The organism is Bradyrhizobium sp. BWC-3-1 (genome assembly GCF_032917965.1).
Taxonomy (GTDB): Bacteria; Pseudomonadota; Alphaproteobacteria; order Rhizobiales; family Xanthobacteraceae; genus Bradyrhizobium; species Bradyrhizobium canariense_D.
On record NZ_CP136625.1, the window covers coordinates 6191908 to 6249578 of the forward strand.

Consider the following 57671-nt stretch of genomic DNA (forward strand, 5'->3'; position numbering starts at 1 on the left):
CCAGTCCATGTGCGCGCCGGGCGGCAGTTGCACCTGAGCGGCGATCTTCTGCTGCGCCTCGCGGATGGCGCTGCCGAGGTCGCGTTCCCGTACCGAGAACTTGATCGGCAGATAGCGCTCCTGCTGCTCGCGATAAATGTAGGCCGCACCCGAGACGAGGCTGATGGTGGCGACCTCGCTCAGGGGGATCTGCGTGACGGTGCCGTTCGGTCCGGGCGCACCGATCCGCAAATTCTGGATCGCCTCGGCGCTCCTGCGGAATTCCGGCGCAAGACGAACGATGATCGGGAAGTGGCGGTCGCTTCCTGCCTCGTAGATGTCACCGGCGGTGTCGCCGCCGATCGCGACCTTGATGGTGGCGTTGATGTCGCCCGGCGCGAGGCCATAGCGCGCGGCCTTGGCACGGTTGATATCGATCTGGATGGTCGGCTGCCCCAGTGAGGTGAACACGGCAAGGTCGGTGACGCCCTGCACGGTTGATAGCACCGACTTGATCTTGTTGGCGGTGTCGGTCAGCGCCTGGAGATCGCTGCCGAACAGCTTGATCGAGTTCTCGCCCTTCACGCCGGAAACGGCTTCGGAGACATTGTCCTGGAGATATTGCGAGAAGTTGAACTCGACGCCGGGGAAGCGATCGTCAAGCTGCTTGAGCAGTTGCGCGGTCAGCTCTTCCTTGTCGCGGGTGCCGGGCCATTGGCTGGCGGGCTTGAGGGGCGCGAAGAACTCGGCGTTGAAGAAGCCGGCGGCGTCGGTGCCGTCATCGGGGCGGCCGTGCTGCGACACCACGGATTCCACTTCAGGCCGCGCGCGGATCACCTTGCGCATTTCGTTGACGTAGGAGTTGCCTTCCTGAAGCGAGATGGTCGGCGGCAGCGTGGCGCGGATCCAGAGATTGCCCTCCTCCAGCTTCGGCAGGAATTCGAGGCCAAGCAAGCGGCTGAGCGCAACCGTCATCAGTACGAGGCCGAACGCGCCACCGAGCATGATGCCGCGGTTGGCGACCGCCCAATGCAGCACCGGCATGTAGATCCGATGCAGGATCAGCATCACCCTGGTCTCGGTCTCATGAACATGCGCCGGCAGAATGATCGCCGACAGCGCAGGAGTGACGGTGAACGTCGCAAGCAGACCGCCGGCCAGCGCGTAGGCATAGGTCCGGGCCATCGGTCCGAAGATGTTGCCCTCGACGCCGGAGAGCGTGAACAGCGGCAGGAAGGCCGCGATGATGATGGCCGCGGCGAAGAAGATCGAACGAGAGACATCGGCCGCCGCGCTGAGGATGGCGTGGCTTTTCATGCCGAACAGCGTCTCGGACGACATCTGCTCGGATTCCGACATCGGCGTCGTCTGCGTCAGGCGCCGGAAGATCGCCTCCACCATGATGACGGTGGCATCGACGATCAGGCCGAAATCGATCGCGCCGACCGACAACAGGTTCGCCGATTCCCCCCGTAGCACCAGGATGATCACCGCGAAGAACAGCGCGAACGGAATGGTGGCGCCGACGATCAGCGCACTGCGGAGATCGCCGAGGAATATCCACTGCAGCAACACGATCAGCAGAATGCCGATCACCATGTTGTGGAGCACAGTGTGGGTCGTGAGGTCGATCAGGTCGCCGCGGTCATAGATGCGCTCGATGCGCACGCCGGGCGGCAGGATGCTGGAGTCGTTGATGGTTTGAACGAGTTGGTGGACGCGCTTGATGGTTGGCGAGCTCTGCTCGCCGCGGCGCATCAGGACGATGCCTTGCACGATGTCGTCGGACTCATCGAGGCCGGCGATGCCGAGACGGGGCTTCTGGCCGACGGTGACGGTGGCGACGTCCTTGACCAGCACCGGATTGCCGTTGGTCTGCGAGACCATGGTGTTGGCGAGGTCGTCGATCGAGCGGATCAGGCCGACGCCGCGCACCACGGCCGATTGCTGACCGATATTGACGGTGTTGCCGCCGACATTGACGTTGGAATTGCCGACCGCCTGGAGCAATTGCGGCAGCGTCAGGCCGTTGGCGACCAGCTTGTTGAAGTCGACCTGGAGCTCGTAGGTCTTGCTCTTGCCGCCCCATCCGGTGACGTCGATCACGCCGGGCACGGCACGGAAGCGCCGCTGGAGGATCCAGTCCTGGATGGTCTTGAGGTCGAGCACGCTGTAGTTCGGCGGGCCGACGAGACGGTAGCGGAAGATTTCGCCAATTGGACTGAGCGGCGAGATCTGCGGCTGCACATTGCCGGGCAGCGGCGCGAGCTGCGCCAGGCGGTTCAACACCTGCTGCAATGCCTCGTCATAGGTGTAAGCGAACGAGAACTGCAGTTTGACGTCGGAGAGGCCGTAGAGCGAGATGGTGCGAATGGTCGTCACGTTCTTCAGACCCGCGACCTGGGTCTCGATCGGAATGGTGATGTAGCGCTCGATCTCCTCCGCCGACAGGCCCGGGCTCTGCGTCACGATGTCGACCATCGGCGGAGTCGGATCGGGGTAAGCCTCGATGTTGAGCTGGTTGAACGCGATCAGGCCGCCGATGAGGACGGCGACGAACATCCCGACCATCAGGAAGCGCCGGTTGACGGCAAGGGCGACGAGGCGATCCATTCAGGTCTTCAGCTTGTCTTTTCCCGGCCCGTCGATCAGCTGCCGGACGCGGCGCGGTCGATGAACAGGCTGCCTTTGGTGACCACCTGCTCGCCGGGCTTGAGATTGCTGGTGACCTCGACGAGGTTGCCATTGATGAGACCGATCTTGATCTCGCGCAGCTCCACCGACTTGTCCTCGCGTGCGACCCAGAGGCGGACCTTGTCGGCTTCGTAGATCAAGGCCTGCTTCGGTACCGCCGGCGCGGCGCGGTCGCCGGACGAATAGATCGTGACGTTGGCGAACATCTCCGGCTTCAGCAGGCCATCCTTGTTGTCGATGGTGGCGCGGACCAGCAGGCGGCGGGTGTTCGGATCGATCGCGGCGGCGACGTAGTTGACCTTGGCGGTCAAGGGGCGGCCTGGCAGCGCCATCACGTTGACGCTGATGTCCTGCCCGACGCACACGGCAGCCGCATCGCTCTCGCGCACGAAGGCGGTGAGCCAGACGGTGGAGAGATCGCCGACCACGAAGACCGGATCGCTGGCGCCCGAATTGACGTACTGGCCGGGGCCAATTTTACGCTGCACGACCGTGCCTGCGATTGGCGAATAGATCGTGACTTCCGGATTGATGACGCCTTTGTCCTGGAACGCCTTGATGGTCTCGTCGGTGAAGCCGAGGATCCGCAGCTTGTTGCGCGCGGCTTCCAGCGCTGTCGCCGAGGAGCGCATGTCGTTCTGCGCTTGAACCTGGGTCGCTTCCGCCTGCTGATAGTCCTTCAGTGGGATGGCATGGCCCTCGTAGAGGTCCTTGGCGCGCTTGAACTGGATATCGGCAAGATCGATCGCCGACTTGGCCTTGTTCTGCGAGCTCATCGCCGCAATGAAATCGTTCTGGGCCTGCACGGTGTCGGCGGCCTCGATCGTGAACAGCGGTTGGCCTTGCTTCAGCACCTCGCCTGGCTTGGCGAGCAGCTTGGTCACCCGGCCTGCATAGGGTGAAAACACCGGCGTCGAACGGTCCTCGTCGACTGCGACCTTGCCCTCGGTGACATACTCGGCGCGGAAGGTCTTGGCCTTGACCGGCTCGATCGTCAGCGTCGCCCATTCCGACGGCGTCGGCGTGAAGTTCTGCGCATTTCTGCGCGATTGGCTGGAGATCTCGGAGTGGCTCTTCTCCTTGGCTCCCGCATAGAGGAAGCCGTAGGCCCCGGCACCGGCAAGAGCTAGTAAAACTACGGATGTAATTACCCGTTGTTTTGTAAGCACCTGCAATCGCTTGGTATTTTCAACTACCATGGGGCCCGGTCATGTCTGCGATGATACCGGCGGATGCCTGCGTCATCGGTCGCGCTAATAGTGCCGAATTGTAATTTCAAACAACCTAAAAAACACCGGGCGCCTTTCGGTTTGCGTTAAAAATTTGCGACACGTCAGCTTCACGTCAGCTTATCGCAGGCCACTCTGCCGGATGACTGCCGAGCGGCATCGCCGGACGGCTCCATTGCGCCCGCGTCTTCGACAGCAGTGCCGAATGGCGCACCGCCTTCAACGTGCCGAAGCCAGATGGCATGCCCTCGATGAATGCAGCATGTACGGCCTCACCCGTAATATCCGGGGTATTCAGGCCCTTTTCGAGCCGTCCGAGATTCCACAGCCAGCGCCCGGTCTGCGCCAGCGACACGCGCACGTGCCAGCTGCCGCCTTCGCGGGCCTGGCGGGCCTTGGCCATCATCGCGCCGAACGCCATCAGATAGCCGGTGGCGTGGTCGAGCATCTGCGCCGGCAATTCCTTCGGTCCATCGATGCCGGCAGCCTGTCCTTCGGCATGGTTGAACCCGGTCGTGGTCTGCACCAGCGAATCGAAGCCGCGCCGTTCAGCCCAGGGACCGGCATGGCCATAGGCTGACAGCGTTACGTAGACGATGCCGGGGTTGATTGTCGCTGCGTCCTCCGGCGTGAAGCCGAGAGCGGCAAGCGCGCGCGGGCGATAGCCTTGCGAGAAGATATCGGCGTCTCTCAAGAGCTCGCGCAACTGCGCACGCCCGGCCTCGCTTTTCAGCTCGATGAAGGTGGTGAGCTTGCCGCGCCCGGTGTCGATGGTCAGCCACGGAATGGCCGGCAGTTCGGGGCCTGACACGAGCAGCACATCCGCGCCGTGCGCGGCGAGCGTGCGGCCGGCGACGGGCCCCGCGATGACGCGAGAGAGATCGAGCACGCGCAGGCCTGCGAGCGGGCGATCGCCTTTTGGCAATCGTTGCGGCCATGGCTTCGGCGGGGCCTCGCCGATCTTCTCGATCGAGACCAGCGGCAATTCGGCGAGCGCGCGGGCCTGCGGCAGCGCCGACCATTCGTCGTACGAACGCATCAGGGCAACGACGCCGCCCGCGGCGTAGGTCGCAGTCTCGAAATCCTCGCTCTTCCATTGCATCAATGCGGCCTGCACCTTCTCGCGCTCGGGTTCGCAGCCGAGCACCTTGCAGACGGCGTCGCGATGATGCGGGAAATTGGTGTGGCAGCGGACGAAGCGGTTGTCGCCGGTTCTGTAGACGCCGGCGATGGCGTCCCAAGCGGGCGGCGGCGGCTTGTCGTCGACGCGCAAGTAGCGCTCGGAGCGGCATTCGGCGACGGCATGGCGCAGGTCGACGCTGACGTCCTGCGCTTCGCCGCTGCGCAATCTCCAGATTTCGGCGGCGGCAAGGCCGGCGGCGGCGATCGTTGTCTGGCCGGCAATTGCGACGCGAAATGAGGACGGGATCTGCGGCTCCTCGCCCGTCAGCCGGACGCGCGCGAGCGCGGCGGCGTCACCGCCAGCGGAGGTCCAGATGTTGCTGAGAATCTCGGTGGGGCTTTGCATGACCCTTCTCTCCCTTTAGTTTGCGACCATCGCATTAGCACACAAGGACATGCAATGGCCGCCATCGATCCTCTCACCGCAGGCGCCGTGTTCATCGCAACGGCGGCCACCGACGCGGTCTATGTCATGTTCACCTCGGCCGTGATCGCGCGCAAGCGCGTGCCCGCGGCGAACTGGAGCGCGGTCTGGTACATGCTCTCCTCCTATGCGGTGATCAGCTACACCGAAAACGCTTTCTATGTGGCTTTCGCGGCGATCGGCTCCTGGGCCGGCGCCTACGTCTCACTGACATTCCTGCACCGCCCGCCCGGCGGCCCGCCGGTGGGGGCGGCACCGGAGTGAGGGCCGCTGTTTCCACACGGTTATTGCGAGCGAAGCGAAGCAATCCAGAGTCTTTCCGCGGTGGCAGTCTGGATTGCTTCGTCGCAAGAGCTCCTCGCAATGACGATGTGGAGGCTTTTGGGCATCTCTCGAAACAGCTACACTCGCTGCGACCAACAAAAAAGGAAAACCAACCAATGGATCTCGGTCTCAAAGGGAAGAACGCCATCGTACTTGGCGGGACGCGCGGCATCGGGCGGGCGATTGCGGCGACGCTGGCCGGCGAAGGCAGCAATGTCGCGGTGTGTGCACGCAACGCGGACCAGGTTGCCGCCACGGTTACGGAGTTGAAGGCCAGCGGGATCCGCGCGACCGGCGGTCCGGTGGATGTCACGGACGGCGCGGCACTGAAATCCTGGATCGAGAATGCTGCAAAGGAGCTTGGCGGCATCGACATGCTGTTCTCTAACGCGGGCGCAATGGCACAAGGCCATGATGCCGCGTCGTGGGAGCAGAATTTTCGACTCGACCTGCTCGGCGCCGTGCACGCGTTCGACGCCGCGCGGCCGTTCCTCGAGGCTAGTGGCGACAAGGGCGGCGACGCCGCCTTCGTGATCATCTCATCGATCTCCGCGGCGCAAGCGGACACGGCGAGTTCCTACGGCCCGATCAAGGCTGCGTTGATCCACATGGCCAAGGGGCTGGCACGGCAGTACGCGAAGAAGAAGATCCGCGTCAACGTGGTCTCGCCAGGCACGGTCTATTTCAAGGGCGGCGTCTGGAATACGATCGAGCAGAACATGCCCGAGCGCTACAATGATGCGATGAAGCGCAACCCCACCGGCCGCATGGCCACGCCACAGGAGATCGCGAGCGCAGCGGTATTTCTGGCAAGCCCGGTGTCGGGGTTCACCACGGGCTCCAATCTGGTGGTGGACGGGGCGATCTCGAACCGGGTGAATTTTTAAGAACAAACTCGTCATTGCGAGCGTAGCGAAGCAAATCCAGTATTTCTCCGCGGTGACAGTCTGGATTGCTTCGCTGCGCTCGCAATGACGGGACGAGCGAGACGCGGCCCCCACCCTCAATGAAAATCCCGCGACGGCGGCAGGATGCGGACGTTGCGGGGGTGGCGAAGTTTTTGCGCGGGCGCATCCGTGTGGGCGCGGGGATCGTCGTTGAGCGGCTCGATCGGGGCGACGCCTGCCGGCACCGGATGCTTGCGGCCGAGGGCGTCGTTGGCGAGGCCGACCAGATCGTGCGAGCGGTCGATCATCCGCTGGGCGATCAGATGCGTCACCTTTTCGGGACTGCTCTGGATGTAGCCCTCGACGAGGATGAGGCGTGCGCCCATCACCTCCTTCCGGTACTGCTCCATGATCTTCGGCCACACCACGACATTGGCGATGCCGGTTTCGTCCTCCAGTGTCATGAACACGACGCCGCTGGCGCTGCCCGGCCGCTGCCGTACCAGCACGACGCCGGCACAGCGGACACGGCGCCGCTCGTTGTCGTGATTGATGTCCTTGCAGGCGACGATGCGCTCGCGCGTAAACATCTCCCGCAAAAATTCAATCGGATGGCCTTTGAGCGAAAGGCGAATGGTCTGGTAGTCCGCGACCACCTGTTCGGCGCGCGGCATCACCGGCAACGGCCTGGCGTGCTCGTCCGGCTGCTCGCGTGCGGTGGCCACCTCGAACAGCGGCAGCGGCACATCGTCGGGCAGGCGCCGCACCTGCCACAGCGCCTCGCGGCGGTCGAGCCCGAGCGAGCGGAACGCGTCGGCATCGGCGAGCAGGATCAACGCGCGCTTGGGCAGGTCGGTGTCGCGGGCGAAGTCTTCCAGCGATGTGAAGGGCCGGCGGTTGCGGGCGGCGACGATGCGGTCGGCCCAGTCGGGCGCTCTCTCCACATGGTCATTCCGGGACGCGCCTCTTTTCAGCCTTTCCTCATCCTCGTCCAGCCAGTGGAAACCGTCGATCTGGCGGAAGCCGAGACGTACCGCGCAATATCCGCCGTTTCCCTGCTCCAGCGTGCTCTGCGCAAAACTGTAGGACACATCGATCTCGCGCACCTCGACCCCGTTCTTGCGGGCGTCGCTGACGATCTGCGCCGGGGCGTAAAAGCCCATCGGCTGCGAGTTCAGGAGGCCGCAGCAGAATGCATCAGGGTGATAATGCTTCAGCCATGAGGAGATATAGACAAGCTGCGCGAAGCTTGCGGCATGGCTCTCCGGAAAACCGTAACTGCCAAACCCCTTGATCTGTTCGAAACAGTTTCTGGCAAAATCAGGCGCATAACCGCGCGCGATCATGTTGCCGATCATCTTGTCTTCGAACTTGTCGATGGTACCGACATTGCGGAACGTTGCCATCGCACGGCGCAGGCCGTTGGCCTCCTCGGCCGTGAACTTCGCGGCTTCGATCGCGATCCGCATCGCCTGCTCCTGGAACAAGGGCACGCCGAGCGTCTTGTGCAGCACCCTGTAAAGCTCGTCCTTGTCGCCATGATCCGGCGACGGAGACGGATAGCTCACCTTTTCCAGGCCGTTCCGCCGCCGCAGATAAGGATGCACCATGTCGCCCTGGATCGGACCAGGCCGCACGATCGCGACCTCGATCACGAGATCGTAGAAGGTCCGCGGCCTCAGCCGCGGCAACATGTTCATCTGCGCGCGGCTCTCGACTTGGAACACGCCGAGCGATTCCCCGTCGCACAGCATGTCGTAAACCCTGGAATCATCCTGCGGGACGCTCGCCAGCATCCAGCGTTCGCCCTTGTGCTGCTCGATCAAATCAAAGCATTTGCGGATGCAGGTCAGCATGCCCAGCGCGAGCACGTCGACCTTCATCATGTTGAGCGCGTCGACGTCGTCCTTGTCCCATTCGATGAAGGTGCGATCGTCCATCGCGGCATTGCCGATCGGCACATAGGTGTCGAGCCGGTCCTGCGTGAGCACATAGCCGCCGACATGCTGGGACAGATGACGGGGGAATTCGATCAGCTCGGTCGCGAGCTCGACTGCGAGGTTGATCATTGAATTCTGCGGATCGAGGCCGGCCTGCCTGACCTGCATGTCGTTGAGGCCCTTGCCCCAGCTTCCCCAGACGGTGTCGGCGAGTGCGGCAGTGACGTCCTCGGTCAGGCCCAGCGCCTTGCCGACGTCGCGGATGGCGCTGCGCGGGCGATAATGAATGACGGTGGCGATGATCGCGGCGCGATGGCGGCCGTAACGCCGATAGACATATTGCATCACCTCCTCGCGCCGCGAATGCTCGAAATCGACGTCGATGTCGGGCGGCTCCAGCCGCTCCTTGGAGATGAAGCGCTCGAACAGCAGATCGACCTTGGTCGGGTCGACCGAGGTGATGCCGAGCACGTAGCAGACCGCCGAATTCGCCGCCGATCCCCGCCCCTGGCACAAAATGTTCTGGCTGCGGGCGTAATGCACGATGTCGTGCACGGTGAGGAAGTAATGCGCGTATTTCAGATCGGCGATCAGTGCGAGTTCTTTCTTCAGGGTGGCGCGCAGCTTGTCGTCGATCTTGCCGCCAAAATATTTGTCGACACCCGCCCAGGTCAGATCCTCCAGATGCCCCTGCGCGGTCTTTCCCGGCGGCACCGGCTCATCCGGATACTGGTATTTGAGCTGACCGAGCGAGAAGGTGATCTTGTCCGCAAAGCGCATGGTCTCCGCGACAGCTTCGGGGAAATCGCGGAACAGCCGCGCCATCTCCCTGGGCGTCTTCAGAAATCGCTCGGCATTGGCTTCCAGCTTCCGGCCGACCGCCTCGATCGTGGTTTTCTCCCGGATGCAGGTCAGCACGTCCTGGAGGGGACGGCGCGCGGAGTGGTGATAGAGCACCTCGTTGGTCGCAAGCAGCGGCACTTTTGCTTTTGCGGCGAGATCATCGAGCTGCGCGAGGCGACGGCGATCGTCGCCGCGATAGACCAGACTCGCCGCCAGCCACACGCCCTCGGCGCGACTTGCCTTCAGCTTGGCGAGGATGTCCTGCGCTTGCGCCGCATCGAAGCGATGCGGCAGCGTCAGGATCAGGAGCTGGCCTTCGGAAAACGCAAGGAGATCGGCGAAGGTGAGATGGCATTTGCCCTTCGCGATCCGCGTGATGTCGTCGCCGCGCTTGCCCCGGGTGAGAAGCTGGCACAGCCGGCCATAGGCGGCGCGGTCACACGGATAGACCAGGATATCCGGCGTGCCATCGATGAAGACGATGCGCGTGCCGATCAAAAGCTTCGGCTTGTACAGCACCTTGTCATTGTCGAGCTCCTTGTAGGCGCGCACTACGCCAGCGAGCGTGTTGTGGTCGGCGATGCCGATCACGGGAATGCTGAGGATGCTGGCCTGGTGCACATAGGCACGCGGGTCCGAACCGCCGCGCAGGAAGGAGAAATTCGTGGTGATGCCGATCTCGGCATAAGAAGGTATGTTCATGCGAAGAGACCGTGCACATACCAACCGGGAGGAACGGGCTTGCCGTCGCCGTCGAAGCACTCCCCCTCGTAAAGACCGTCGCGAAAGATCCAGAAGCGCAAGCCTTCGGCATCTTCGATACGGAAATAATCCCGCGTCAGTTGCTTGCCGTCCTGCCGCCACCATTCCATGGCGATGCGCTCGGGGCCCTCCACCCGCACCACCGCATGCTGCGCGCGGCGCCAGGTGAATTGATGCGGCGGCCCGTCGGGCACGGTCGCGAACGGCACATTGATCGGCTCAGGCTTGTCGAACAACCGCAACGGACGCAGCGGCGGCTCACCCTCGGTGCGCGCGGGCCATTCGGCCTGCATGGCCACGGCGAGATGATGCTGGGCAGGCGCCGCCAGCACCGCACATTCAGGGATATGGGTATCCTCAGGCAGGTGCACGACGACGCGCTTTCCGCCGATGCGCGCGGCGATGCGGTCGATCAGCGCGGCAAGCTCGTCATTGTCGTGGACATGGGCGTCGAGATCGCGCTGCTCCTGCACCACGATCTCGGTGCGGCTTGCCGACAGCCGCACCATGTCGAAGCCGAAGCCGGGATCGAGGGGATCGGCGAGTGCATCGAGACGCTCGCGGAACAGCCGGTCGACGACCGCGCTCCGCGTCACGGGACGTCCGGTTTCGACCATGATGGCGCGCACCGCGCCGTCGGTACGGAAGAATGTGGCTTCTAACCGTCGCGCGCCCTTGCCCTGCTTCTCCATCGACGCGATCAACGTATCCGCCAGGCGCGACAGCGTCATCGCGATCATGGTGTCGGTCGCGATCGGCTCGGCAAAGCGTTTCTCCACGATGTAATCAGGCGGCGGCTTTCGTGGATTGATCGGCGCATCGCCCTGCCCCAGCGCATGCGCGAGCAGCGTGGAGAACCGCGCACCGAACCGCGCCGTGATTTCGCTCGGCGTGCGCGAGGCGACATCGCCGATGGTCTTCAGGCCGGCGCGTCGCAGACCGGTGGTAATGGCCTCACCCGCGCCAAGTGCGGACACCGGAAACCGACTGATTGCCGCCGCCTCCTCGCCATCGGCAACGATGGTCCCTGAAGATTGCCGCGTCAGCGTGCGCGCGCAGACCGAGGTGCCGGCGATCGCCGCGCTGACGGCAAAGCCCTGGCGGTCGAGGGCGCGGACAAGGGTTTGCAACAGCGCAGCCTCGCCGCCGAACAGATGCGCGCAGCCGGTGATGTCGAGGAACAGCCCGTGCGGCGGATCGAGCGCCACCAGCGGCGTGAAGCGGTCGCACCAGTCGGCGATGTCGCCGATCGTCTTCGCATCGGCCATGGCATCGGCGTCGAACACCTTGAGATTTGGACACATCGCCCGGGCATTGGCCAAAGGCTGGCCGATATGCAGACCGAGGCGCTCGGCCGCCTCGTCCAGCGCATGGATCACCAGCGCGTTGCTATCCTTGGCAACGACGATGCTAGGCGCATTATTTTTATGCAGTCCGACGTTGCCGAAGAACCGCTGGATCCGATCGATGGGCAGGCGCGGTAGCCACAGGCTGAGGATACGCCGACGATTCAGAGAACTGGCACTCATCACATTTCCATTCCATGATCCACCGGCCACACGGACCGTGACGATTGCGCAGGAGCTCGGCATCGAAGCGCGGCGCCCCCCAGGCGCTCCACATCGCGCCCGGCGGCGAATGCGCCGCGCGCAGCATCCATCTGGTCTCGGCGGTCGAGGGTAAAGGTTGCGCGGCCATCCGCAGCAACAGGCCGGTGACACCGGAAGATTGCGCAGCCAGCGTCAGCTTGCGGCTCGCCACGAGATCGAACTGCCTCGTCTCACCCCAGAGCTCGAGCACGACGGCGCCCAGCGCGTCGCAGGCGAGCGCATCGGCCGACGTGCGCAACGCACTCTCCACGTCGGCGGCGCGCACCATCACCATACGGCGCGGATCGAGACCGATCTCGGTGAGCCCGCTCATCGACAGCGCACCGGTTTCAATTTCTGAAAAATCCTGCCGCACCCACAGCAGCGGTTTGCGTGCCGTCATGCGCCCCGCAAGTCCGGTGACAAAGCCGGTCGCGGCCGCGCCCTGACGTCCTTCGCAAAATACCTCGTGGATTGCCGCGCGTGCGAGCCCGCCCTTTAGCGCGCTGTCGGCCTCGCGATGGCCGAGCGCGACACGGTCGCGATGATGCACGACCTCCGCCGTCTCGATGCGCTCGATCTGGCCGCGCAAGGCTGCAAGCGCGCTTGTTCGTGCGCCGCTCATATACGCCGCTCCTCAGGAGTGATTGCCGGTGGCTCTCAAAAAGAGAACCAGCGGCTAGCTCATTTGTTCATGATATGTTCTAATATAAAGCTAACGACGCCCCAGGAGTCAATCGAATTGGCGGGCCTTGGGATTCATGAGCTGAATCAAAGGGATCCAATATGGACGTGCAACGCAAGCTGGAAATCCTGGCCGACGCCGCCAAGTACGACGCGTCCTGCGCCTCCAGCGGCACCGAGAGGCGGGATTCCAGCGACGGCAAGGGCATGGGATCGACCGCGCCCGGCATGGGCATTTGCCATTCCTACGCGCCGGACGGTCGCTGTATCTCGCTGCTCAAGGTGCTGCTGACCAACGCCTGCAATTACGACTGCCTCTATTGCGTCAACCGGGCCTCTTCCAACGTGCCACGCGCCCGCTTCACCATCGACGAAGTCGTCAAGCTGACGCTCGACTTCTACCGGCGCAATTACATCGAAGGACTGTTTCTCTCCTCCGGCATCATCCGCAACCCCGACTACACCATGGAGCAGGTGGTAAGCGTCGCGCGCAAACTGCGCGAGGAGCATCACTTCCGTGGCTACATCCATCTCAAAACAATCCCCGAGGCCGACGATGCATTGATCTCCGAGGCCGGCAAATATGCCGACCGTCTCTCCATCAACATCGAGATGCCGCAGGAGACGAGCCTGCAGCAATTCGCGCCCGAGAAGGACGTGCGCGCGATCCGCCGCACAATGGGCCGACTGCGGCTGAAGCTGGACGAGGCCGAGGAAAGCCGTAGCGCGAAGACGAAAGCCAAGCCGCAGCGCTTCGCACCGGCCGGCCAAAGCACGCAGATGATCGTCGGCGCCGACGCGGCCTCCGACCACACTATCCTCCACACCAGCGCCAATCTCTACAGTTCATACAGGCTGAGGCGCGTCTATTATTCCGCGTTCAGCCCGATCCCCGATGCCAGCCGCGCGCTGCCTCTGCGCGCGCCGCCCTTGCTGCGCGAGCACCGACTCTACCAGGCCGACTGGCTGATGCGGTTCTACGGCTTCGACGTCGGCGAGATCGTCGACGACAGTGCGATGCTGCCGCTCGACATCGATCCAAAACTCGCCTGGGCGCTGCGCCACCGCGACCGCTTCCCGCTCGACGTCAACCGGGCCAGCCGCGAGGAATTGTTGCGCGTGCCGGGCTTCGGCACCAAGGCGGTCGAGCGCATCATCGCGGCGCGCCGCACGACCACCATCCGCGTCGCCGATCTCGCGCGGCTGCATGTGCCCCGGAACAAAGCGCTGCCGTTCATCGTGCTGAGCGATCACCGGCCCGCGCCGCACCGCCTCGACGAGGCACGGCTGATCGAACGGTTCAAGCCGAAGGCCACACAACTGGGATTTGGCTTCTGATGCAGTACATCACCCTCGAGAACGAAACCGATTTCGACGGCTGGCGCAAAGCCGCGCGTAGCCTCGTGCTTCACCAAATGAAACCGGTCGATGTCACCTGGACCGTGCAGGGCGGCGAAGCGGAGCTGTTCGCGCCACCCTCGCCGTCTCCGCTGCCGGCCGGTGGCGATAGCACCTTCAACGTGCCAGCAAAATTCGTCGAGCTCGCCAAGGCCGCGATCCTGCATCGCGATCCCGAGCGTTTCGCGATCCTCTATCGCCTGCTGTTTCGGCTGAAGGACAATCACGACCTCATCGAGGTCGCGACCGATCTCGATGTCGCGCAAGTCACGGCCATGGCAAAGGCGGTCTACCGCGACGAGCACAAGATGCATGCCTTCGTGCGCTTCCGCGAGATCGGCAGGGAACGCGAAGCACACTACGTCGCCTGGTTCGAGCCGGAGCATCATATCGTCGAGCTCGCCGCGCCGTTCTTCGCCAAGCGCTTCGCCGATATGCCCTGGTCGATCCTGACGCCGGATTTGTGCGCGCATTGGGATGGCCACGCGCTCTCGTTCACGTCAGGCGTCGGCAAGAGCGAGGCGCCGAGCGAAGACCGGCTGGAGGAAACCTGGCGGCGCTACTATGCCAGCATCTTCAATCCGGCCCGCCTGAAGGTGAAGGCAATGCAGACCGAGATGCCGAAGAAATATTGGAGGAACCTGCCCGAGGCTTCGATCATTAAGCCCCTGATTGAGGACGCCGAGCGCATGACCGGCGCCATGATCGCCAATGCCGCAACCGATCCGCACAAGCCTCAAAAGCGGCCGGAGGCTCCGATGAAACGCAAGACCGCTGCCGACGATCTCGAAGCGCTCCGCGAGGAGGCCGCCCACTGCCGCGCCTGCCATCTCTACAAGGACGCGACCCAGACCGTGTTCGGCGAGGGTCCGAAGTCCGCCAATATCATGCTGGTCGGCGAACAACCTGGCGACAAGGAAGACCTCGCCGGCCATCCCTTCGTCGGTCCAGCCGGCCAGATGCTCGACAAGGCGCTGCAGGAGGCCGGCGTCGACCGCAAGAAGGTCTATGTCACCAACGCGGTGAAACACTTCAAATTCGTGCCGCGCGGCAAGATTCGCCTGCATCAGAAGCCGAATACGCCGGAGATAAAGGCCTGCCGGCAGTGGTATGAGCGGGAGGTCTCCGTCATCCAGCCCGATCTCATCGTCGCGATGGGCGCGACCGCCGCGCAGAGCGTGTTCGGCAAGATCACCCCGATCGGAAAGAACCGCGGCCGGCTCATCGACCTGCCCGACGGTCACAAGGCGCTGGTGACGGTGCACCCGTCCTATCTGCTGCGGCTGCCCGATCCGGAAGCCAAGGTGCTGGAATATCGGCGCTTTGTCGAAGATTTGAAGATCGTCGCCGGGTTGCAGAAGAAAGCCGCGCGCGCCGCCTGAATACGGGCGGGAAAACCCCTTTCATGCCTCGCCTGTCATCCAGCCTTCAAATCCATCGCGGACAATAGCCCCTACAGAAAGTTAAGGGGCCTCCAGACATGACCGATGTTGCATTCGACCGCGCGGTAGCCGATCCCGCGCCGATCCAGCCGGCCTCGCGGCCAAATCTCGACAAGGGCTTCAATCCGCTGACGATGATCCTGTTCTTCGGCATCCTCGCCGCGGGCCTGCTCTATGTGGCCTACAGCATCTATTCGGATGTCGATGCGACCGGCACGCGGGTCACGAGCTATCTGCCCTACATCCTCTTGTTTGTCGCGCTGCTGATCGCGCTCGGCTTCGAATTCGTCAACGGCTTCCACGACACCGCCAACGCGGTAGCGACCGTGATCTACACCCATTCGCTGCCGGCCGAAGTCGCGGTGATGTGGTCGGGTTTCTTCAACTTTCTCGGCGTGCTGCTCTCGTCCGGCGCGGTCGCCTTCGGCATCGTCTCGCTGCTACCGGTCGAGCTGATCCTGCAGGTCGGCTCCAGCGCCGGTTTCGCGATGGTGTTCGCGCTGCTGATCGCCGCGATCCTCTGGAACCTCGGCACCTGGTATTTCGGCCTGCCGGCCTCCTCCTCGCACACGCTGATCGGCTCGATCATCGGCGTCGGCGTTGCGAACGCGCTGATGCGCGGCCGCGACGGCACCTCGGGCGTGGACTGGGGCAAGGCTACGGAGATCGGCTATGCGCTTCTGTTGTCGCCACTGGTCGGCTTCATCTGCGCCGCCGGCCTGCTTCTGCTGCTCAAGCTGATCATCAAGAACCCGGCGCTCTATGCCGCCCCCGAGGGTCACAAAGCCCCGCCGATGTGGATTCGCGGCCTGCTGATCCTGACCTGCACCGGCGTCAGCTTCGCCCATGGTTCGAACGACGGCCAGAAGGGCATGGGCCTGATCATGCTGATCCTGATCGGCACCGTGCCCACAGCCTATGCGCTCAACCGCGCATTGCCGGAGTCGCAGGTCGCCCAGTTCGCGAAGGTCTCGGATGCCGCCTCCAAGGTGGTTGCGGCCAAGGGCGCCGGCCATGCGATCATCGGCGATCCCCGTCCTGCGGTGACGCAGTACGTCACCTCGCATCACATCAGCGAAGGCACCTACCCTTCGCTGTCAGTGCTGGTGAAGGATGTCGGCGAGCAGGTCGCGAAATACGGTTCGCTGAACAAGGTGCCGGCGGAAGTCGTCGGCAACACCCGCAACGACATGTACCTGACTTCGGAAGCGATCCGATTCCTGATGAAGGACAAGGAAAACGACCTCAGCAAGGAAGAGGTCGCGACCTTGAACGCCTACAAAGGCGGGCTAGACAGCGCGACCAAGTTCATCCCGACCTGGGTGAAGGTCGCGGTCGCGATCGCGCTCGGTCTCGGCACCATGATCGGCTGGAAGCGCATCGTCGTCACCGTCGGCGAGAAGATCGGCAAGACCCATCTCACCTACGCGCAGGGTGCCTCCGCCGAGCTCGTCGCCGCCGCCACGATCGGCGCCGCCGACGCGTTCGGCCTGCCGGTCTCGACCACCCACGTGCTGTCGTCCGGCGTCGCCGGCACCATGGCCGCGAACGGTTCGGGCCTCCAGGTCGCCACCATCAGGAACATGGTGATGGCCTGGGTGCTGACCCTGCCCGTCGCCATCCTGTTGTCAGGCACGCTGTACGTGATCTTCTCGCGAATCTTCTGAAGCCGGTCGCATCACTCAAAGACAAAGGGCCCGTGCGATGCGCGGGCCCTTTTCGTTTGTGCCTTCGGCTAGATGTGCGCTTGGCCTTACGATGCCGCGAGCGATTCCTCGACCAGCTTGACCCAATACGACGTGCCGTAAACGATGGCGTCGTCGTCGAAATTGTAGGCGGGGTGATGCAGGCCGGCGCTGTCGCCGTTGCCGCAGAAGATGAAGGCGCCGGGGCGCGCTTCCAGCATATAGGCGAAATCCTCGCCACCCATCAGCGGCGACATCTCGAGCACATTGGCCTCGCCCGCAACTTGCCCGGCGATGCGACGCGCGATCTCGGTCTCCGCGGCGTGATTGTTCACCACGGGATAATTCCGCTTGTAGTGCAGATCGATCTTGGCGCCTGTGATCTGCGCCACGCCCGCCACAACCTCGTGGACGCGCTTCTCCACCAGCTTGCGCACCTCCGGCGACAGCGTGCGGATGGTGCCCCTCAGTGTCGCGGTTTGTGGAATCACGTTACGGGCATTGCCTGCGTGGAACTCGCAGATCGAAATCACGGCCGATTCCAGCGGATCGACGCTGCGCGCAACGATCGACTGCAGCGCCGTGATCACCTGTGCACCGACCAGAACGGAATCCACACATTTGTGCGGCCGCGCGGCATGGCCGCCGAGGCCCTCGATCATGATATCGACCTCATCGGTCGCCGCCATGATCGGACCCGGCCGGATCGCGAACGAGCCCACCGGAATGCCCGGACCGTTGTGCATGCCGTAGACCTGCTCGATGCCGAAGCGCTCCATCATGCCGTCCTTGACCATGGCCAAGCCACCCGCGCCGCCCTCCTCGGCCGGCTGGAAGATCACCACCGCATCGCCGGCGAAGTTGCGGGTCTCGGCGAGATAGCGCGCAGCACCGAGCAGCATCGCGGTGTGGCCGTCATGGCCGCAGGCGTGCATCTTGCCGGGGGTCTTCGAAGCGTAAGGCAAGTTGGTCTGTTCCTCGACCGGCAGGGCATCCATGTCGGCACGCAGGCCGATGGCCTTGAGGCCCTCGCCGGCCGGCTTGCTGCCCTTGATCACGCCGACCACGCCGGTCTGGCCGATGCCCGTCACGACCTCATCGCAGCCGAATTCGCGCAGGCGGTCCGCGACGAATGCTGCGGTGCGGTGGACGTCGTAGAGCAGTTCCGGATGCTGGTGGATGTCCCGGCGCCAGGCCTGAATATCGGGTTGAAGGTCGGCGACGCGGTTCACGATGGGCATGGAGGGTCTCAAGCTTTGTTGAAAATGCAGGCCTGTCTACCATGCAAGCACCAGTCCACCCAACTGGCAGGGATCTGGGTAGCTCTGTCCTCCCGTCATGGCCGGACTTGTCCCGGCCATCCACGTCTGACTATTAGAACGGAAAGTGCGTGGATGCCTGGGACAAGCCTGGGCATAATGCCTATTGGGTGGAAGCAGAATGCCAAGGCGGCTCGAAGGTGAGTTTGACTATATTGTCGTTGGGGCCGGCACGGCGGGCTGCATCGTCGCCAACCGGCTGTCGGCCAATTCCAGCAATCGCGTCCTCCTCCTCGAAGCCGGCGGCGACGACAACTGGATCTGGTTCCACATTCCCGTCGGCTATCTCTTCGCCATCGGCAATCCGCGCTCGGACTGGATGTTCAGGACCGAGGCCGAGCCCGGCCTGAACGGCCGCTCGCTCGCCTATCCCCGTGGCAAGGTGATCGGCGGCTCCTCGGCGATCAACGCCATGATCTCGATGCGTGGACAGGCCGCCGATTACGATCACTGGCGCCAGCTCGGCATGACCGGCTGGGGTTATGACGACGTGCTGCCGCTGTTCAAACGGCTCGAGGATCACTTCCTCGGCGCAAGCGAGCATCACGGCGCCGGCGGCGGCTGGCGCATCGAGGCGCCGCGGCTGTCCTGGGACATACTCGATGCCGTGGGCGATGCGGCCGAGGAGATGGGCATCAAGCGCATCCCGGATTTCAATACCGGCGACAACGAAGGCACCAGCTATTTCCACGTCAATCAGAAGCGCGGCCGGCGCTGGTCGTCGGCGCGCGGCTTTCTCAAGCCGGTATTGAACCGCCCGAACCTGCGGCTCGAAAAGCATGTGCTGGTCGATCGTCTGATCATCGAACAGGGCCGCGCCGTCGGCGTGCGCTTCATCCAGAACGGCGAGATCATCGAGGCGCGTGCTAAACGCGAGGTGGTCCTCTCGGCAGGCGCGATTGGCTCGGTACAGGTGCTGCATCGCTCCGGCATCGGACCTGCCGACTGGCTGTCGCCGCTCGGCATCGACATCGTGATGGACAAGCCCGGCGTCGGCCGCAATCTGCAGGATCATCTGCAGCAGCGCGCGATCTACAAGGTCGAAGGCGTGCGCACACTGAACGAGACCTATTACAACCTGGTTCGACGCGGCCTGATGGGCCTCGACTACGCCTTCCGCCGCCGCGGGCCGTTGACCATGGCGCCGTCGCAGCTCGGCATCTTCACCCGCTCCGATGCGACGCGCGCACGCGCCAACATCCAGTTCCACGTGCAACCGCTGTCGCTCGACAAGTTCGGCGATCCCCTGCACCGCTTTCCCGCGATCACGGTGAGCGCCTGCAATCTCCAGCCGACATCGCGTGGCACCGTACGTCTGCGTTCGGCGGCGCCGGACGAGAAGCCCATCATCGCGCCGAATTATCTTTCAACGGACGACGACCGTCAGGTCGGCGCCGATGCCATCCGCACCACCCGCCGCCTGATGCAGCAGAAGGCCTTGGCAAAATACCGCCCAAGCGAATATCTGCCCGGCCCCGCCGTCGGCGACGACGATGCCTCTCTTGCCAAGGCCGCCGGCGACATCGGCACCACCATCTTCCATCCCGTCGGTACCGCGAAGATGGGCGCAGCAAATGATCCGATGGCGGTGGTCGACGAACGCCTGCGCTTCTACGGTCTCGGCAGCCTTCGCATTGTCGATGCCTCGATCATGCCGACCATCACGTCTGGCAACACCAACACGCCGACCGCGATGATCGCCGAAAAGGGCGCAACAATGATTTTGGAGGATTCGAAGTGAATGCGTAGCCTGATGGGGCGTAGCGAAATCCGGGAGAGGACGCTCGATTGGTCCCGTATTCCGCTACGCTCCATACGGGCTACGCGTCCAACCACCTCACGAAAACGTCATCGCGTCCGGGAATAACACCCCCGCTCCCCCAATCACCTCCCCGAAGCCCAATTCCGGGCGGAGTGGAGCTGCGCGATGAGCGGACACGATCACGGTGAGGACGGCTTAAGCCGCCGCAAGGTGTTGGAATGCATGACCTGGGCGGGCACCGGTGTGCTCTGGACCGTCACCGGTGGCGTCCCGCGCTCGCTCGGCATCATCGATTCCGCGCAGGCTGCGACCGCGGCGGCGCCCGGAATGACCTTCCTCCAGATCAGCGACAGCCATGTCGGCTTCGACAAGCCGGCCAATCCCAACGCGCTCGGCACGCTGGAGGAAGCCGTCAACAAGATCAACGCGATGCCGGTCAAGCCGTCGTTCATGATCCACACTGGCGACATCACGCATCTCTCCAAGGCCGCCGAGTTCGACAATGCCGATCGCATCATCTCGCAGAGCAAGCTCGACGTGCACTACGTGCCCGGCGAGCATGATTTCCTCGACGAGGAGGTGAAGTTTTATCGCGAGCGCTACGGCCGCGGTACCAAGGGCGCAGGCTGGTATTCGTTCGACGCCGGCGGCGTGCACTTCATCGGCCTCGTCAATGTCGTCGACCTCAAGGCCGGCGGCCTCGGCAATCTCGGTGCCGAGCAGCTCGCCTGGCTCGAGGACGATCTGCGCGGCAAGTCGAAATCGACGCCGATCGTGCTGTTCGCCCACATTCCGCTCTGGACCGTCTACCCCGAATGGGGCTGGGGCACCGAGGACGGTGCTCGCGCGCTGGACCAGGTGAAAGGCTTTGGTTCGGTCACCGTGCTGAACGGCCATATTCACCAGGTGATGCAGAAGGTCGAGGGCAACGTCACCTTCCACACCGCACGCTCGACCGCCTTCCCGCAGCCGGCGCCGGGAGCTGCCCCCTCGCCTGGACCGATGAAGGTCGAGGACGCAAAGCTCCGCGCGATGCTTGGCGTTGCCAGCATCAACTTCAAGCAGAACGAGCAGCGGCTCGCGATCATCGACACGCCGCTCCAGGGTTGATGCAAGGCTAACGGAAGCTGACAATGAAGATTCTCAATCGCCGCGACTTCGGTGTCGCCTTCGGTCTCGCTCTGGCCGCGGCCATGCTATTACCCGTCACAACCGCCCGTGCCGAGGACATGGAGGTGCATATCGACAACTTCGTCTTCCAGCCGGCCGAGCTCAGGATCAAGGTCGGCACCACCGTGACCTGGACCAACCGGGACGACATCCCCCACACCGTGGTGTCGGCCGGCAAATTCAGGTCCAAGACCCTGGACACTGACGACAAGTTCTCGTTCACCTTCACCAATGCGGGCGACTACAAATATTTTTGTTCTCTGCACCCGCACATGACGGGGATGATCAAGGTTGAGTAACACCTCGAACCAAGGCATCAACGTCTTGCCCGGCCGGTGGTCCCACACCGGCCGAGCCCGTGTGCCTTCGGTCACACTCAGGGACGAAACGAATAGGGACGAGACGAACAGCGACGAAACCAAGCAACGAGCAGAACAAGAGGCAAAGCGAGGAGCGATGCCCGCCAACGACGATTTGCAGAAGGCGCAACGCTTCCGCGAGGCGGCGCTCCCCCATCTCGACGACGTCTACACGCTCGCGCGCTATCTCTTGCGTGACCCCTCCGATGCCGAGGACGCGGTGCAGGAGTGCTATCTGCGCGCGCTGAAGCATTTCGACAGCTATCGCGGGCCGGCGATAAAGCCTTGGCTATTCGCGATCCTGCGTAACGTCTGCAATGCCGAATATGCACGGCGCGCACACAGGCACAGCGCGATCGAGGATACGCCCGGCGCTGCCGAGCAGACGCCGATCTGGCAGGAGACCGAGGCCAGCCCCGAAACCGAAGTGCTGCGCAGCCGCGATGCGGGCGCGATCCGCAAGCTGATCGACGCGCTCGCCGAGCCGTTCAAGGAAACGTTCGTGCTGCGGGAGATCAACAACCTGTCCTATCGTGAAATCGCCGAGGCCGCCGGCGTGCCCGTCGGCACTGTGATGTCCCGCCTCGCCCGCGCCCGTGCCATGCTGCGCGCGGCCTGGACGGCGGATGAGGAGCAAGCAAGATGACCTGCGACGAAGCAAGAATCCTGCTTCACGCGCTGCTCGACAACGAGCTCGATGCCGGCCACGCGCGCGAGGTCGAAGCCCATATCGCCGGCTGCCCGGCCTGCGCTGCGGAGTTCGCCGCGCAGCGCGAGATGCAGCGCGTGCTCGCAGACGCCGATTTGCGCTACACCGCACCGGCGAGCCTGCGTGCGCGTATCGAGGCCTCGCTGCCGCAGCCGCAGCATCAACAGCCGAGCCGCCGCTCCGTGCTGCGCGGCTTTGCGATGGGCTCGGCAGTCTCCGCGCTCGCCGCCTCCGGCGTCGTCGCATTGGTGCTGCGCCAGGACGACCAGCAGCGCATCCTGTCGGAGGTCGTCTCCGCGCATCTGCGCTCGCTCCAGGCCGGCCACCTCATCGACGTGGTCTCGACCGACCAGCACACGGTGAAGCCGTGGTTCAACGGCAAGCTCGACGTCGCCCCGCCCGTGATCGACCTCACCGCACAAGGCTTTACGCTGGTCGGCGGCAGGCTCGATTATATCGACGCCCGCGCCATCGGTGCGGTCGTCTATAAGCGCCGGCAGCACGTGGTGAATTTGTTCGTATCGCAGACATCGAACGCGGAATACCGCGCACCCAGGACCGAAGCCATGCAGGGCTTCAACTGCCGGCGCTGGGGCAATCGCGGCCTGAACTTCTGGGCCGTCAGCGATCTCGGCGCAGACGAGCTTGCCGAATTCGTCGACAAGTTCGAGGCGGCGATGAACGGTTAGCTTCTGCGCATGCCGTCATTCGAGCGGAGGAAATCGTTCGAAGACGGGCAGTTCGTGAGCCCGCACCATCCAGCCAATCCGCTCGGCGACCTGAATGTGCATCGTCGCCGGAACGGCATCAGGGTCATCATAGGTGCCGCTCTGGATATCGATGATATCGGGCATCAGGTTTTCGTTGATGTAGAACAGCCCCGTGCCGCAATCGGCACAGAAGTGACGTCGTCCATGTTCGGATGATTGATAGATCTTCGGCTGACCGCGCACGACTTTGACCGCCTTGAGCGAATACATCACCCAGCCAACCATCGGTGCCCCGGAGTGACGGCGGCAATCCGCGCAATGGCAGAGCGCATGCACCATCATGTCGCCGTTCACTTCATAGCGGATGGCGCCGCAATGACAGCCGCCAGTCAAAGGCATCGCCCACTCCTCTCCCGGTCAGGTCAATGCCGGGAAATAAGCGTCGATTTGGAATTTCGGGAGACGGACTGCTTCAGCAGGTCGCACGTCGCGACATCAGGCCGCAGCAGAGGCCTTACGCAGACCTTCGCACCGCATTGTCCACCAGCGTCTTGCCGAGCGACCAAATCGCGCCGGGGACCTTGTGGCTGCCGGCGATGACGTCGTCGAAGGCGCGCTCGATCCAGCCGCAATCTTCCTCGGTGATGGTGAGCGGCGGCAGAAGCTTGATGGTGTGGCTGCCATGGCCGGCGACTTGCGTGAGGATCTTGTGGTCCTTGAACAGGGGCACGGTGATGAGCTGGCAGAACAGACCCTTGTTGGCTGCCTCCAGCACGTTCCAGGACGCCCGCAGCCGCAGCGATTTCGGCGGACCGAACTCGACGCCGATCATCAGGCCCTTGCCGCGGACCTCCTTCAACAGCTCGTAGCCGGGCACCATGCGCGTGAGCGCGAGGCGCAGCTCGGCACCGCGCTTGGCGGCGGACTCGATCAGCTTCTCGGACTCCATGATGTCAAGCGTGGCGATGCCCGCAGCCATCGCCAGGTCGTTCTTGGAGAAGGTCGAGCCGTGCACGACGGCGCGGTCCATCTGGTTGAATATCTTGTCGAAGATGCTTTTGCGCGTCAGCACCGCGCCGACCGGCACATGGCCGCCGGACAGCGACTTCGACAGCAGCACCATGTCGGGCTCGACGTTCCAGTGCTCGACCGCGAGGAAGCGGCCGGTGCGGCCCATGCCGGTCTGGATCTCGTCGGCGACGAACAGCGTGCCGTATTTCTTGCAGAGCGCAGCTGCACCCGGCAGGAACTCGTCGGTGGGCATGTTGACGCCCTTGCCCTGGATTGGCTCGACGACGAAGGCCGCCACCTCGCGCGAGGCCAGCGCCTTTTCGAGCGCGGCGAGATCGTTGAACGGGATCGAAGTGCATCCCGGCAGCAGCGGCTCGAAGCCGGTGCGGAAGTTCGAATCACCGGTCAGCGACAGCGCGCCATAGGTCAGGCCGTGATAGCCGTGGGCACAATAGACGATCCCCGGACGACCGGTGGCGCCGCGGGCGAACTTGATCGCCGCTTCGACGCATTCGGCGCCGGAATTGGCGAAGAACGCCTTATCAAGATAGGGGACGTATTTCAGGAGCCGCTCGGCGAGCACGCCGGCGAGCACCGAGACGTCGAACTGGACGAGGTTGGGCAGGTCGGCATCGAGCACGCTCTTGAGCGCCTCGCGCATGACAGGATGATTGCGCCCGATCGCAAACACGCCAAAACCGGACAAGAGGTCGAGATAGCGCGCCCCGTCGCGGTCGTAGAGATACTGTCCCTGCCCCTTCTGGAAGCCGACATCGTAGCCGATGGTCTTCAGAACCCGAACGAACTGCTCGTTCAGATGCCGATTATGCAGGGCGCTGCGCTGGGCCTGGCGGTCCGCGAACAGCTGAGACATGTCTGGATTTGGGCTGTGCATCCGCTACATACTTCGGTTGAGGGCCGTCTCGTCAACTGAAAACGGAACGTCGCTGAAAACGGTCTGTGCGGCCTTTTGCCCTTTTTCGGACCATCTTCGCAAGCAGAGCTTTAGACCATGTTGCACTGCCAAGGAACGATCATGCGTTTAGCCCTTTACACCGGACTAATACTGGCTGGCGGTTACACCTGCCTGAACCCGGCGCTCGCGGCCGATCCGACCGGCGACTGGCGGGTTGCCGACGGCGTCGCCAACATTCGTGTCGCCCAATGCAATGGCAGCATGTGGGGCGCGGTTTCCTGGGAAAAACAGCCCGGGGGCCGCGACGAGAACAATCCGGACGCGTCGAAAAAGACCCGGCCCACGCTGGGCATGGCGACCCTGATCGACATGAAGAAAAAGCCCGGCGCCGATCAATGGGAAGGTCAGGTCTACAATGCCAAGGACGGCCAGCTCTACAGCGCAACCATCACGCCGGTTGGCACCGACCAGCTCGAGATCAAGGGCTGCGTGATGGGGTTCCTGTGCGGTGGCGAGACCTGGACCCGGGTCAGCCCCCCGATTCCCTTGAGCTCCGCCAACGCCATGGCCAAGGGCGCGCCGAAGCCCACCGGCGCGGCGTCGAAAGCCCCGGGAACGACCGGCGCTACGGTGGCGCAGCCTGCGCCCGCAGCCCCGAAGGCCGCCGGCACCGCCAAACCCGGTCAGAAGGGCGCCGCCGACCAGGTCGGCGACATCTGCCTACTCCCTGAGATTGCGGGGTTTGCCCATTAGGGCAGGCTGAAACAGCAGCACGGCGGCGAGCGTCGTCACCAGCGACAACGCCAGCAGCTTGCCCATGCTGGACGTGCCGGGATGGCTCGACAGCCAAAGGCTGCCGAACGCGGTGGCCGTTGTCAGCGCGCTGAAAAAGATCGCGCGCGTCAGGCTGGTCTGGAGCAGGTTTGTCCTGCCCGAGCGCCAGGCCACGACATAGTAGATCTTGAAGGCCACGCCGACGCCGAGCAGCAGCGGGAACGCGACGATATTGGCGAAGTTGAGCGGCAAGCCGATCAGCACGCAGATCTCGAGCGTGACCGCGCCTGCCACCAACAGCGGCACCAGCGTCATCAACACGTCGACGAACCGGCGCAGCGTGATCCACAGTAATAGGCCGATCACCAGCAGCGCATAGATTCCGGCATGGATGAACGCCTTCACCACGGTGTCGCCGGATTTCAGGATCGAGACCGGACCGCCGATCGCGGTCGGCTCGGCAACGAGCACCGCCGCCGCAAATTTGCGTAGCGTGTCGTTGTCGTTGGGATCACCCTTCGGCAGCGCCTCGACGCGGATGATACCGTCCTTGCTCTTCCAGGCGCTGACGAGATCTGCCGGCAATGACTTCAGGGTGACCGGCTCGGCCTGCAACGCGTTCCGGAGCTGGTCGAACACGATCTTCATCGGCGCGACGAACACGTCCTGCGCCTTGTTCCGTGTGGCTTCATCGGCATTGGCGAGCTTTTCCAGCGCATCCGCGAGCCGACGCGAGGCAACCGCACCCGGGCCCTTCGCATCGCCTGCGGTCCGGCGCAGATTGTCGACCGACGATTTCAGCGCATCGACGTTTTCCTTGTCCGACGGCGCGGCGTCGATCTGGTCGGGATTGAGCGCGGGGTTCAGCACCTTGGCGCCCTGCGCGAGCAGCTTCAGCTTCGGCGGCTGGTCTTCAGGAACGAAGCTGTTGAGCGACATCACCCGCAACACCTCCGGCACCTTCTCCAGCTTCGCCTCCACCTGCCTTGCCTGCTCTTCCGACGTGGTCATCACGTTGATGGCATTGGCGCCGGTGTTGGGATCCTTGCGCAAGTCGAGGAAGGTCGCGATCGACTCTGCCTTCGGGTTGCGCAGATTCATCGGGTTGAAGTCGAACTTCATGAAATAGAGCAGCGGCAGGCCGGCGACCGCCAGAAACATGGTGCCACCGACGACCAGCACGCGGTGCTTCTCCAGGAAGTGATCGAGCGGCGCCAGGAAGGCATAGCCGACCGGCTCTTTCTCACCGGGCGGGTTCAACAGCTTCAGCATCGCCGGGAGCACGGTGATGCTAGTGAGGAACGCGACCAGCATGCCGACGCCGGCGATCTGGCCGAGTTCGGCGATACCCTTGTAGTCCGTGGGGATGAAGCAGAGGAAGCCAGCCGCGGTCGCCATTGCCGCCAGCGACAACGGAATTGCCGAGCGCTTGGCGGCCAGGATCAGCGCACCGGAGAGATCGTTGTGCTTGTAGCGCTCGGAGCGATAGCGGACGCTGTACTGGATGCCGAAATCGACGCCGAGGCCGACGAACAGCACGGCGAATGCGATCGACAGCAAATTGAGCGAGCCCACCATCATCAGGCCGGCGGCGGTGGTCAGCGCAAGACCGACGAAGAGATTGACGAACACCGCGAAGATGATCTTCGCCGAATGCAGCGCCAGCCACAGGATGAGCAGCACGACGAGGACCGTGCCGATGCCATTGACGACGGCGCCTTCCTGGACGGTTGCATATTCCTCGTTGGCGATCGGGACCGGCCCGGTCAGCCGGACTCGCGCCTGATATTTGGTGGCAAAATCCAGATCGGCTGCGGCCTTGCGGATCGCGTCGGTTGCGCCCTTGCCGGGCTCAAGCGCGTTGTAGTCGAGGATCGGCTTGAACTCGATGAAGGCGCGCTTGTCCGAATCCGTCAGCGGCTCGTCACTGACGAGCTGGCGCCAGGAGAACGTCGCATTGCCCTTGTTGAGCACGGTCTCGACCGTTTGCGCGATCTGGTTGAAGGGCCGTTCGGTGTTGTCGAGCTTGACCTGCCCGCGCTTGACGCCGGCAAGTCCCGTCTCGAGCGCGCCGGTCAGGCCGCGGATCGAGGGATCGCCCGCCATGATCTCGATCAGGGGTGCTGCGGATTCGAACTGGCCGGTGACCTTGGCAACTTCCTCTGTCGGCAGGAACAACAGACCATTCTTCTCGAAGAACTCGCCGGTGCCGAGCTGCTGCATCGACTGGAATTCGGTCTTGTTGTCCTTCAGCTTGGCATAGAGCGCGTCCGACGCCGCGGTCGCCATCTCCGGCGTCTTGGCTTCGACCACCGCCGTAATCGTCGCATCGCGGTCGAAGGCGCGATCGAACTGCTGGTCGCGTTGGCGCCAGTCCAGATTTTGGGCAATCAGCGAGTTGATGTCGGTGTTGATGGCGAAATGCTGGGACGTGTAATAGCCCGCCCCCACCGCCAGCAGGAGCCCGAGAACGACGACGAGGGAGGCAAACCGGGTGCAGGCCCTGACGATGGCAACGACGACGCTTTGCAGCACTACTTTTCTTTCTGCGGTTAACAGCTTGCCGGAAACGCCCGCTGTTTAACGGAGTTCCCGGCCGAAACCTATTGCTGTTTTGAGTGGTTATCGCCGTCAGAAGCTTCGAGGTAAACGGCGGAAGACCATGGCATTATCATGCGGGCCATCGGTATAGCCGAGGAGTTGAGGCGGGAAAGTGACGAAGCGTGCGCACAAATGTCGCCACGTTGCTGCCACGGGCACCCTCTACTATAATACCGCCAAACTGATCCGGCAGGGAACCAAAGTTCATTCCACCTTTCCTTACTGCCGATTTTTTGACACAAAGTACTGCACCTCCATGCACCGGGGCCCCGGCAGGGGTGGGCGGCTACCGCGTGCGCCGAACCGATGGTGCGGATATTGCAACTCATTGGTTCGTATCGGGGTGTCCCCTGAACTTGAGAGCGGATTGGTGCAACTTGCGTGATGGCCGTCCAATGGAAGTTTATCTGGCGCAACCGCGCGGCTTTTGCGCGGGGGTAGTGCGTGCGATCGAGATCGTGGAACGGGCGCTGGAGAAGTACGGCCCGCCCGTCTACGTGCGCCATGAGATCGTGCACAACAAGTACGTCGTCGAGAGCCTGAAGAACAAGGGCGCGATCTTCGTCGAGGAACTGTCGGAGGTGCCGCCGAAGGCGGTGACGGTCTTCAGCGCTCATGGCGTCGCCCGCAGCGTCGAGGAAGAAGCGGCCGCGCGCGACCTTCCGGTGCTCAATGCCACCTGCCCCTTGGTCACGAAAGTTCACAATCAGGGGAAGCGCTACATCGCCAGGGGCCGCACCCTGATCCTGATCGGCCATGCCGGCCACCCCGAGGTCGAGGGTACGATGGGCCAGGTTCCCGCCCCCGTACTGCTGGTCCAAAGCGTTGAAGAGGTTAAGGCCCTTGAGCTGCCGGCGGATACGCCAGTGGCCTATATCACCCAGACCACCCTGTCGGTGGATGACACAAAGGACATCATTTCGGCCCTGCAGGCCCGCTTTACAGATATTCAAGGCCCGGATATCCGGGATATCTGCTATGCGACACAGAACCGCCAATCTGCGGTAAGGGACTTGAGCAAGCTGGTCGACGTGATCTTGGTGGTGGGCGCTGCCAATAGCTCGAATTCGAACCGGCTCCGCGAAATCGGCACTGAGGCCGGTGTCGCGAGTTATCTGATTGCCGACGGCAGCGCGCTCAATCCGGAGTGGTTGAAAGATGCCAGAACCGTCGGTGTCACGGCTGGCGCTTCGGCGCCCGAGGTACTCGTGGATGACGTGATCGAAGCAATGCGGCGGATCGGACCGGTCAAGGTCTCGGTGCTCCCGGGCCGCGAGGAAAACATCGAATTCCGGCTTCCGGCCGAACTGGCTGCGAGCTGACCCACCCGAATTTCAAGCCCAGAAAGAAACTTGTAATGGCTATCCCCTTCTTCAAGGAAATGCGTATCGGCGGCTATTTGATCAAGCAGAAGCTGCTTGGCCGCAAGCGCTATCCGCTCGTGCTGATGCTGGAACCGCTGTTTCGCTGCAACCTCGCCTGCGTCGGCTGCGGCAAGATCGATTATCCGGATGCGATCCTCAACCGCCGCATGACGGCGCAGGAGTGCTGGGACGCGGCCGACGAGTGCGGTGCGCCTATGGTTGCCATTCCCGGCGGCGAGCCGCTGATCCACAAGGAGATCGGCGAGATCGTGCGCGGCCTCGTCGCGCGCAAGAAGTTCGTCTCGCTCTGCACCAACGCGCTGTTGCTCGAGAAGAAGCTCGATCTGTTCGAGCCCTCGCCCTACCTGTTCTTCTCCGTGCATCTCGACGGCCTGAAGGAGCACCACGACAAGGCCGTGTCGCAGAAGGGCGTGTTCGACCGCGCCGTCTCCGCGATCAAGGCGGCCAAGGCCCGCGGCTTCACCGTCAACGTCAACGCCACCATCTTCGACGGCCACCCGGCCGAAGAGATCGCCAAATTCCTCGACCTGACCGTCGAGCTCGGCGTCGGCGTCTCGATGTCGCCGGGCTACGCCTATGAGCGCGCGCCGGACCAGGAGCACTTCCTCAACCGCACCAAGACCAAGAAGCTGTTCCGCGACGTCTTTGCGATGGGCAAGGGCAAGAAGTGGAATTTCATGCATTCCGGCCTGTTCCTGGACTTCCTCGCCGGCAACCAGGAATACGAGTGCACGCCTTGGGGCATGCCCGCGCGCAACATCTTCGGCTGGCAGAAGCCCTGCTATTTGCTCGGTGAAGGCTATGCAAAAACCTTCAAGGAGCTGATGGACACCACCGACTGGGAGACCTACGGCACCGGCAAGTACGAGAAGTGCGCCGACTGTATGGCCCATTGCGGCTACGAGCCGACGGCGGCGACCGCCGCCATCAACAACCCGCTGAAGGCGATGTGGGTGTCGCTGCGCGGCATCAGGACCACGGGTCCGATGGCGCCGGAGATCGACATGTCCAAGCAGCGTCCTGCGCAGTACATCTTCTCCGCGGAAGTGCAGAAGCGCCTGTCGGAGATCCGCAAGGACGAGGCCGCCGCCGCACAGGAGAAGGCCGCACGGAAGGCGTCGACCGCCGCGTAAGCGCGCTAGTCCCACCAACAAGAAAAGGCCCGATCGCCAATGGCGACCGGGCCTTTTGTTTTTAGTGATCGCAGAACCCGCTCAGGCCGCCTCGGAGACCAGCGCCTCGCTGTCGACCAGTTCGGTGCCGATCAGGAAGTCGCGGCAGCCGCGCAGGCTGCGTAGCGCGCGGTTGAAGTCGAGGCCGGTCGAGACCAGTCCGTGCAGCGCAGTCGGGTTGCGCGCGATGCCGCGCAGCACGGCCAGCACGTCGATCTGGCCATTCGGCTTGATGGCGGCGCGGGCGAGCGCCGGCAGCGCGCGATGGGCGGGATCGCTGATGACGCGGACCGCGGCGAACGGCAAGCCGGCCTCGGCGGCGTAGGCCGCCGCGATGTGGCTTTCCATGTCGACGGCGGCCGCTCCCGTCTCCGAATGCAGCGCCGCCTTGCAGGAGCGCCCCGTGACCACTTCCTCGGCACCCGCGAGGCTGCCGCGCACAACGCGGCGGCGCCCCGACGTCAGGCGGTCGATGAGGTCGTCGCCGAGCGAGAGGCCAGCGGCCCAGCGGGTATCGCCCGCGAGCACCTCGGTCGCCAGCACGACGTCGCCGGAGCGCAGCGTCGGGTCGAGCCCGCCGGCCACGCCGAAGGAGATCACACCGCGAATCGTCTCGGGATCCAGCACCGTCAACAGCGCCCGCAACTGGGTGGGGCTGCTCGACGAACAGATGACCGCCATGCCAGGCCCGGCCGCGATGCGGGCCTCCTGAACCAGTCCAGTCACGATCAATATCGGCCGCGGATCAACGGTTTGACCCGCGGTAAGATAGTCCCCCGTCCCCAAAGTCACATTCCGACCCCTACCACCCTGCTGTTGGTGTTCCGCAAGTTCCGATACCGCGCCAACGCCCACAGCGGGAAGAACTTCGGATAACCATGGTACCGTAGATAGAATACACGGGGAAAGCCCGTGGCGGTGTACCGCTGTTCGTCCCACAGTCCTTTTTCGTTCTGTGTTGCAATCAGGTACTCCACCCCGCGGGCGACGGCCGGGTGATCAACCTCGCCAGCAGCCATCAAGGCAAGCAAGGCCCATGCCGTTTGCGAGGCGGTCGAGGGGGCGGCCTCCCAGCCCCGGTAGTCCAACCGGTAGCTGACGGCATCCTCGCCCCAGCCGCCGTCCTGGTTCTGGATCGAGGCCAGCCAGCCGGCGGCTTTCCGGATCATGGGATCGTCATGGCGGACGCCGGCCATGTTGAGGGCGCACAGCACCGACCAGGTTCCGTAGATGAAGTTCAGGCCCCAGCGGCCGTACCAGGACCCTTCGGAGTGCTGGGTCTTGCGCAGGTAGGCGATCCCGTCCGCGACATGCTTGCTGGTCTCCGCGGTCTCGCCGAGCTGGGCCAGCATCGAGACGCAGCGGGCGGTGACGTCCTCGGTCGGTGGATCGAGCAGTGCGCCATGGTCCGAGAACGGGATGTTGTTCAGGTAATATTCGAGATTGTTGACGTCGAAGGCGGCCCAGCCGCCGTCGTTGCTCTGCATGCCCTCGATCCACTCCCGGGCACGGTCGATCGCGGCGTCATAGCCGGCCGCACCGTGCTCCCGGCGCATCCGGTCCATCGACATCACGACCACCGCGGTGTCGTCGAGATCGGGATAATGGGCATTGTTGTACTGGAAGGCCCAGCCGCCCGGGCGTACGTCGGGCCGCTTCACCGCCCAGTCGCCCTTCACCTCGAGCTCCTGCTTCGGGATCAGCCAGTCGAGACCCTGCTTGGCGGCCGGCACCGCCTTGTCGCCGCCGGCTTCGAGCAGCGCGTGGGCGGTCAGCGTCGTGTCCCACACCGGCGAGACGCAGGGCTGGCAATAGGCTTCGTCGTCCTTGATCACGAGCAGCTTGTCGATGCCCCGGCGCGTGATCGCGCGCGGCGGGAAGTTCTCGTCCTTGCCGAGCGCGTCGTACATCATGACGATGTTGGCCATCGGCGGATAGATCGCGCCCATGCCGTCCTCGCCGTTCAGCCGCTCCTCGGTGAAGGCGAGCGCCGCGTCGATGGCGCGTTTGCGCAGGCTCTTGGGAAACATTGGCTCGACCACGCGCAAAATGCCGTCGAGCGCGCGGAACAGCACGAACCAGGCCATGCTCTGGTGCGGCGCCTTGGCGGTCATGCCGATCGAGCGCGGATCCTGCAGGAACAGCTCGTCGATGCCGACGCCCTTGGGATTCTTCGCCCGTGGCTTCAGCGCGGCGATGACCATCAGCGGCACCATGGTGGTGCGCGCCCAGTAGGAGATCTTGTTGATGTGGAACGGCGACCAGAACGGCAGCAGCACGATCTCGATCGGCAGCACCGGTACCGCGCGCCAGGTCACGACGCCAAACATCGCAAGCATGAAGCGCGTGAAGACATTGCTGTGAATGGCGCCGCCGCGGGAATGGATCGCCTCGCGCGCACGCACCATGTGCGGCGCGTCGATGGAATCCCCGATCATCTTCAGCGCGAAATACGCCTTGACGCTGGCGCTCATGTCGAACTCGCCGTCATGCACCAGCGGCCAGCCGCCATGGGCGCCCTGCACGCGGCGAAGATAATTGGCGATCTTGGCTTCGAGCACGGCATCGACCGGCTCGGCGAGATAATGGCGCAGCAGGACGTATTCGGCCGGAATCGTGCAATCTGCCTCGAGCTCGAACACCCAATGGCCGTCGGGTTGCTGGAAGCCGAGGACGCCTTCGGTGGCCGACGCAATGCTCGATTCCAAGTTCCTGAATTCTTGGGCTTCGCGGCTGGTCGCGTTCACGGAATCCATCTCGCTCGATTGCTCCGATAGTCGATTGAATGGGCCGAAATTGACTGGGACAAATGCCCGTCAGGGCCGCCTGTCACTATCGCTTGGCGGCCAGAACCAGATCGGCGGCGCGATCACCGGATCGGACCGATCCCTCGATGGTTGCAGGCAATCCCGTAGCAGTCCAATCGCCTGCAAGAAACAGGTTTTTCAGCGCAGTGACCGGCCCTGGACGCAGGGCATTCTGCGCCGGCGTCGCCGCAAATGTGGCACGGCGCTCGCGCACGATCTGCCAGGGGGGCAGCTCGCCGGAAACACCGCCCGCCTTGCAGACGTCGTTCCAGATCGCCTGCGCGAGTTCCTCGCGCGGCATGTCGACCAGACGGTCGCCGTTGCTGATGGTGACGGACAGCCGGTTCGGGAACGAAAACAGCCATTCCACGACGCCGCCGATCACGCCGAGGATCGGTGCCGATCCCGCCGGCGGCTCGACGCGGAAATGCGCATTCACGATGGCGCGGAATTCGGTCGGCGTCTTCAGGCCCGGCAGCAGGTTGGAGGCAGCGCGCGGCGGCACCGCCATCACGACGACGTCGCCTTCGCTGATCTGGATCACATCCTCGCCGCCGAAATTCAGCGCGCCGACCTTGCCGTCATGGGTCGCAAACGAGCGCAGCTCATGGCCGAGCTGAACGCTGTGCCCGCGCCCCTGCAGGAACGTCACGGCGGGCTCGATCAGTACCGCGCTGAGCCCGTCGCGCGCGATCAGGGGACGGCAGGCCTGCCCGCCGGCGAGCAGCGTCTCGCGCACGATCGCGCCGGCAAGCCCCGCCGAGCCTTCGGGTGGATCGACGTTGAGGGCCGCGAGCAGCAGAGGCTGCACCAGGCGCTGATAGAGAACGCCTTCGCACGGAATTGACTTGCCGACCAGCGTCTCTTCCGATGCCCAGATCAGCGGCGCCAGCTTCAGATAATCGGTCAGCGCAGTGTCGGGGACGCGGCGGCTCTCGTCGAGCACCCAGGTCGGGAGCCGGCCGTCGCCGAGGTCGATCTGCCAGCGCTGCCCGGTCTTGAGATCGACGAAGGGAAACTGCGCGCGCTCCGGACCGACGAGGCCCGCCTCGGTCCCGATCGAACGCGCATAGGCGCGCGCATGGCTATTGCCGGACAGCAGCAGATGGTTGCCGTTGTCGATGGTGAGATTGGTGGCGCCGTCGAAATAGGAACGGCAACGGCCGCCGGCCTGCTGCGTCGCTTCGTGCACGGCGACCTTGAAGCCGGCATTGGCAAGTCGCACGGCGACGGAGAGGCCGGAGATTCCAGCGCCAATGATGTGAGCTGTTTTTTGCATCAGATGAGAGCGTATCGGAGCAGGATGGCGATACGTGTGATCTTCGACACACGCACCGGCTCGCGCGGCGCGTTGAACCCGCGCGCGATCAGGAGATCCAGAATGGCATGATAGTATTTCGACATCATCCGCGGCGCGCGCACCGCGCGGCGCCGGTTGCGGTTCATGATCTCGTCCGACTTCTCGAAATACACCTTTGCGCGCTGCGCCAGTGGCAGGCAGACCTTCGGCAGCGCGCGCTCGACGATCACGCGGTCCGGATCGTTGGAGGTGATGCCGGCATGCAGCAGCGCTTCGCGCGGCAGATAGAGCCGGCCGAGGCCCGCGTCCTCGTCGATGTCGCGCAGGATGTTGGTGAGCTGGAGCGCGCGGCCGAGATGATGGGCAAGCTCGATGCCGTCTTCTTCTGGCAAGCCGAAGACCCGGACCGACAGCCGCCCTACGGCGCTCGCGACGCGATCGCAGTAGAGATCCAGCGTCGCCATGTCGGGCGCGCGGATGTCCTGCGGCACGTCCATCTCCATGCCGTCGACGATGGCGAGGAAATCCTCGCGCTTGAGGCCGAAGGTCTTCACCGAGGTGACGTAGTCCTTCAGCCGCGGCGGCGGATTGCCCTGGTAGAGCGCATCGATGTCGTTGCGCCACGCCTGAAGGGCGGCGAGCCGTTCGTCGCGCGGGCCATCGGAATCGGCGATGTCGTCGACCTGGCGGCAGAAGCTGTAGATCTGGAACATCGCTTCACGCTGGTCGTGCGGCAGGATGCGCATCGCGGCGTAGAACGAACTGCCGGATGCGGTCGAGCCATAATTGGCGCCGGGCGAGGTCGCCTCAAGCGTCATGTGCAGTCCCCGGTCTGGAAATGGCCTTGCGTCCGACCGTGCGGCGGCCGACTTCGCCGATCATGCCGGCGAGGCTGAAGGTGAGGAGCTCGAGCTTGTTCAGGTGCACGCGCTCGCGCAGGGGATCGCGCACCTTCAACAGGCGCACGATGCGGTCGGCATAGGCCTGGATCACCGAGACCTCGACGCCGAGGCGGAAATCCCGGATCTCCGCAGCTAGCGACCTGCCCTCGGCGAGCAGCGCTTCGTTGCGGACGGCGAGAGCCTGAAGGCAGGCCAGCATCGCCGGTGGCGACTGCGCCAGTCCGAGCTGCTCGACCGAGGCGCCACTCGCGGCCAGCGCATCGCGCGGCAGATAGACGCGGTTGAGCTCGCGGAAATCCTTGCCGCAATCCTGGAGGTGGTTGTTGATCTGCAGCGCTGCGCAGAGCGCATCTGACGCGGCCCAGGTCGAGGTGCTCTCACCATGGACGTCGAGCATGAAGCGGCCGACCGGCATCGCCGAGTAGCGGCAATAATGGATGACCTCGTCCCAATTCTCGTAGCGCAACTTGGTCACGTCCATACGGAACGCGATGAGCACGTCGAGCGCGTGGCGCGACGCCATGCCGCGTTCGGCCAGTGCGTGCCGCAGGCTGACGGCCTCGGCCTGGGTGTCGCCTTTGCCGAGCAATTCCGCCTCGAGCAGGTCGAGATAAGCGAGCTTCTCGTCCGGCGGCAGCGTGGCGTGGTCGGCGATGTCGTCGGCGGTGCGGACGAAATTGTAATACGCCAGGATCAGCGCGCGATGACGCGGATGAATGATCCAGGACGCGACGGGAAAATTCTCGTCGCGCTCACCCTTGCCGGATCGCAATTCGCTCGCAGAGGTCATCGAGGGCTGGTCTACAATCGTTTGGACAGGAAGGGCTTTTTCGCTCGCGCGAGCCCGTGCGGGCGATGCCGCCGCGGCCCCCATATAGGGGAATACGGCCGCAAAACCAATCCTGTCTCTCGATGGCTGCCCTTTGCGGATCAGGTCCGAAAAGGCGGCCCCGGGGCCGCCTTTTGTGGGCCAGTGGCCGAGCTTACTGGTTGTGGTTCTTCAGGACCTGGTCGCAGGCCTGAGAGATCTTGGCCCGGTTCTCCTTGAGGCAGGCCAGGATGGTGAAATCACCCTGGTCGATGACCGGACGGCAGAGCTTCTGCACATCGCGCGAGCAGGCCTTCTGCTCGGCGTCCGTGCCGCGCCCTTGCTGGGCGAACGCTGCGGTCGAGAGGGAGGCCGACAGCAAGGTGAGAGCGACGAGAAGCTTACGCATTGTATTCCTTCATTCTGACGGCAGAATCGCACCAATCCCGGACAGCACAGGGCGACGACCGGAGCGGATTGTTCTGATGGCAAGTCGCCGCGGGAGGAGCGGCCTCGGAGAAGGCACAAGCACTGGCAAATGCGGCCAAATTGGCGCCACGTCCACCAAATCAGGGCTTCCCTGCGTCTTCTCTGGCAAATGTAAGAGACTGATACTACGTCATAATTCAGGTGCGCCGCGTTTTGCTGCGCACCTGTTGCAGAGCTGCATCTCTCGATACCGCCTCGGGACCAAGAAACATGCCGAAATACGACAAATCGAGAGGTGGAAGCATGGCGCAAGGCGTCGTGAACTGCCATCTCTGGCAGTCGGGCATTGAACCTGTCACTGGCTCGGAACACTAAACTTTCGATGTGGCGAGACGTTCTTCGTGAGAAGCGGACGTCGTTCTAAACGGGATATTTTGAGATGAAATTCTTTGGACGGACTGAACTGGCAATCAAGGCGGCCGGCATCGGCGCTGCGCTGCTCTTCTCGGTTTCGACAAGTCAGGCTCAGTCGTCCGGACCGTTTGCAGGTTTCGAGGGCGCATGGACCGGGACGGGTACGGTGTCGCTGTCCGACGGCTCGACCGAGCGCATCCGCTGCAAGGCGGACTACAAGGTTGCCGGCACCGGTCTCAGTCTCAAGCAGGCGTTGCACTGCGCCTCCGACAGCTACAAGTTCGACCTCACCAGCGATGTGACCAGCCAAGGCGAGCGCATCTCCGGCAATTGGAGCGAGACCAACCGCAACATCTTCGGCAATCTCCAAGGCACCGCCGGTGGCGGCCAGATCGAGGTGTTCGTCGAGGCCAACGGATTTGCCGCCAATTTGTCGCTGCGCACCAACGGCACCAAGCAGACGGTGCAGATCTCATCCAAGGGCGAGATTCGCGGCGTCAACATCACGATGACGAAGGGCTGACAGCTCTTACCGCTTCGAAGCGACAAGCCCCGGTTCTCGCGAACCGGGGCTTGTTGTTTTTCGGAGGCGCGGCGCAATCGTCCGGACCGCGCCGATTCCGTGTCCGATGGATGCAGCCGCTCAGATCGCCGGCTTGTCGGTGCCCTGAAGCTTGGCGTGCAGATTGATCAACCACATCGCCGTCGGCCGCAGGATGAAGAGGTCGGCGACGAGCGCCATCACCATCGAGAAGGCGCTGAGCCAGCCGAACAGCCGTAGCGACGGCAGATCGGAGAACACCGTGACGACGAGACCGCAGGCCAGCACCAACGTGGTCAGGATCAACGCCGGGCCGACCAGCACGGTCGCGCGCTCCACTGCGAGCGCCGAGCCGACGCCCGGCTTGCTCTCGAGCCTGAGGCGGTTGAGGAAGTGGATGGTGGCGCTTAAGCCCAGGCCGAACGAAACGGTCAGAGCTACGACACTGGCAAATTGCAGTCCCTCGTCCATCGCCCACAGCACTGTTCCCGACATCACGACGGGGAAGATGCCCGGCAGGATGCAGGCGAACATCACGACCCAGGAACGGAAGGCAAGGCCGATGAAAATCGCGACCAGCGCGAATTCGACGGTGAGCCCGCGGTTGAGCTTCTCGATCATGCCGGCCGAATTGCGCGCGGCAATCGCGGCAAGACCCGTGACCGCCACTTCATAGCCGGGATGCTTCTTGCGGACGGCGTCGAGCTCGGTATCGAGCTTGTCGACGATCGGCAGGAGCTGGCTGGAATCCTTGTCCGGCACGCGACCTGCGACCACGACCGCGTCCTGCTCGGCATCGATGAACCGGCGCACCAGATGCTCCGGAATGACGCTGACATATTCCTTCAGGGTCGCGACGTCGGCGCTGCCGGCCTTGTCCGCGAGCCAGCGGCGCAGGGTCTCGACCGACCAGACATTGCCGACACCGGCGGCCTTCTCCACCGTCGCGTGCACGTCCGCGATGGTCTGCAGCGTCTCCGGCGAATAGAGCGATTCACCCTTGGGGAACTGGATCAGAACGTTGACCGGGTTGGCGCCGGTGAGCTTGGCGTCGAGCCGGTCGCTGGCCGCGACCGCTTGGCGCTTGTCCGGCACCTGGTCGGCGAGCCGGTAGCGCGGCTCCAGATTTGCGTAGATGACGCCGAGGCCCGCCACGAACACCACCGCGATCAGGCTGAACAGGCCGGGACGGCCCACCATGCGCACCGCGATCCAGTAGCAGAAATTACGCAGCGCTTGTACGCCGGCATCCGCGCTCTGGAACTTGGTCGCAAAGACCTTCTCGTTGCGCACGAGCAGCACGCCGAACACCGGCACGAGCGACAACACCGCAACCAGCGCGATGATGGTGGCGGCGAGACCCGCCTCGCCGAACTTGCGGATCAGATCGGAGTCGGAGAACTGGAGCGCGATGAAGGAAATGCCTGCGGTGCCGTGCGTCAGCACGCAGGCCGGTCCCACCACCAGCACCGCGTTCTTGAATGCGGTGAACTTGTCCTGGCCCGCGATCAGCCGGTCGCGGGCGGCGAAGGTGAGCTGCATCGAGTCCGAGAAGCTGATGACCATGATGAGCGGCGTCATCACGTTCAGGAACATGTTGAGATTGAAATTGGCCCAGCCGAGCGCGCCGAGCGCCAGCAGGATCGCGATCATCGGCGGGAACGCCGCCGCCACCATGAACGAGATTTTGCGGAAGAAGATGATGGCGATGACACAGCCGGCGAGAATGCCGAGGATGTTGTAGGTGAGCCCGTCGCGCTCGACCGCGTTGCGGATCTCGAGCTGCATCACCGGCACGCCGGAAAGCTGCACGTTGAGCCCGGTGTCACTGAGGTCTTCCTTTATCAGCGCGCGGATGTCGGCGACGGTCTTGGTCAGCTTGTTGGAGGCGACCACCTCCGGATCGAGCGACAGCACGATCAGCGCCAGCGTGCCGTCCTCGGACAACAGCTTGCCGCGGATGATCTCGTTGGCTTTGACGCCCTCGATGAACTTGTCATAGGCCTCGCCCTCGGGCAGCTCGGGCGGGAACAGTGCGGCGGGAAGCTTGCCCGGAGCGGGCGCCTGACGCGCGGAGAACAGCGAGACCAGTCCGCGCGTACCCTCGACCAGCTGCATGTCGGTGACGAAGTCGCGCAGCTTCTCGAGGTTGTTCCGGGCCAGCAGGGTCTTGCCCTCGACTACGACGAGGACATCGAATTCCTCGGCCGGGAACTTCTTGGTCACCGCTTCGTACTGGCGGAATTCCGGCGTGTTGGACCGGAACAGCTGCGACAGCGAATCGTCGATCTTGATCCGGTGGATGCCAAACACGGCGCCGACGATCAGCACGAGCAGGACGACGCAGGAGACGATGGGCGCCCGGACTGCGATCAGCCCGATGCGCTCCAGCCCGAAGGCGATCGAGGACGCAGGTCCCTGCTCGACCTTGTCGACATGAACCTCACTCTCGCTGTGCTTTTCGAGCATGCCTTGTCCAGTTCCTAAATCGGCTCGGGTCTGTGAGCTTGTCGCGCCCCGCGAACGGCTTGAAAATGCCATACCAATGGGAGGCTTGCCCTTTGAAAATGCGCAGAAAATCGCTGCGAGGGGTTTAGCAGGTCAATCGCCCTTCTCGCAAGCAGGCGGAGTGTGGCCGAATCGATCAAGATGTGGCGATTTTGCCTTAATGCCCTTCATCCGGGCAAAGCCGTGCCAATTCGACGCGGCGCCCGGTCTGCGCTCTCGTCCTTCAGCGCCACACCGCTCACTTCCCGCGCGAGCCCCTCGCGGACCAGCCAGGCGATCTTGAAGGCAGCCTCGTCATAGCTCAACCCGGCCTTGTGGATGTTCGACACGCAATTGCGCTCGGCATCGGTACGGCCCGGCTTCGGGGCGAACGTCAGATAGGCGCCGAGACTGTCGGGCGCCGACAGGCCCGGCCGCTCGCCGATCAGCATCACGACCATGCGCGCGCCGAGAATGGCGCCGATCTCGTCGCCGAGCGCGACGCGCGCGCCTGAGGCGACGACGACATGGCCGATCGCGACACCATCGTCGGCCGCGAGCAACGGCAGCAGGCGCATCACCAGCGCGGCCGCATGGGCGTGGACCGCCGCCGCCGACAGGCCGTCGCCAATCACGAGTGCGAGTTGGCACGGCTCCGAGGCGCTCCGCGCCAAGGACTCGGCTGATCCGGCATCGAGCCGTCTGCCCAGATCGGGCCGCCGCAGATAGTCCCCGCGGTCGACCGCCCGGCTGTTCGCCTCGGTGACGACGAGGCCAAGCGCGCAGAGATCCGCGACCAGCCGCGGCGCATCGAACACGGCGTGTACGGCATCGCGGGCGCGGGCGTGGTCCAGTGTGAAATCGAGCAGTGCCCGCGTCGGCAGGCTCGCGCCGCTGCGCCCCAGCGCCACGCGCGCGGGCGTGAGCGAACGCAGATCGAGGGTCGGACGACGCGGGATGGCCGGATCAGACATGTTGTGTCATTCGGCGGGAACGGAGGCCTCGCGTAGCCGGATCGAATAGTTCGAGGCGTTCTGCTGGCCGGTCGAGGCCGCCCGCGCAAAGGTGATGAGATGGTGCGCGATCAGGGTGCAGCCGATCAGGCCTTCGAGATCGCCGCGCTTGATGCGGCCCAGCGCGAACTTCCAGAACACGCGCTTGTAGTCGCCGAGCACGCCGACCTTCCAGAAGATGTTTCGCAGCATGACGAGGCCGCGCCTGATGTTGGTCCAGGTCTTCATCTCGTCCGGCGTTGGCATCTTGAGGCGGTGCACGTAAACGTGGTCGCATTGATACTGGAAGCGCCCGTAGACCTTCTCGGGCTCGTAGGCGACGGCCATGGCGTGCTTCCAGGACGCAACGACGTCGTCGTAGGGCAACAGGAAGTCAACATTGGAATCGCGCCCGTCGTCCTCGACCAGGCGCCCCTCGCGCTCCAGACGGTCCCACAGCGGCGTCTTCGGCAACGCCTGAAGCAGGTTGATCGTGAGCAGCGGAATTCGGGACTCCTCGACAAAGGCGAGCAGCGCCTCCGAAGTGTTCGGCTTGTCGGTGTCGAGCCCCATGATGATGCCGGACACGACCTCCATGCCGTAGGAGTTGATGGTTTGCACGCCCTCGAGGATCGGGACCATCATGTTGTGGTCCTTGTGCATCGCCTTCAGCGCATCGGGGTCGGGCGTCTCGATGCCGCAGAAGATGGTGACGAAATAGGCCTCGCGCATCTTCTCGAGGATTTCCGGCCGCTTGGCGATGTTGAGCGTCGCCTCGCAGGCGAGCCGCACCATGTAGCCGGTCCTCTTCTGCCATTCGATCAGATGCGGCAGGAGGTCGAGCGCCGCCTTGCGGTTGCCGATGAAATTGTCGTCGACGAAATAGACCGTGTCGGTCATGCCGCATTCCCGCAGGCGGTCGAGTTCGGCGATGATCTGCTCCGGCGACTTGAGGCGCGGGTTGCGGCCATAGAGGCCGGGGATGTCGCAGAACTCGCACTGATACGGACAGCCGCTGGAATACTGGATGCTGCCGAGGAAGTATTTCTTCACGTCGGCGAGCTCGTAGGCCGGGATCGGAAACTCCGTCATCGGCACGCGGTCCTTGGTGGTCAGAACCACCTGGGTCTCGGGACGCGAGATGTCGCGCGACAGTATCTCGAGCAGCTGATTGGTGGCGTCGCCGAGCTCGCCGACATGGAGATAGTCGAAGGATGGATAGTAGTTCGGGCAGGCGCTGACGGAGGGGCCGCCGAGCGCGACCGGCAGATCGAACTCGTGAGCGCGGCGGCAGATATCGTTCATCTGCTGGCGCTGGATGTGCATGCCGCTGACGAAGACCGCCTCGGCCCATTCGAACTCTTCTCTGGTCGTACGGCGAAGGTTCTCGTCGACGAATTTGACCTGCCATTCCTCGGGCAGATAGGCCGCGAGCAGCAAAAGTCCCTGCGGCGGCATGAAGGCGCGGACGCCATCGGTTAGTGGGTAGGAATGCTCGAACGTCCCGAACGACGATGTGTATCGCGGAAACACGCAGAGAATCCGCCGGGACGTCCCGTTACTTTCAGCTCGCATCAAAGCTCCCCCGCCACGCTCGACTTAGCTGCGGAAATTGCCAGACAGCTACATAGCGTAATGCTGCCGCCGGAATTTCTCAATATTGTGGCAGAGCTTAATTCCCTTGGGCACCAATGGTTTCCTCGGGCCACCGGGTGCTTCCGCCACGTCACGCGATCAACCGTGAGGCAAAATCGGGCAGCAGGCCTGCATCGCCGGCAAGACGGAAGTCAGCGCCCGCAATGCCCGACTGCGCCAGCCAGTCGTCGAATTCCGGCGCACGACGCAATCCGAAGACGTCGCGGACATAGAGCGCGTCGTGAAAAGACGTGGATTGATAGTTCAGCATGACGTCATCGGCGCCGGGGACACCCATGATGAAGGTAACGCCGGCGGCAGCGAGCAGCGTCAGCAGATTGTCCATGTCGTCCTGGTCCGCCTCGGCGTGGTTGGTATAGCAGATGTCGATCCCAAGCGGCAGGCCGAGCAGCTTGCCGCAAAAGTGATCCTCCAGCCCGGCCCGGATGATTTCCTTGCCGTAGTAGAGATATTCCGGGCCGATGAAGCCGACCACGCTGTTGACCAGGAGGGGCGCAAAGGCGCGGGCCACCGCATAGGCGCGGGCCTCGCAGGTCTGCTGGTCGACGCCGTGATGGGCATTGGCCGATAGCGCCGAGCCCTGCCCGGTCTCGAAATACATCACGTTCTGCCCGACCGTGCCGCGCTTCTGCGACAGCCCGGCCTCTTGGGCCTCCTTGAGGAGCGCGAGGTTGACGCCGAAACTGCGGTTGGCGGCCTCGGTGCCGGCGACCGACTGGAACACGAGGTCGACCGGCGCCCCCTGCCCGATCAGCGACAATGTCGTGGTGACATGGGTCAGCACGCATCCTTGGGTCGGGATCTTGAGCCGCGCGATGACCTCGTCGAGCAGCCGCAGCAATTGGCCGATCACGGCCGGGTCGTCGCTCGCCGGGTTGATGCCGATGCAGGCATCGCCGGCGCCGAGCAGGATGCCGTCGAGGATGGAGGCGGTGATGCCCCTGGCGTCGTCGAAGGGATGGTTGGGCTGGAGCCGGGTGCTCATCCGGCCTTTCAGGCCGATGGTGTTGCGGAAAGCGGTGGTGACCTCGCATTTCCGCGCCGCCAGGATCAAATCCTGGTTGCGCATCAGCTTCGAGACCGCGGCGGCCATCTCCGGAGTGATGCCGCCGGCCAGCTTGCGCAAGATTTCGGGCGTCGCGGCGTCCGATAGCAGCCAGTCGCGAAAGGCGCCGACCGTCAGCGAAGCCACCGGCGCGAACGCCTTGGCGTCGTGGCTGTCGATAACGAGGCGGGTGACCTCGTCGGTCTCATAGGGGATGACGGCTTCCTGTAAGAACTGCCCGAGAGGGACGTCGGCCAGCGCCATCCGCGCCGCGATCATCTGTTCGGCACTGGCGGCGGCGATCCCGGCCAGCCGGTCGCCGGAGCGCGGCGGCGTCGCCTTGGCGAGCAGATCGCGCAGATCAGGGAATGCGTACGTCGTGGCGTCGATGGTGTGGCGGTAGACCAAGGGTCTCTCCGGGGTTCGTCGGCCAAAGGCCGACTCCAGGGCAATCCCAAGACTATACCTTCAGATCAAGACGCTGAAATATCGACCTTTCTTTCGACCGAGGGCGAAGGAGGCCAAACCCGGCGTTAACGCTGCGTCCATCTTCATTCTGCATAGTTTTGCATCGATTTGTTACGACCGCGCTCTCCGGCCGCTCCCGGCCATTCGGGCCCCTGAAACCATGAAAACCGACCAATCTGGGAATGCCGCCGGCCTCGCCGGCCGCTTCACGCTTGCCAACAAGCTCTACGCGATCTTCGCGCTGTTCGCGCTGCTCACGGCCGCGATCGCGATGCTGTCCGACTACAACAGCCGCCGCGGCGCCGAGCTGACAAGCGCGATCGAGACCGCGAACGCCGCCGCGCTGAACGTCGAGCGGGTCAACTCGCTGGTCTATGCGGTCGTGATGGAATCGCGGGGCGTCTACATGTCGACCGAACCGGCCGTGGTGAAGAAATACGGCGAGGGCCTGCTCAAGTTCAACGCCCAGATCCTCGACGTCGTGAAGCGCTGGGAGACCATCGTCAAGGCTGACGATGCCGAGCAGTTCGCCACCTTCAAGAAGCGCATCGAGCAGTTCGTCGAGTTTCGCAAGGAGCTGGTGCGCCGCGGCGTCGAGATCAATGCGGCCGCGGGCCGCGAATGGGGCGACAACGACGCCAACCGCGCCGTGCGCTCGGCGCTGAACAAGGATCTCGAGGCGCTGTCCAAGGTCTATGCCGAGCGCGCGAGGCAAATCGCGCACGAGACCGAGACCAATCGCATCCTGTCCTTCGTCCTGACCTGCCTCGCCGGCGTGGCGCTCGCCCTCGTCGTGATCGGCATCGTCATCATCGCCCGCTCGATCGCACGCCCGCTCTCCGCCATCACCGCGACCATCAAGCAGGTCGCTGACGGCGCCGAGAACATCGTGGTGCCCCACTCTGACCGCGCCGACGAGATCGGCGCACTGGCGCGCGCGATCCAGATCTTCCAGGACGCAATGGGGCGCAACCGCAACCTCGCCTCGCAGGTCTCGCAGGACTCCGCCGCGCGCGAGGAGCGCGCCCGCCACATCGAGCAATCCGTCGACGCGTTTCGCGAGGCGATCGGCGCGATCATGCGCGGCCTCAGCGACAACGCCTCCGTCATGCGCGAAACGGCGCAGACCATCACCCGCGTTACCGCGGACGCGAGCAGCCGCGCCGGCACGGCGGCGAACGCCACCGAACAGGCATCGCACAACGTCACGGCGGTGGCAGGCGCGGCCGAGGAGCTGTCTGCGTCGGTGGTGGAGATCGGCCGGCAGGTGCGGCAATCCGCCAGCGCGGTCGAGCAGACCGGGCAGCGCACCGAGAAATCGATTGCCGAGATCGAGAGCCTGGCGGCCGCCACGCAACGCATCGACGGCGTGCTCAGCCTGATCCAGGCGATCGCCGAGCAGACCAATCTGCTCGCGCTCAATGCCACCATCGAAGCGGCGCGCGCGGGCGACGCCGGCCGCGGCTTTGCCGTCGTCGCACACGAAGTGAAGGCGCTCGCGGGGCAGACCGCGAAAGCGACCGCCGACATCAGTGAAAACGTCTCGATGATCCAGTCCTCCACCCGCAACGCGGTCGACGCCGTCCGCGAGATCGGCGGCGCGGTGCGCGAGATCAACGACGTCACCTCGGCGATCGCCGGCGCCATCGGCCAGCAAGACGCCGCCACGCGCGAGATCTCGTCCAACGCGCAATCGGCTGCCCAAGGCAACGAGACCCTCGTCGCCAACATCAGCTCGCTCCGCGACGCCATCGGCGAGACCGATACTGCGGCCTCCTCGGTGCTGAGGGCTGCGAGCAGCGTGACCGAGACGGCGGAGACGCTGTCGCGCGAGGTGGAGAAGTTCTTCCAGAACCTGCGCGCAGGCGCGGCGGACGGCCGCATCGCCAAGGCCGGGTAGCCGCACGTCCATCGCCAACAGAGCCGGCGGTGGGGTCGCTCCATCAAAAAACGCGAAAACAACCCCATGCACAGTAGCCGGGGACAGCAATTTCAATGGCTTGGCTACCGCCCCCGTCTTCTGCGGATTTGACGAATCTACTTGCTCCGTCGGGCAAAACAGGAGCATGATGTCAATGTTGGAGCTTTCCGCGCTGGGCCGGCAGGATCTCGAAGCCGATCTTCACAGAGACCGCGCGATGCCTCTCTCCGCAATCCCATCTTCCAGGTCATGATCGCCAATCATGGCGAGTTCACCTGTCTTTCGGGCAGGGAATGCCTGCGAACAGAATGGCGGCAGCTGACGATATCTGTTCAGCCATGGAACCATTGGGTTCCCAGTCTATTGCCTCACTGACACATCACATTTGGGAGAAACACGATGAAATTTTTCACAGCCGCTCTGGCGGCCGCAGCAAGTACCCTTCTCGTGACCGCCGCTGCTGCAGCCCCGCTGTCTCCCACCCTGTCTGTCGCTCCGGACAGCAACATTCAGAACGTGCGCATGGTCTGCAACGAAGACGGTCGTTGCTGGCGTGAGCGCGGCGAACGCCGTGTCATCATCCGCGAAGGGCGCGATTCCTACGGATATGCGCCTCGCGAGCGCTACATCGAGCGGCGCGGCTATGAAGAGCGCAGCGGCATCGGCTTCCGCGCTCCCGGCGTGAGCGTCGGGATCGGCACCGACCGCTACTGAGATACGAATCCTGTGAATGCAAAAGCCGCGGAGCAATCCGCGGCTTTTTTGAACTCACTTGACGTCAACAAACTCGCCGCTTTTCCCGGCCTAGCGAGGAGCTGTGATCAGGCAGCCATTCAAAGCACGAACACCGGAAGAATTGATTTCGCTATTGAGCGCCGTGGCGATGGCCATTCTCGCCGCGATCATTGTCATGGTGCTGTATTATGGTCGCGAGATCATCATCCCCATAGCGCTGGCCGTCTTGCTCAGCTTCGTGCTGGCGCCCCTGGTTCGACTGGTTCAGCGTCTGCGCATTCCACGCAGTTTGGCTGTGGTGAGCGTGGTCGTGATCGCCTTCGCATTCATATTTGCGATGGGCAGTCTCCTTGCTACCCAACTCACGCAGCTGGCTGGCGATTTGCCGCGATATCAGTCCACAATAAGCGAGAAGATCCAATCCTTCCGTGAGACCACCGCTGGTCGAGGCACGCTCGAGCGGGCTTCGAGCATGTTGAAGGACCTCAGCAAAGAACTCGACAAGCCCAAGGAGGCCGCGAATTCGTTGGGGACCATAGCAGCTCCGAAAGCGGCCGCGCCGAGGCCCGTTCCTGTGGAAGTGCTTCAGCCCGATCCCGGCGCGCTGGAGAGCTTGCAAACGCTGATTTCACCCTTGCTTCATCCGCTCGCAACGACCGGGATCATCGTCATATTCGTGATCTTCATTTTGCTTCAACGCGAGGATCTTCGTAATCGTCTGATCAGGCTGGCCGGTTCGGATGACCTGCAGCGCACCACGGCTGCCCTTGATGACGCGGCGAGCCGCCTCAGCCGGCTTTTCCTTATCCAGCTTCTCGTGAACGGCAGCTTCGGCATCGTCATCGGAATGGGTCTCTGGCTGATCGGCGTTCCAAGCGCGATCCTGTGGGGTATTCTGGCAGCAGTGCTGCGCTTCGTGCCCTACATCGGGGCGGTCATCGCCGCCGCCTTTCCTCTCGCTCTCGCGGTCGCGGTCGATCCAACCTGGACGATGCTGCTTTGGACGATCGCGCTGTTCGTGGTGGTGGAGCCCGTCGTCGGCCATGTGCTGGAGCCGATGGTCTATGGACACAGCACGGGACTGTCGCCGGTGGCCGTTGTGGCTTCTGCGACGTTCTGGACGGCGCTCTGGGGTCCGATCGGCCTCGTTCTGGCGACACCACTCACGGTGTGTCTCGTCGTACTGGGCCGCCATGTCGAGCGGCTGGAGTTCCTGGACGTCATGTTTGGAGACCGACCAGCACTCTCTCCGCCTGAGATATTCTATCAGCGGATGCTCGCCGGCGACCCGACAGAAGCATCTGCAAAAGCCGAGGAGTTCTTGAAGGAGCGATCTCTCAGCTCCTATTACGACGAAGTCGCCCTGCGAGGACTGCAACTGGCTCAAGCGGATGCCGAGCGCGGCGCTCTGGATCCCGACCGGCTGACCAAAATCAGGGATGCGGTCCAGGAATTTGCCAATAACATTTCGGAGCAGGATGAGCGTCCGCCGCCGAAGGTCGGCCCGACCACAGATGTCGAAGCTACATCTGCCATAGAGGGCGTGGCTGAGGACGCGCCTTATGAGAGTCTGCGGGTTCTGCGCAAGGAGGACTTGCCCACTGGATGGCAAGGCGAACATCCCGTCCTCTGTGTGGCCGGGCGAAATCCGATCGACGAAGCCGCTGCGATCATGCTGGCTCAACTGACCGGTGCGCATGGCTTGTCGGCACGAGTTGAAGCAGCGGAAGCGCTATCGACGGCGAATATCTTCCGGCTGGAGACCACCGGGGTCGCCATTGTCTGCCTCGTCTATATGGATGCAAGCAGCCCCGCCCACATGCGTTACTCGGTGCGACGCCTTCGCCGTAAATTGCCGAAGGCCACAATCATTCTGGGTTGCTGGATGAAGGACATCGACCCAGCGGCGCTGGAAAGCCTGCGGGAAGGTGCCAAGGCGGATCTGGCTGCTGCAACTCTGGGCGGGGCGCTTAAACTCTGCATAGAGGCGACGGGTGTGGACTCCCTTGGCACTGGAGCCGAAGGCCCGGCTTCGAAGATCACGGCCGCTTAGCAGTTTGTACGCTAGACATGGCTGCTTTCAGCCAACGAGGCGCCGCGTCTCCACGCGTCAGGCGCGCTTCCCGCCGATCGAAACAAACGCCATGAGGCAGGGTTCGGGCAATGGGTTGCGCCAGCGATGGCGCGTTCCGTTTTGCACGATGCAATCACCCTGACGCAAATGGACCTTCTGGCCGTCGTCCAATTCCAGCGTCATCTCGCCGCGAACCACGACTCCGTAGTCTATTGTATCCGATGTGTGCATCCCTGGAGCGCCGCGCTCAAAATGATCTCCCATGCCGGGGATCTTGTCCGACATTTCTCTAAGCCCACTCTCGAACGTGACGCCAGGCGGCGGCTTCCAACCTTCAGGACGCTTCGGCGGATACGAGATCAATCGAAAGATGGTCCCCGCAGGCCCCGGAAACGCCTTCGTTCCTGCCGACATCGGATCCGGCTCCAGGCCAGTCAGTCCTGGCACTCCCTCAGTCATATACAGTTCATAGAAAGTCAGTCCTGGATTGGCATCGATTTCCACCAGCTTTGGAGTCACCTCAAAAGACTTCAACACCGACTTGCCGGCTTCATCGCGGCCGGTCAGTGCACGCCTTGGAGGTGGCAAATCACTGGAGTCTTTTGCTTCGGCGGGGTTTGACATCTCCCCCAACGCGCTGCCGGCGGCGAAGACGGACAGCGCCTGCAGCAGGTGTCGCCGACCCCCGCCTTCGAACTGTTCGGACGAAGGCTCCACCTTGTCCGAAGGAGGCTCCGCACGATCCAGCGATTTGTTCTTGTGCTTTTGCCACAAGGGCCAAGGGAAGCTGCTCATCTGCGTTCTCCGCGGTTGCGTGCAATCGCACACCGCTCCAGTGGCACTGCCTCGCAATGACATCGATACTGGCGAACATGCGTGGGCGTAGAACGCTGATAAAAACCGTCGGAAAAAAGCAAGTTGATGAGACCGCCGGAGCAACGGCTGCCCGCCCCACTTGCCTTTCCATTCTTTCAATCTAGACGCGCAGATTTCACTCCGCTATTCGGCTTTGGTCGAGCATGGAGATATGTCGGTTTTCCCAAACATCCTACCACCGTCGCGCCGGTGGGCAACGCCTCGCCGACCGCATGGAGAGCCATCGAAGCGTTTCGCCTATTGTGGAAGGGCCGTGCTGCGCGACCTCCTGGTGCGACGGTTCAGCCAACCGGTCCGGGGGTCCAGTCGCCGCCGGCAAGCGGTCGGACTTTGACGTCAGGAATGACCCCGCGCTCCAGGCTCGGATCGAAATGGCGCATCGTCCGCTCGTTGAAGTCGATGATGCGGCCAGGCCTTAGCGGTCCCACGTCATTTATCCTGACGATGACCTTCTTGCCGACGGCCTCGACGAGGGCGTATTTCGGCTTCGCGCCAAACTGGACTCCACCGAATTTCTTGCGCAAGCTCGTCTTGATGGCGGCCGACCAGACCGAGGGGTCATAGCGCTCGCCGGAAGCCGTCTTCGGGCCGCCCTCCTCTTTGCCTGGTTTGAACGGATTGTACATGGATGCCGCGCCAACGATCGTTTCCCCGGAAGCGGCGTTGTCGACAGCGCTTGAGTGAACCCCACCAGCTTCACATCGCGCAATAGAAACGGAAACGGCAAGTGCAATCACGGCGCCGCAGATTGCGGCGCTCGATCGGAACCCCATTATATCTCCTGTGATTTTCGATTGTTCGGTTCCGATGCCGCAAATCGTTTTGCGGATCGAGCCAACCCTTGGCTCCGGAACCGTTTGTAGGAACCCCAACAGTTCCAGCACGTGTTTTACTTGTCGCCGTCTAAGACAGACATTGCGTCAACAGCATGACGACGAGTGCGGCAGTGAAATCGCGCGACGGCATGACTCTACGGCGCCACCAATCAGGCCAATCGATGCGCTCGCCTGCCTGACCGTGTTTTCATCCTTATCGGCGTTGGTTTTGGCAGAAGCGATCATTGCTGCGGCGGAGGCAGCCACCTAGCGTGAGAAGGCTTGCTTGCGCGATGTCGCAGAGAGAGAGAGTTTGCGATGTCCTTGCGCAGCGAGGCCCGCTGCTGAACGCGTTCCCGGACAACGAGCCGACGCACAGATCCGATCAGCTTGGCTACTCTATCCAAGGCAGCGGCATGGGACAGCAATGCTGAGCTTGTCTTCCCTCACCTTCAGCGGCCGCAAACGCTCACAGCATTTAACAACGGCTAACGAGCCGTTGGCCAGCTTTTAAGCCATGTTCGAGAGCCAGACGAAGGACTGCCCTGCTCCGCAGGCTCCGATCGCCTGAGGCCAGGAGGCAGTCCCATGCCGGTGCCATACAATTCCGAGAACACCATCGACAGAAGCCGGCGCGCGCTTTTGAGCACGGCAGCGGTTGGAATTGCGGCGGTGATTTCCACGAGCGTGTTTCCGCTGCGTGGAGCGGCGGCCGCGGGCGAAAGCACAATTCGCCCCTTCCACATTGCCGTGCCGGAGGAGGACTTGGTCGAGCTTCGGCGGCGCGTGTTGGCGACGCGATGGCCCGATCGCGAGACTGTTTCCGATCACTCCCAAGGTATCCCGCTGGCGAAGCTCCAGTCCCTCCTCAACTATTGGGGGACGGCCTACGACTGGCGAAAGATCGAAGCGAAGATGAATCGACTTCCGCAGTTCATGACCAACATCGACGGCATCGACATCCACTTCATTCATGTCCGCTCCAAACATCCCAATGCCCTGCCTGTCGTCATAACCCATGGCTGGCCGGGATCGGTATTCGAGCAGCTCAAGCTGATCGATCCACTCACCGATCCAACGGCCCATGCGGGCCGGCCCGAGGACGCGTTCGACGTCGTGATCCCCTCGATGCCCGGCTATGGCTTCTCCGGCAAGCCGGTCGATACCGGTTGGGGTCCCGACCACACAGCGCGCATCTGGGCGGAACTGATGAAGCGCCTGGGCTACACCCACTATGTCGCGCAGGGCGGCGACTGGGGCTCGCCGGTCTCGAGTGCGATGGCACGGCTGGCGCCGGCAGGCTTGCTCGGCATCCATATCAACTTGCCGGCGATCGTCCCGCCCGCTATCGCCGCGATCCTCGCGGCCGGCGGGCCTGCTCCGGCAGACCTCTCCGCCAAGGAACGCGCGGCGTTCGATGCATTCAGTGCGGCCGGCAAGATGGGCAACCGGTCCTACGCGCTGATGATGGGAACGAGGCCGCAAACGATCGGCTACGGCTTGACGGATTCTCCCGCGGGCCTGGCAGCCTGGATGCTCGGACATCCCGGCTTCTCGCATTGGAAGTTCGACGACACCGACTCCGAAAAATCCCGCGACGAGGTGCTGGACGACATCACGCTGTACTGGTTGACGAACAGCGCCACCTCCTCGGCGCGACTTTACTGGGAATATAGCGGGCGCAGTCCCGCCCTTGCAGGTCCGGAGAAGACTGCGGAGATCTCACTGCCGGTGGCCATCACGGCCTTCCCGGGCGAGAGCTATCAAGCCCCGGAGACGTGGGCCCGGCGCGCCTATCGCAACCTGACCTACTTCCACGAGGTCGACAAAGGCGGTCATTTTGCTGCCTGGGAGCAGCCTGCGCTTTTCTCCGCCGAGCTGCGCGCCGCATTCAGGCCCCTTCGGCCCGCACATCTGGTCCAGTGACGGTGGTCAAGGCGCCGCCGGCAAGGTGTTCATGCCGCCTTGCTTTGCGCGGGAAAGAAGAAATGGGGCCGTCAGTGATGGCGTTTGCTAGCCCATCACCCCGCCACGCTTGATCAGCTCCTTCCCCACCGCGGCCAGATGCACCTGATCCGGTCCGTCGCCGATGCGGATGAAGCGGGCGTAGACGTAAGCACGCGCCAGGAACGTGTCCTGCGAGACGCCGGCAGCGCCGTGGATCTGGATGGCGCGGTCGATAACGCGGGCGGCCATGCTGGGCACCACGATCTTGGCGGCCGCAATCAGGTCGCGCGCGATCTTGTTGCCCTCGCGGTCCATCCTGTCGGCGGCTTGCAGCGTCAAGAGCCGCGCCTGCGCGATCTCGCAGAATGAGTGCGCGATGTCCTCACGCACCGAGCCCTGTTCTGCGAGCGGCTTGCCAAAGGCCGTGCGGGAGACCGCGCGCTGACACATCAATTCGAGCGCGCGCTGGGCGCAGCCGATCAGCCGCATACAATGGTGGATACGGCCGGGGCCGAGCCTGCCTTGCGCGATCTCGAAGCCGCGGCCCTCGCCGAGCAGGATGTTCTCCGCGGGCACGCGAACGTTCTCGTAGACGATCTCGGGATGGCCGACCGGCGCGTCGTCATAGCCGTAGGTCAGCATGTCGCGGACGATGCGCACGCCAGGCGTCGCTCTCGGCACCAGGATCATGGATTGCTGGCGGTGGCGATCGGGATCGTCGGGCGCGGTCTTGCCCATCACGATCAGGATCTCGCAATCCTCGTTCATCGCGCCCGAGGTGAACCATTTGCGGCCGTTGATGACGTAGTCGCCGCCGTCGCGCCTGATCTCGCACTGGATGTTGGTGGCATCGCTGGAGGCAACCTGCGGCTCCGTCATCGAGAAGCCGGAGCGCATGCGCCCTTCCAGCAGTGGCTTCAGCCAGCGCTCCTGCTGCGCCGGCGTACCGTAATTGGCCAGCACCTCCATGTTGCCGACGTCGGGCGCCGAGCAATTGAACACCTCCGGCGCCCAGAGGATGCGGCCCATGATCTCCTTCACCGGCGCGTATTCGAGATTGGTCAAGCCAGTGTTGTTGGGATCCTGGCCGTGCTCGCCGGAGAGGAACAGATTCCAAAGCCCCTGCTCGCGCGCCAGCCGCTTCAGGTCCTGAAGGATCTGCGGCGTCCTGTAGCGTGTCGCTTCCGGCTTCACCTGCTCGTAGTAGAGCTCCTCGACCGGCTCGACATGCGTCCGCATGAACCGGCGGACCCGCTCCTGCAGCTCCAGCGAACGTTCGGAGTGTTGAAAATCCATGGGGTCCTCCTGTTCCCTTCTCCCCTTGTGGCAGAAGGTGGCGCGAAGCGCCGGATGAGGGGTTGTATCCGCGAGTTCAAATGTAGAGACGACTCGCGGAGAGATACCCCTCACCCGGCTCGCCGCTTCGCGGCGATCCACCCTCTCCCGCAAGGGGAGAGGGTGCACTGTCTATGCTGCCGCTCGCGTGCCCCTCACGTGCCGCGCAGCAGCTCGCTGGCGACGATCCAGTCGTTGCCGTTGAACTGGAGCATATAGCCGTCCTTGATCGGGCGGAAATCCTGCGGCGTGGTGTTGAGGGTGATGCCGGGCATCAGTAGCGATAGCGGCACGTTCTTCAAATTGGCCGCCTGCGCCATGATGTTCTCGCGCGTCAGATTGTCCTTGCACTGCTTCAGCAAGACCACCAATGCCTCGGCGACGGTGTAGCCGTAGAGACCCGCGACGTTGTTGACGTCGGCATTGGGCAGGCGCTTCTTCATGAAATCGATATAGGCCGTCATCGCCGGATCGTCCTTCGGCGCCTCGACGAACGGCTTGAGCGAGCCGAGCGAGAGCACGCCCTTGCCGGCATCGAGGCCGGCCGGGACCATCACGGTCGCCTTGTTGGCACAGCCCGAGGCGAGGAAGCGCGTCGCCTGCCAGCCGACCTCATGCGCTTTCCGAATCGCCTGGGCGCAGGCGCGCGGCGTCACCGAATAGATCATGAACACGTCGGCCTTGGTGTTGGCGAGCGTCAGCACCTGGGAATCGACGGTGGGGTCGGCGACCTCGAAGCTCGACGCCATCGCGATCGCCTTGTCGGCGTCGGCACCAAGCGCTTCCTTGACGCCGCGCAGATATTCCTTGCCGGCGTCGTCGTTCTGATAGAGCACCGCGAAGCGCGCGTTCGGGTTCTTGGCGCGGGCATAGGCGACGTCGATGGCGGCCTCGCTGGTGTAGTTCGGCGCCCATGGCAGTGCCATCGACCAGGGCATGTTGGCGGGATCGTTCCACTTCGAGGCCGAGCTGATCAGAAACAGCTGCGGCACCTTGTTGCTGTTGAGATATTTCGCGATCGCCGAGCTCGGCGCCGTGCCCATGGTCGCGAAGATGAAGGCGACGCCGTCGCCCTCGACCAGCCGCCGCGCCGCTTCCATGGTCTTCGGCGGCGAGAAGGCGTCGTCGAGCGACAGGAGATTGAGCTTGCGGCCGTTGATCCCGCCCTTCTCATTGACCTCGTCGAAATACGCCGAGATCACCCTGCCGGTGATACCGAGGGGCGAAGCGGGACCGCTATAGGGCATGGTGTTGCCGATCTTGATCTCGGTGTCGCTGATGCCGGGACCGTAGGATTTCTGCGCGGAGACAGGCGTGGACAGGCAGGCAGCCAAGGCTGCAGCCAGGACCAAAGCGGCTTTCATGGTTTCTCCCCGGTGATGATCGCCGCGCGACTCGGAAGGCGCGCGGCGTGCTGCTTTTTGCCAGCACGTCAGATCAGCGGAGTTCCGCAAGGCGGTCTTGCGTCGAGTTGCTGATCAGCCGGTGCACAGCCGCCCTCGCGGGCAGCACCATTGACGCAAATCGAGACCGGATGCGCGCCTCAGCCGCGTGTCCGCTCCATCTGCAGCTCGGCCTTGAGATTGTCGAGATCCCTATAAATTGAAGCAACCGCAAGAACGCGGTCGCCCTTGCTATACTTCAGCAGGCTGTCCTTGCCGGAAATGCTACCGTCGATCGCGATGTCGTCGAAGCTCTCGGCGTGGCCGACATAGTTGATCGGCACGTCATAGTGCTGCGACCAGAAGAACGGCACGGCCTCGAAGCGCTCGCGCTTGCCGAGCATGTTGCGCGCCGCGGTCTGGCCCTGCCGCTCCGCCACCACCCAATGCTCGACGCGGATGGTTTGCCGCGAATGCGGATCGGGCCAGCGCGCGATGTCGCCGGCCGCGAAAATGCCGGATACGCTGGTCTCCAGATATTCGCTCACGCTGACGCCCCGATCGGCCGCAAGCCCCGCCTGCTCGGCAAGCGCAAGGCGCGGCTTGACGCCGATGCCGACCACGACCAGGTCGGCCTCGATCACGCCGCCGCTCTTCAACGTGGCGCGCGTGCCGTCCAGCTTTTCCACGGTGTCCTCGAGATGGAAGTTGACGCCGTTCTCCTCATGCAGCGCGCGCACGAAGTCGCCCATCTCGGGACCGAGCACCTTCTGCATCGGCCGTTCGTCCGGCGCGACCACGTGCACCTCGATCTTGCGTGCCCGCAAAGAGGCCGCAACTTCGAGGCCGATGAAGCTGGCGCCAATCACCAGCGCCCGCTTGGCGCTGCCCGCCGCCTTGATGATGGCGCGGCTGTCGGCGACCGAGCGCAGGGTGTAGACATGGGGCTGGTCGGCACCCGGAATCTGCAATCGGACCGGCTCGGCGCCGGTCGCGAGTAGCAGCCGGTCGAACGGCAGCCTGTCGCCGTTGCCCAGCGTCACGCTGCGCGTCTTCGCCTCGATCGCGGTGACATTCGTGTTGAGCCTGAGATCGATGCCGGCGTCCTGATAATAGTCCTCGCCCCGCAGCGGCAGCCAATCCTCCGGCGCGTTGCCCGCGAGGTAATCCTTGGAAAGATTGGGCCGGTCGACCGGCATCGCGCTGTCATTGCTGAGCATGGTGATGGCGCCGGCAAAGCCCTCGCGACGGAGCGTCTCCGCCGCCGCGAAACCCGCCGCGCCGCCACCGATGATGACGAATTTTTCCGACGCTGGCGCTGTCCGGTGAGGTGCCGGAGGCTTCGGCATCTCGCGCTTGCGCTGGACGACGATCTTGTCCTGATCGCGCGAGACCTCCCACACCGCCAGCGCATTCAGCGCCGGCGGACGGGTCGCCTCGCCTGACCGCAAGGAGAAGCAGGCGTGATGCCAGGGACAGCGGATGGTGTCGCCAACCACCAGTCCTTCTGCGAGCGGACCGTGATAGTGGCTGCAGGCCGGCTCGATCGCGAAGATCTCGCTGCCGGCCTGCACCAGCAGGACGTCTTCCTCGCCGACATGGCCGAGCAATTTGCCGTCCTTGAATTCGGCGAGCGTCACGCCTCGGCTCAGGTCGGGCCCGCTTGGCTTCTTGTCTTCGGTCATGGCGTTGCCTCCTTGAGCCGTCGCGGATCAATCGTCCGAATTGGCCAGCCCCAGCAGTTCCTGGCGTGTCAACGCATTGTCGCGGAACACGCCGAGCATGCG

44 protein-coding genes (2 of these 44 only partly in view) are annotated in these 57671 nt (G+C 63.7%); 18 read left to right on the top strand and 26 right to left on the bottom strand.

Annotation, left to right across the window (positions count from 1 at the left end):
- The 3 genes from RX329_RS30055 to RX329_RS30065 all read right to left on the bottom strand — a co-directional run.
- Positions 1-2592: the 5' portion of an efflux RND transporter permease subunit gene (locus tag RX329_RS30055; protein WP_085352250.1), read on the bottom strand. 525 nt of this gene lie to the left of the window's left edge; only the first 2592 of its 3117 coding nucleotides appear in the window; the start codon lies at positions 2590-2592; its stop codon lies beyond the left edge, outside the window.
- A 35-nt stretch (positions 2593-2627) separates the two neighbouring features.
- Positions 2628-3872 (bottom strand): efflux RND transporter periplasmic adaptor subunit, encoded by a 1245-nt coding sequence (locus RX329_RS30060; protein ID WP_085352249.1) that lies wholly within the window; start codon positions 3870-3872, stop codon positions 2628-2630.
- A gap of 145 nt (positions 3873-4017) precedes the next feature.
- Complete coding sequence (locus RX329_RS30065; protein WP_085362355.1) at positions 4018-5430, bottom strand: CoA transferase; 1413 nt, start codon at positions 5428-5430, stop codon at positions 4018-4020.
- Between the two features lie 54 nt (positions 5431-5484).
- Between RX329_RS30065 and RX329_RS30070 the strand changes: the two genes are divergently transcribed.
- Together RX329_RS30070 and RX329_RS30075 are read left to right on the top strand one after the other, a co-directional pair.
- Positions 5485-5772 carry a hypothetical protein gene (locus RX329_RS30070; RefSeq protein WP_007593600.1) on the top strand — a complete coding sequence of 96 codons (288 nt, stop codon included), beginning with the start codon at positions 5485-5487 and terminating at the stop codon, positions 5770-5772.
- Between the two features lie 176 nt (positions 5773-5948).
- Positions 5949-6719 carry an SDR family NAD(P)-dependent oxidoreductase gene (locus RX329_RS30075; protein WP_085385865.1) on the top strand — a complete coding sequence of 257 codons (771 nt, stop codon included), beginning with the start codon at positions 5949-5951 and terminating at the stop codon, positions 6717-6719.
- A 116-nt stretch (positions 6720-6835) separates the two neighbouring features.
- Here RX329_RS30075 and RX329_RS30080 read toward each other — a convergent pair whose 3' ends face one another.
- The 3 genes from RX329_RS30080 to RX329_RS30090 are packed head-to-tail and all read right to left on the bottom strand — an operon-like array spanning position 6836 to position 12478.
- Positions 6836-10204, bottom strand: a complete 3369-nt coding sequence (locus RX329_RS30080; protein WP_085362354.1) for an error-prone DNA polymerase — start codon at positions 10202-10204, stop codon at positions 6836-6838.
- Positions 10201-11793 (bottom strand): Y-family DNA polymerase, encoded by a 1593-nt coding sequence (locus RX329_RS30085; protein WP_085385866.1) that lies wholly within the window; start codon positions 11791-11793, stop codon positions 10201-10203. Before RX329_RS30085 ends, RX329_RS30080 begins: the two co-directional genes overlap by 4 nt.
- Positions 11690-12478: an ImuA family protein gene (locus RX329_RS30090; protein WP_085362353.1), complete on the bottom strand. Its 789-nt coding sequence runs from the start codon at positions 12476-12478 to the stop codon at positions 11690-11692. The genes RX329_RS30085 and RX329_RS30090 overlap by 104 nt, the downstream gene beginning before the upstream one ends.
- Positions 12479-12639: 161 nt before the next feature.
- Here RX329_RS30090 and RX329_RS30095 point away from each other — a divergent pair, with 161 nt between their 5' ends.
- From RX329_RS30095 to RX329_RS30105, 3 genes are all read left to right on the top strand, one after another.
- Positions 12640-13875, top strand: a complete 1236-nt coding sequence (locus RX329_RS30095; RefSeq protein WP_085352244.1) for a putative DNA modification/repair radical SAM protein — start codon at positions 12640-12642, stop codon at positions 13873-13875.
- Positions 13875-15317, top strand: a complete 1443-nt coding sequence (locus tag RX329_RS30100; protein ID WP_085362352.1) for a UdgX family uracil-DNA binding protein — start codon at positions 13875-13877, stop codon at positions 15315-15317. Before RX329_RS30095 ends, RX329_RS30100 begins: the two co-directional genes overlap by 1 nt.
- A 98-nt stretch (positions 15318-15415) precedes the next feature.
- On the top strand, positions 15416-17044 hold the full coding sequence (locus RX329_RS30105; RefSeq protein ID WP_085385867.1) for an inorganic phosphate transporter: 1629 nt from the start codon (positions 15416-15418) through the stop codon (positions 17042-17044).
- A gap of 86 nt (positions 17045-17130) precedes the next feature.
- On the opposite strand, the gene RX329_RS30110 is transcribed toward RX329_RS30105, so the two are convergent.
- Positions 17131-18303, bottom strand: a complete 1173-nt coding sequence (locus tag RX329_RS30110) for a M20 aminoacylase family protein (protein WP_018456909.1) — start codon at positions 18301-18303, stop codon at positions 17131-17133.
- A 199-nt stretch (positions 18304-18502) separates the two neighbouring features.
- Between RX329_RS30110 and RX329_RS30115 the strand changes: the two genes are divergently transcribed.
- The 5 genes from RX329_RS30115 (at position 18503) to RX329_RS30135 (ending at position 23070) form a co-directional block, all read left to right on the top strand.
- On the top strand, positions 18503-20122 hold the full coding sequence (locus RX329_RS30115; protein ID WP_018456910.1) for a GMC family oxidoreductase: 1620 nt from the start codon (positions 18503-18505) through the stop codon (positions 20120-20122).
- Between the two features lie 186 nt (positions 20123-20308).
- Positions 20309-21253: a metallophosphoesterase family protein gene (locus RX329_RS30120; RefSeq protein WP_085362350.1), complete on the top strand. Its 945-nt coding sequence runs from the start codon at positions 20309-20311 to the stop codon at positions 21251-21253.
- A gap of 23 nt (positions 21254-21276) precedes the next feature.
- The gene (locus tag RX329_RS30125) at positions 21277-21612 is read left to right on the top strand and encodes a cupredoxin family copper-binding protein (protein ID WP_085362349.1); all 336 of its coding nucleotides are present in this window, start codon (positions 21277-21279) and stop codon (positions 21610-21612) included.
- Positions 21613-21769: 157 nt separating this feature from the next.
- A complete protein-coding gene (locus RX329_RS30130) occupies positions 21770-22318 on the top strand; it encodes a sigma-70 family RNA polymerase sigma factor (RefSeq protein ID WP_018456913.1) in 549 nt (182 codons plus the stop codon).
- Positions 22315-23070 carry an anti-sigma factor family protein gene (locus RX329_RS30135; RefSeq protein ID WP_085362348.1) on the top strand — a complete coding sequence of 252 codons (756 nt, stop codon included), beginning with the start codon at positions 22315-22317 and terminating at the stop codon, positions 23068-23070. Before RX329_RS30130 ends, RX329_RS30135 begins: the two co-directional genes overlap by 4 nt.
- A gap of 15 nt (positions 23071-23085) precedes the next feature.
- Here RX329_RS30135 and RX329_RS30140 read toward each other — a convergent pair whose 3' ends face one another.
- Positions 23086-23490 carry a GFA family protein gene (locus RX329_RS30140; RefSeq protein ID WP_085362347.1) on the bottom strand — a complete coding sequence of 135 codons (405 nt, stop codon included), beginning with the start codon at positions 23488-23490 and terminating at the stop codon, positions 23086-23088.
- A gap of 115 nt (positions 23491-23605) precedes the next feature.
- Positions 23606-24997 carry an aminobacteriohopanetriol synthase HpnO gene (gene hpnO / locus RX329_RS30145; RefSeq protein ID WP_026233264.1) on the bottom strand — a complete coding sequence of 464 codons (1392 nt, stop codon included), beginning with the start codon at positions 24995-24997 and terminating at the stop codon, positions 23606-23608.
- A 141-nt stretch (positions 24998-25138) separates the two neighbouring features.
- Between hpnO and RX329_RS30150 the strand changes: the two genes are divergently transcribed.
- Positions 25139-25771, top strand: coding sequence for a DUF2147 domain-containing protein (locus RX329_RS30150; protein ID WP_018456917.1), 633 nt, complete (start codon positions 25139-25141; stop codon positions 25769-25771).
- Here the strand turns inward: RX329_RS30150 and RX329_RS30155 are convergent.
- Positions 25739-28327 carry an MMPL family transporter gene (locus RX329_RS30155; protein WP_018456918.1) on the bottom strand — a complete coding sequence of 863 codons (2589 nt, stop codon included), beginning with the start codon at positions 28325-28327 and terminating at the stop codon, positions 25739-25741. The two genes, RX329_RS30150 and RX329_RS30155, sit on opposite strands and share 33 nt — an antisense overlap.
- 461 nt (positions 28328-28788) lie before the next feature.
- Between RX329_RS30155 and ispH the strand changes: the two genes are divergently transcribed.
- Together ispH and hpnH are read left to right on the top strand one after the other, a co-directional pair.
- Positions 28789-29715 (top strand): 4-hydroxy-3-methylbut-2-enyl diphosphate reductase, encoded by a 927-nt coding sequence (gene ispH / locus RX329_RS30160; protein WP_035993095.1) that lies wholly within the window; start codon positions 28789-28791, stop codon positions 29713-29715.
- Between the two features lie 35 nt (positions 29716-29750).
- Positions 29751-30911 (top strand): adenosyl-hopene transferase HpnH, encoded by a 1161-nt coding sequence (hpnH, locus tag RX329_RS30165; RefSeq protein ID WP_007593619.1) that lies wholly within the window; start codon positions 29751-29753, stop codon positions 30909-30911.
- Positions 30912-30992: 81 nt separating this feature from the next.
- On the opposite strand, the gene RX329_RS30170 is transcribed toward hpnH, so the two are convergent.
- The 6 genes from RX329_RS30170 to RX329_RS30195 all read right to left on the bottom strand — a co-directional run bounded on the left by RX329_RS30170 (position 30993) and on the right by RX329_RS30195 (position 37176).
- Positions 30993-31742, bottom strand: coding sequence for a phosphorylase (locus tag RX329_RS30170; RefSeq protein ID WP_026233265.1), 750 nt, complete (start codon positions 31740-31742; stop codon positions 30993-30995).
- Positions 31739-33706, bottom strand: coding sequence for a squalene--hopene cyclase (gene shc, locus RX329_RS30175; protein ID WP_085362345.1), 1968 nt, complete (start codon positions 33704-33706; stop codon positions 31739-31741). The genes RX329_RS30170 and shc overlap by 4 nt, the downstream gene beginning before the upstream one ends.
- Before the next feature lie 76 nt (positions 33707-33782).
- Positions 33783-35036, bottom strand: coding sequence for a hydroxysqualene dehydroxylase HpnE (gene hpnE, locus RX329_RS30180; protein ID WP_085362344.1), 1254 nt, complete (start codon positions 35034-35036; stop codon positions 33783-33785).
- The gene (gene hpnD, locus RX329_RS30185; protein ID WP_018456923.1) at positions 35036-35875 is read right to left on the bottom strand and encodes a presqualene diphosphate synthase HpnD; all 840 of its coding nucleotides are present in this window, start codon (positions 35873-35875) and stop codon (positions 35036-35038) included. Before hpnD ends, hpnE begins: the two co-directional genes overlap by 1 nt.
- Positions 35865-36749 (bottom strand): squalene synthase HpnC, encoded by an 885-nt coding sequence (gene hpnC / locus RX329_RS30190; protein ID WP_018456924.1) that lies wholly within the window; start codon positions 36747-36749, stop codon positions 35865-35867. The genes hpnD and hpnC overlap by 11 nt, the downstream gene beginning before the upstream one ends.
- A 193-nt stretch (positions 36750-36942) precedes the next feature.
- Entirely contained in the window at positions 36943-37176 is a 234-nt protein-coding gene (locus RX329_RS30195) for a hypothetical protein (RefSeq protein ID WP_007593627.1), read from the bottom strand.
- A 459-nt stretch (positions 37177-37635) separates the two neighbouring features.
- On the opposite strand from RX329_RS30195, the gene RX329_RS30200 reads away from it, so the two are divergent.
- A complete protein-coding gene (locus RX329_RS30200) occupies positions 37636-38133 on the top strand; it encodes a hypothetical protein (RefSeq protein WP_018456925.1) in 498 nt (165 codons plus the stop codon).
- Between the two features lie 120 nt (positions 38134-38253).
- Here RX329_RS30200 and RX329_RS30205 read toward each other — a convergent pair whose 3' ends face one another.
- From RX329_RS30205 to RX329_RS30220, 4 genes are all read right to left on the bottom strand, one after another.
- Positions 38254-40620, bottom strand: coding sequence for an efflux RND transporter permease subunit (locus RX329_RS30205; protein WP_018456926.1), 2367 nt, complete (start codon positions 40618-40620; stop codon positions 38254-38256).
- Between the two features lie 206 nt (positions 40621-40826).
- Positions 40827-41612 carry an ethanolamine ammonia-lyase subunit EutC gene (eutC, locus tag RX329_RS30210; RefSeq protein WP_085362342.1) on the bottom strand — a complete coding sequence of 262 codons (786 nt, stop codon included), beginning with the start codon at positions 41610-41612 and terminating at the stop codon, positions 40827-40829.
- Positions 41613-41618: 6 nt separating this feature from the next.
- Positions 41619-43205, bottom strand: a complete 1587-nt coding sequence (locus RX329_RS30215; RefSeq protein ID WP_085352431.1) for a B12-binding domain-containing radical SAM protein — start codon at positions 43203-43205, stop codon at positions 41619-41621.
- A 151-nt stretch (positions 43206-43356) separates the two neighbouring features.
- Complete coding sequence (locus tag RX329_RS30220; protein ID WP_085362341.1) at positions 43357-44739, bottom strand: ethanolamine ammonia-lyase subunit EutB; 1383 nt, start codon at positions 44737-44739, stop codon at positions 43357-43359.
- 220 nt (positions 44740-44959) lie between these two features.
- Between RX329_RS30220 and RX329_RS30225 the strand changes: the two genes are divergently transcribed.
- The 3 genes from RX329_RS30225 to RX329_RS30235 all read left to right on the top strand — a co-directional run bounded on the left by RX329_RS30225 (position 44960) and on the right by RX329_RS30235 (position 49508).
- The gene (locus tag RX329_RS30225) at positions 44960-46699 is read left to right on the top strand and encodes a methyl-accepting chemotaxis protein (RefSeq protein ID WP_085362340.1); all 1740 of its coding nucleotides are present in this window, start codon (positions 44960-44962) and stop codon (positions 46697-46699) included.
- A gap of 420 nt (positions 46700-47119) precedes the next feature.
- Positions 47120-47434, top strand: a complete 315-nt coding sequence (locus tag RX329_RS30230) for a hypothetical protein (protein ID WP_018456931.1) — start codon at positions 47120-47122, stop codon at positions 47432-47434.
- A gap of 103 nt (positions 47435-47537) precedes the next feature.
- Positions 47538-49508, top strand: coding sequence for an AI-2E family transporter (locus RX329_RS30235; protein WP_410706078.1), 1971 nt, complete (start codon positions 47538-47540; stop codon positions 49506-49508).
- A 57-nt stretch (positions 49509-49565) separates the two neighbouring features.
- Here RX329_RS30235 and RX329_RS30240 read toward each other — a convergent pair whose 3' ends face one another.
- Positions 49566-50324 carry a cupin domain-containing protein gene (locus RX329_RS30240; RefSeq protein WP_018456933.1) on the bottom strand — a complete coding sequence of 253 codons (759 nt, stop codon included), beginning with the start codon at positions 50322-50324 and terminating at the stop codon, positions 49566-49568.
- 362 nt (positions 50325-50686) lie between these two features.
- Positions 50687-51178 (bottom strand): septal ring lytic transglycosylase RlpA family protein, encoded by a 492-nt coding sequence (locus tag RX329_RS30245; RefSeq protein ID WP_085352210.1) that lies wholly within the window; start codon positions 51176-51178, stop codon positions 50687-50689.
- A gap of 630 nt (positions 51179-51808) precedes the next feature.
- Here RX329_RS30245 and RX329_RS30250 point away from each other — a divergent pair.
- Complete coding sequence (locus tag RX329_RS30250) at positions 51809-53146, top strand: epoxide hydrolase family protein (RefSeq protein ID WP_317244748.1); 1338 nt, start codon at positions 51809-51811, stop codon at positions 53144-53146.
- An 87-nt stretch (positions 53147-53233) separates the two neighbouring features.
- Here the strand turns inward: RX329_RS30250 and RX329_RS30255 are convergent, their stop codons facing one another.
- The 4 genes from RX329_RS30255 to folE form a co-directional block, all read right to left on the bottom strand.
- Positions 53234-54463 (bottom strand): acyl-CoA dehydrogenase family protein, encoded by a 1230-nt coding sequence (locus RX329_RS30255; protein WP_085362337.1) that lies wholly within the window; start codon positions 54461-54463, stop codon positions 53234-53236.
- Between the two features lie 194 nt (positions 54464-54657).
- A complete protein-coding gene (locus RX329_RS30260) occupies positions 54658-55866 on the bottom strand; it encodes an ABC transporter substrate-binding protein (protein WP_018456938.1) in 1209 nt (402 codons plus the stop codon).
- A gap of 179 nt (positions 55867-56045) precedes the next feature.
- On the bottom strand, positions 56046-57569 hold the full coding sequence (locus tag RX329_RS30265) for an FAD-dependent oxidoreductase (protein ID WP_317244749.1): 1524 nt from the start codon (positions 57567-57569) through the stop codon (positions 56046-56048).
- 27 nt (positions 57570-57596) lie between these two features.
- Positions 57597-57671, bottom strand: the final stretch of a protein-coding gene (gene folE / locus RX329_RS30270) for a GTP cyclohydrolase I FolE (protein WP_018456940.1). The gene runs 552 nt beyond the window's last position; 75 of the gene's 627 nt are visible here — the last part of the coding sequence; its start codon lies off the right edge, out of view — the gene reads right to left on this strand; its stop codon occupies positions 57597-57599.

Coding starts and splice junctions, on each gene's coding strand:
- hpnO (WP_026233264.1), bottom strand. CDS start 24,997: ATGCACAGCCCAAATCCAGACATGTCTCAGCTGTTCGCGGACCGCCAG.
- RX329_RS30215 (WP_085352431.1), bottom strand. CDS start 43,205: ATGCGAGCTGAAAGTAACGGGACGTCCCGGCGGATTCTCTGCGTGTTT.
- RX329_RS30225 (WP_085362340.1), top strand. CDS start 44,960: ATGAAAACCGACCAATCTGGGAATGCCGCCGGCCTCGCCGGCCGCTTC.
- eutC (WP_085362342.1), bottom strand. CDS start 41,612: ATGTCTGATCCGGCCATCCCGCGTCGTCCGACCCTCGATCTGCGTTCG.
- RX329_RS30240 (WP_018456933.1), bottom strand. CDS start 50,324: ATGAGCAGCTTCCCTTGGCCCTTGTGGCAAAAGCACAAGAACAAATCG.
- RX329_RS30090 (WP_085362353.1), bottom strand. CDS start 12,478: ATGAGCGGCGCACGAACAAGCGCGCTTGCAGCCTTGCGCGGCCAGATC.
- RX329_RS30250 (WP_317244748.1), top strand. CDS start 51,809: ATGCCGGTGCCATACAATTCCGAGAACACCATCGACAGAAGCCGGCGC.
- hpnE (WP_085362344.1), bottom strand. CDS start 35,036: ATGCAAAAAACAGCTCACATCATTGGCGCTGGAATCTCCGGCCTCTCC.
- RX329_RS30140 (WP_085362347.1), bottom strand. CDS start 23,490: ATGCCTTTGACTGGCGGCTGTCATTGCGGCGCCATCCGCTATGAAGTG.
- RX329_RS30265 (WP_317244749.1), bottom strand. CDS start 57,569: ATGACCGAAGACAAGAAGCCAAGCGGGCCCGACCTGAGCCGAGGCGTG.
- RX329_RS30260 (WP_018456938.1), bottom strand. CDS start 55,866: ATGAAAGCCGCTTTGGTCCTGGCTGCAGCCTTGGCTGCCTGCCTGTCC.
- RX329_RS30085 (WP_085385866.1), bottom strand. CDS start 11,793: ATGAGTGCCAGTTCTCTGAATCGTCGGCGTATCCTCAGCCTGTGGCTA.
- RX329_RS30075 (WP_085385865.1), top strand. CDS start 5,949: ATGGATCTCGGTCTCAAAGGGAAGAACGCCATCGTACTTGGCGGGACG.
- RX329_RS30135 (WP_085362348.1), top strand. CDS start 22,315: ATGACCTGCGACGAAGCAAGAATCCTGCTTCACGCGCTGCTCGACAAC.
- RX329_RS30080 (WP_085362354.1), bottom strand. CDS start 10,204: ATGAACATACCTTCTTATGCCGAGATCGGCATCACCACGAATTTCTCC.
- RX329_RS30245 (WP_085352210.1), bottom strand. CDS start 51,178: ATGGGGTTCCGATCGAGCGCCGCAATCTGCGGCGCCGTGATTGCACTT.
- hpnC (WP_018456924.1), bottom strand. CDS start 36,749: ATGACCTCTGCGAGCGAATTGCGATCCGGCAAGGGTGAGCGCGACGAG.
- RX329_RS30150 (WP_018456917.1), top strand. CDS start 25,139: ATGCGTTTAGCCCTTTACACCGGACTAATACTGGCTGGCGGTTACACC.
- RX329_RS30205 (WP_018456926.1), bottom strand. CDS start 40,620: ATGCTCGAAAAGCACAGCGAGAGTGAGGTTCATGTCGACAAGGTCGAG.
- hpnH (WP_007593619.1), top strand. CDS start 29,751: ATGGCTATCCCCTTCTTCAAGGAAATGCGTATCGGCGGCTATTTGATC.
- RX329_RS30130 (WP_018456913.1), top strand. CDS start 21,770: ATGCCCGCCAACGACGATTTGCAGAAGGCGCAACGCTTCCGCGAGGCG.
- RX329_RS30100 (WP_085362352.1), top strand. CDS start 13,875: ATGCAGTACATCACCCTCGAGAACGAAACCGATTTCGACGGCTGGCGC.
- RX329_RS30060 (WP_085352249.1), bottom strand. CDS start 3,872: ATGGTAGTTGAAAATACCAAGCGATTGCAGGTGCTTACAAAACAACGG.
- RX329_RS30195 (WP_007593627.1), bottom strand. CDS start 37,176: ATGCGTAAGCTTCTCGTCGCTCTCACCTTGCTGTCGGCCTCCCTCTCG.
- RX329_RS30105 (WP_085385867.1), top strand. CDS start 15,416: ATGACCGATGTTGCATTCGACCGCGCGGTAGCCGATCCCGCGCCGATC.
- RX329_RS30120 (WP_085362350.1), top strand. CDS start 20,309: ATGAGCGGACACGATCACGGTGAGGACGGCTTAAGCCGCCGCAAGGTG.
- ispH (WP_035993095.1), top strand. CDS start 28,789: ATGGAAGTTTATCTGGCGCAACCGCGCGGCTTTTGCGCGGGGGTAGTG.
- RX329_RS30070 (WP_007593600.1), top strand. CDS start 5,485: ATGGCCGCCATCGATCCTCTCACCGCAGGCGCCGTGTTCATCGCAACG.
- RX329_RS30065 (WP_085362355.1), bottom strand. CDS start 5,430: ATGCAAAGCCCCACCGAGATTCTCAGCAACATCTGGACCTCCGCTGGC.
- hpnD (WP_018456923.1), bottom strand. CDS start 35,875: ATGACGCTTGAGGCGACCTCGCCCGGCGCCAATTATGGCTCGACCGCA.
- RX329_RS30095 (WP_085352244.1), top strand. CDS start 12,640: ATGGACGTGCAACGCAAGCTGGAAATCCTGGCCGACGCCGCCAAGTAC.
- RX329_RS30200 (WP_018456925.1), top strand. CDS start 37,636: ATGAAATTCTTTGGACGGACTGAACTGGCAATCAAGGCGGCCGGCATC.
- RX329_RS30125 (WP_085362349.1), top strand. CDS start 21,277: ATGAAGATTCTCAATCGCCGCGACTTCGGTGTCGCCTTCGGTCTCGCT.
- shc (WP_085362345.1), bottom strand. CDS start 33,706: ATGGATTCCGTGAACGCGACCAGCCGCGAAGCCCAAGAATTCAGGAAC.
- RX329_RS30230 (WP_018456931.1), top strand. CDS start 47,120: ATGAAATTTTTCACAGCCGCTCTGGCGGCCGCAGCAAGTACCCTTCTC.
- RX329_RS30115 (WP_018456910.1), top strand. CDS start 18,503: ATGCCAAGGCGGCTCGAAGGTGAGTTTGACTATATTGTCGTTGGGGCC.
- RX329_RS30255 (WP_085362337.1), bottom strand. CDS start 54,463: ATGGATTTTCAACACTCCGAACGTTCGCTGGAGCTGCAGGAGCGGGTC.
- RX329_RS30110 (WP_018456909.1), bottom strand. CDS start 18,303: ATGCCCATCGTGAACCGCGTCGCCGACCTTCAACCCGATATTCAGGCC.